This is a genomic window from Desulfovibrio piger, assembly GCF_900116045.1.
In the GTDB taxonomy this organism is placed as follows: Bacteria; Desulfobacterota; Desulfovibrionia; order Desulfovibrionales; family Desulfovibrionaceae; genus Desulfovibrio; species Desulfovibrio piger_A.
Genome location: NZ_LT630450.1, coordinates 1,417,501 through 1,472,771, shown reverse-complemented (window position 1 = coordinate 1,472,771; position 55,271 = coordinate 1,417,501). Strand labels below are relative to the sequence as shown.

Sequence of the window (55,271 nt, the reverse complement as noted above, 5' to 3'; positions counted from 1 at the left end):
GCAATGGCCTTGTTGAGGCGGTCCAGCATCTCGGTGCGGCCCTTGCGCAGGCAGAAGCCGAAGTATTCGGGATTGCTGTGCTGGTAGGCGATGCCGAACTTGCCGGCGAAGTCGGCGCGCTTGTTGGCATAGTATTTGGCCACGGGGTCGTCACAGATGACGGCGTCCACACGGCCGGCGGCCAGGTCTTCGAAGGCCAGGCCGATGTCGTCGTATTCGCGGATCTTGGCGCCCACGTTGGCTTCCTGCAGCACGAGCACGCCGGTGATGCCGATCTGGCTGCCCACGGTCAGGCCCTTGAGGCCGGCCAGGCTGTCGATCTTCTTGCCCTTGGGCATGACCACGGCCTGCACCACGCCGTAATAAGGCTCGGTGAAGTCAAAGGCTTTCTGGCGTTCGGGGGTGATGGTGGTGGAAGCGGCCAGCAGGTCATAGTTGCCCGCGGCCAGACCGGCGAAGATGCCGTCCCAGGCCACATCGCGCAGTTCCATGTCATAACCGGCACGCTTGAGCACTTCCGTGGCATAGGCGATGGAATAGCCGGTGGGCACCTTTTTATCGTTCAGGAATTCCATGGGCGGATAGGTGCAGTTGGTGGCGACCACCAGGGTCTCGGCGGCCACGGACGTGCACATCATCATGAGGGCACACAGGGTAAGCGTGAGTTTGCGGAACATAATGCTGCCTCCGGAAGGTTGATGAAGATGTTCTGGCCTGAAGCTCGCGCCCGCATGCCAAAACCGGCCAAACTGCGTTTTATTAGCCGTGCAGGCCCCTGCCGTCAATACCCGGCGGGCGCCGGGGCGGCAGTTTTTCTGCCCGCGGCGCCTTCGGGCGGGCCGCACGGGGCCGAAAACAGGGGAAGGGCCCGCAGGCCCTTCCGATAGTACGATGGGATGGCCGGAAGTCCCGGCCGGGGAGGGCGCCTAGTCGGCGGCACCCATCCACTTGATCTTCAGCTTGGCCTCAGTGCCGTCGGCCTGCATGCTGGCGATGGCCTTGTTGAGGCGTTCCAGCAGCTCGGTCTCGCCCTTGCGCAGGCAGAAGCCGTAGTATTCGGGATCCTTGTGCAGGTAGGCCACGGTGAACTTGCCGGCGAAGTCGGCGCGCTTGTTGGCGTAGTACTTGGCCACGGGGTCGTCACAGATGACGGCGTCCGTGCGGCCGGCGGCCAGGTCTTCGAAGGCCAGGCCGATGTCGTCGTATTCCTTGATCTTGGCGCCCACGTCGGCCTTGCGCAGCACGAACACGCCGGTGATGCCGATCTGGCTGCCCACGGTCAGGCCCTTGAGGCCGGCCAGGCTGTCCAGCTTCTTGCCCTTGGGCATGACCACGGCCTGCACGGCGCCGTAGTAGGGGATGGTGAAGTCGAAGGCCTGCTGGCGTTCGGGAGTGATGGTGGTGGAGGAGGCCAGGATGTCATAGTTGCCCGCGGCCAGACCGGCGAAGATGCCGTCCCAGGCCACGTCGCGGAACGTGATCTTCAGGTTCGCGCGTTTGGCGATCTCATGGATGTAGTCGATGGAATAGCCGGTGGGGACCTTCTTGTCCGTCAGGAACTCCATGGGCGGGAAGGCACAGTTGCCGGCAACCACCAGGGTCTTGGCGGCCACGGGGGTGCACATCAGGACGAGGGCACACAGGGTGAGCGTGAGTTTGCGGAACATAATGCTGCCTCCAAAAAAAGGGGAAAGGGGCTGGCCCGGGCCGGGCACCATGCCGGACCGGCCAGCATGGGGTCGTCGTGGTCGAGCGGACCCCGTACCATATCGTATCTTATGCGGGAGGGGCGGCGGCGTCAACCGCCTGGCCGGTCTTACCAGCGGTTGCCCGGGGCGGGGCCGTCATCCTCGTCGTCCTCGTCACTGGCGCCGGGGGCCATGCGCGAAAGGGTGTCGCGCAGGGGGCGGGCCTGGGGCAGGGAGGATCCGGCGGGAGCGGCCGTTTCCGCATCGTCCTCAAGGCGCTCGTCCTTGAGGGCCTGCTGGAGGAACCAGTCCTCGCGGATGCGCCAGGAGGCCGCCGCCGTGTAGGCGGGCGAGGAATAGCCCACGGAAAGGATCAGGGTGCGGCGGGCATGTTCCTGCAGACGGATGAGCAGGGGCGTGAAGTCCGCGTCGCCGGACAGGATGATGAATTCGTCGAAATGGGTGGGGTGGGAGAGGTCATCCATGCAGTCCATGACCAGATGGATGTCCGTGCTGGTCTTGCCGCGCGTGGTCAGGGGCGGACAGTCCACCACCTGGAAGGCGCTGCGGATGAAATGGTAACGGAACTCCTGATAGCGCTGGGGGTTGAGATAGCACATGCGCTTCAGGATGCGGCGGCGCACGCCGTCGCCGTAGAGGATGCGCAGGGCGTGGTTCTCGATCCAGCGCACCCAGCGGTAGGGCGCGGTGCCGAAAGCCCGGGCCGCTTCGGGGTCTGCTTCAAGAAAACGGGTGTAGATGTTGTCAAAATCCACATACAGGGCGCTGTATACTTCGTCAAAACCGGTAAAACGTGCCATAATCTCCTCAATCGCGTATGAATAAAGTTGAGTTTACTTAGCGCAGCGGGGCCCGGGTGGCAAGAGGCGGCTTGAATTCGGCCAAAGCTGCCGCTATGGTGCCACCGTTCCGCAGTATGGCGGCGTCCGGCTGACGGTGCCGGAGCGCCCCGCGTCCACGGCAGCGCGGCCCCGCCTCCTGCCGGTGGGGGACGGGCCACAGGACTGCGGGAGGAGGAAGCCTGTTATGGATCTTTGTCTGCAGGTGGCCGGGGACGGTGATGTCCGCCCCATGCTGGCCATCTATGCCCCGTATGTGCGGGACACGGCCATCACCTTCGAGTACGAGGTGCCCACGGCCGCGGAATTCGGCGCACGCCTGCATCAGGTGCTGCCGGCATATCCCTGGCTGGTGTGCCGGGCGCCGGGACAGGTGCTGGGCTATGCCTATGCCCACCGGCACATGGAGCGGGCGGCCTACGGCTGGAACGTGGAGTGTTCCGTCTATGTGCTGGGCTCCGCCCGGGGGCATGGCGTGGGGCGCGCCCTGTACGGGGCCCTGCTGGAACTGCTGCGCCTGCAGGGCGTGGTCAATGCCTATGGCTGCATCGCCGTGCCCAACGAGGCCAGCGAGGCCCTGCACAGGGCGGCGGGTTTTTCCCTGCTGGGGCGTTTCCCGGCCTCGGGCTGGAAGCAGGGCCGCTGGCACGACATCGTCTGGTATGGCCGCTGCCTGCAGGAGGCGGGTGCGGGGGAACCCGCGCCGCTGCGTCCTTTCGGCAGCCTCGGGCAGGAAGTGGTGGACGGCGTGCTGCGCCGTCACGCCCGCGGGGAGTAATCGGATGGAATGATCGCCCGGAAAGATGGGGGGCCGTCACGCCCGCGCGGCGACAGGGCAGAGGGGGCGCCCCGGCATCCGCAGGGCCCCGGGGCCGGAGGATGCCCGGCGGGAAGAGATGGACGGAGGGCAGGCTGTGCCCGGCGCGGAGTCCGACCGTGCCGGCCGGAGCGTCCCGTCCACGGCGGATGCGGCGATGTCATGCAGGAGGCCGGATGTGTTCGCGCATCCGGCCTCCTGCATGACTGTGACCGAGAGGGCGGGCCGTCGTCCCGCTGTCAGAATTCCCAGACCAGGCGGGCCTGTCCGCCGATGCTCTGCCGGACACCGGCGGAGCCTTCGAGCCCCAGATCCACATGCAGGGAGCTGTTGTGCGGGTCCCATTGCAGGCCTGCCATGAACACGGCGCTGTCGCCGCGCATGGAGACCGAGGGCGCGTCCACGCCGTGATTGCTCAGTTCCGTGCGGGCCGTGCCGTCGAACTCGTGTTCCCAGGCCACGCCCGCGTAGGGACTGAAGCCCTGGAAGACCTCGTAGCTCAGGCGGGTGCCCACGCGGAGCAGGCAGGAATCCATGGGGTCGAAGCGGAAATCCTCGCCCATGATGCTGATGTCCTGCCCGTCCTGATGGTTCCAGAAAAAGCTGGCCCGGCTGTCCAGGCGCAGGCGTTCCGTGGCCTGCCACTGGTAGCCGAGACCGGCGAACAGGCCGTAGTAGGCCGTGGAGGTATCGAAATCCGCCGTCTGCTGCAGGGCACTGGCGATGTCCTGGCTCTGCCAGTCACCGTTGATCTGCCCCAGGCGCAGGCCGGCCTGCGCGTACAGGCCGGACAAAAGACCGGACGTGAGGTCGAAGCGGGACATCACGCCGCCGCCCGCATAGCGGACGCTGCCGGTACCGCAGACATCGCCCACGGAAAAGTCATCGCGGGTGCCGATGCTGGCCTGACCGTATTCGAAGAACGCGCCCAGCAGCAGGTCCCCCGCCTCGCCCGTGAAGCTCCGGGCCAGGCCGGCGGCCAGTTCCAGGCCGGTGCCGTCCGCCCAACCATCGTTGCCGTAGCGCTCCGTGCCGCCGTGGATGGCCGCGAAGGGCATCCACGCATCCTGTCCGGCAGCTGCCTTGCGGGCCTGCTCCAGGGCCGTGCCTTCCACCAGGCGCGCCCCCCGGTCGAGGGCCGCCATCTGGGCCACCCGGTACTGGTTGAAGGCCTTTATCTGCGGGTTGGTCCGCAGGCCGGTGATGGTCAGGCCGATGGCATTGCCATCAACCTGCATGCTGCCGTCGAAGAGCAGGGCGAAGCCCTTGGGCGCATCATGGACGACGCCGCCGTCGCGCAGGGCCAAGTTGCCGGTCCCTGTGCCGCGTATCAGCGTGTACCGGTCCCCGATGCGCATGCCCTGGCCCCCCAGGGCGCCCAGGACGCGCACCGTGCCGCCCTGCAGGTGCCCGCTTCCTGTTCGTTGCCCAGCGTCAGCAGGGTGTCCCCGGAGCGCATGCCGTTGGGCAGGGCCAGGTTGAGGTACTGGAAGGCCGCCACACGCCGGAGCGTGCCCTGCCAGCCCAGCAGGTTGAGGCTGTTGCCGCTGCCGGCAGCGGGCAGGGGGGAGACCAGCTGGCCCGGGCTGTCCGTCTGGGCGCTGCCGTAGACCTGGCCATCGATCTGTCCCTGGACCAGGGTGATGGCATTATAGCGCGCGGTGCTGCCCTGTCCGGTGCTGCTGGTATAGACGAGCCCGCCAATGATGTTGCCGCTGACCCGGCCGCCGTTGACGAGGACGGCATTGAAACTGGCATCGGCGGTCCCTTTGGTCGTCGTGGCGCTGCCGCCGACGATGCTGGTGACGGAACCGCCGGAGATGCTGACCAGGTTGTAGCGGGCCGCGCCGTCGAGATAGCCTGATCCGTGCCCCCCTATCACGGTGCCGGTCGTGCCGCCGTTGATGATGACGAGGTTGCTGTCGGCCCGGGCCCTGCCGCGGCCGCTTTCGGCATTGCCGCCCACGATGTGGGAGATGTCGCCACCGCTCTGGACCACGGTATTGCTGTTGCTGCGGGCGGTCTGGTACCCGTCGGCAAAACCGCCGTAGATGTTCTTGCTGATGATGCCCTGATGGACGACCACGCTGTTGTAGGCGGCATCGGCACTGTTGCCGTACCCCAAGCCGCCGAAAGCCTGCACGGCCTGGCCGCCGTTGCTGACGACCGTGCCGTAGCGGGCCAGGGCGTTGTCGCCGTAGTTCGTGGTGCCGTAGACATTGCTGTAGGAATCACCGGCCCTGATCACGGTATGGTGGTTGCTGGCCGTTCCGTCGAGGTCGGCACCCGATGCCGGACAGGCGGGCAGCAGAAGCAGGAACACGAGACAGAGCAGGGAAAGCCGGGGGGAGAGACCCCCATCGTGGAGGGAGGGGAGCGCGGTCATGGTGCCTCCTGGAGACACAGGGATTTGGTCCCGGTACGGGTACGGGAACGGAGGCAGCATAGCACAGGAAAGGCCCTCTGCCTATGGAGCAGCGGCAGCGGGAGCGGGGCGGGGGGACGCCGGGGGGAGGCCGGGAAGGGCCGGGCATGGTGTGGCGCCATCGGATAAGGATTTTGTATATTCCATGACTGATAGAGCATGAGTGAAGAAGGGCCGTACTCTCTTAAAAAAAACTGCAGGCAGGGCCACGGACCATCCTGCGCATCCTGTGCATGGCTGCAAGAAGGAAAAATCCCGTTCCTGACGGCAGGAACAGCGGTTTTCCCTTTCCCGGCATCCCCTGCGGATGCTCCTGCATGGAGAGAGGCCCGCGGACACAAAAAAAGGCTGTCCGCAGGGACAGCCTCCGGCAGGCGGTGCGGGGCCGCTCTCAGCCGCGCCGTTTGAGGCGGTCACGGCGTTCCTGCATCAAAAAGCGGCCGGTGACGGAAGCGGGGTCGGCCACGATGGCCTCGGGCGTGCCCTGCGAGACCACGAGGCCGCCGTTCTCGCCGCCGCCGGGCCCCATGTCCAGCACATGGTCGGCGGCCAGGATCATGTCCGTGTTGTGCTCGATGACCACCACGCTGGCGCCCTTGTCCACCAGGGCGTGCAGCACCTTGATGAGCTTGCCCACCTCGTGCATGTGCAGGCCGGTGGTGGGCTCGTCCAGGATGTAGAGCGTGCCCGGCAGGGAGCGCTTGCCCAGCTCGCGCGAGATCTTGATGCGCTGGGCCTCGCCGCCGGAAAGGGTGGTGGCGGGCTGGCCCAGGCGCAGGTATTCCAGGCCCACCTCCTCCAGCACGGCCAGACGCCGTTCCAGCACGGGATAGTTCTCGAAGAAGGCGCGGGCCTGCTGCACGGGCAGGTCCAGCACTTCCGCGATGTTCAGGCCCTTGTAGCGCACGTCCAGGGTCTCGTGGTTGTAGCGGCGGCCCTTGCAGACGTCGCAGGTTACATAGACGTCGGGCAAAAAGTGCATCTCCACCCGGATCTGTCCGTCGCCGCCGCAGGCCTCGCAGCGGCCGCCGCGCACGTTGAAGCTGAAGCGCCCGGGCTTGTAGCCGCGCTTGCGGGCGTCGGGGGTCATGGCGAAGATGGTGCGGATCTCGTCGAAGACCTTGGTATAGGTGGCCGGGTTGGAGCGCGGCGTGCGGCCGATGGGCGTCTGGTCGATGGCCACGATGCGCTCGACGGGGCGGGCCCCTTCGCTGTAGCTCAGGCCGGCGATGGTGCCGGGCTGGTCCACGCGCTGGCCCAGGCCGATGGCCAGATGCTTGTACAGGGTATCCACCACCAGCGAGCTCTTGCCCGAGCCGGACACGCCCGTGACACAGGTCAGCACGCCCAGCGGGAAGCGGCAGTCGATGCCGCGCAGGTTGTTGGTGGTCACGTTGTGCAGGGTCAGCCAGCCCTGGGGCTCGCGCCGCTCGTCGGGCAGGCTGATGCTGGCATCGCCGCGCAGGTAGCGGGCCGTGAGGGTATCGGCCCGCAGCAGCTCGGGCACGCTGCCCTGGAACATGATCTCGCCGCCCTGGGCGCCGGAGCCGGGCCCCAGTTCGATGACCGTGTCGGCCGCGCAGATGGTGGCCTCGTCGTGTTCCACCACCAGCACGGTGTTGCCGCGCCGCTGCAGGGAACGCAGGGTGCCCAGCAGGCGTTCGTTGTCGCGCGGGTGCAGGCCGATGGAAGGCTCGTCCAGCACATAGGTCACGCCCACCAGACCGGAACCCAGCTGGGAGGCCAGGCGGATGCGCTGGGCCTCGCCGCCGGAAAGGGTGGCCATGGCCCGGCCCAGGGAAAGATATTCCAGCCCCACGTTGCGCATGAAGGACAGGCGGTGGGTCAGCTCCTTGAGCAGGGGCTCGGCCACCAGGGCGTGGCGGCCGTCGAAATGGCGCCCTTCCAGCCATTGCAGGGCCCGCTCCACGGAAAGGGCGCAGAACTGGGCGATGTTCAGGTCGTCCACGCGCACGGCCAGGGCCTCGGGCTTGAGGCGGGCGCCGTGGCAGTCCGGGCAGTCCGTGGACTGGCGGAAGCGGGCCAGGATCTCGCGCCAGGCCTCGCCGTACTGCATGCCCTTTTCCAGCAGCGGGATGACGCCGGGCCAGCGCTCCTCGCTGACCTTCACCTCGACGGCGCGTCCGGCAAAAAGCTCGCTCTGGTGGTCGCCCGCGGCATCCAGGGCCACGTTGCCGCCCATCCAGTTGCGGCGCAGGCCGCTGCTGTGGCTGGCAGGGCGCCCCTTTTCGTCCTCGCCGTAGAACAGGCAGGCCAGGGATTCGTCGGAAAAGTCCTCCAGCGGCGTGGAGAGCGTGAAGCCGTGGCGTTCCCCCAGGGCGCGCAGGGCGGGCTCGTAACGCTGGAAATGCCTGCTCTCGGCCCAGGGCAGCAGGGCCCCGGTATTGAGGGAAAGGCCCCGGTTGGGCGCGATGAGGCGGGGCTCGAAATAGTCCACGGTGCCCAGGCCCACGCAGCGGGGGCAGGCCCCCTGCGGGCTGTTGAAGGAAAAGAGCTGCGGGCTGGGCGCGGGCAGGGAGATGTGGCAGTGCGGGCAGACCGAGGTGGTGGAATGGATGATGTCCCGCTCCCCTTCGGGCCGGTCGGGCAGGTGGACGGCCAGGCGGCCCTCGCCGTAGCGCAGGGCCAGCTCCACGGAATCGGCCAGGCGGCCGCGGATGCCGTCCTTGTTGACCAGGCGGTCCACCACCAGGTCGATGCTGTGTTTTTTGTTCTTGTCCAGGGCGGGCACGTCATCCAGGGTGTGGAAGGTGCCGTCCACGCGCACACGGGCGAAGCCTTCGGCGCGCAGCTTCCTGAACTTGTCCTGGTGGGTGCCCTTCTGCAGTTCCACCAGCGGCGCCATGACCATGAACTTGCTGCCCTGCGGCAGGGCCATGATGTCGCTGATGATCTCGTCGGCGGAACGGGCCTCGATGGGGCGGCCGCAGGAAGGGCAGTACATGCGGCCCAGCCGGGCGAAGAAGACGCGCAGAAAGTCGTGGATCTCCGTCACCGTGCCCACGGTGGAGCGGGGGTTGCGCGAGGTGCTCTGCTGCTCCAGCGAGATGGCCGGGGAAAGGCCCTCGATCTTCTCCACGTCCGGCTTGTCCATCTGGGGCAGGAACTGCCGGGCATAGGCCGAAAGGGATTCCACATAGCGGCGCTGGCCCTCGGCATAGACGATGTCGAAGGCCAGGGTGGACTTGCCGGAACCGGATGGCCCGCAGACCACCACCAGCTCGTCGCGGGGGATGTCCAGGCTGATGCCCTTGAGGTTGTGCTGCCGGGCGTTCTCGATATGGATGCAGGGTGTGTTCATGGGCTGTTATGTAAGCGTGGCGGCGCTGTTTGGCAAGAGGGATTCCTGATAAGCGCCGGAAAAAACGGCCGGGGACGATGGACAAAGGGCAGGGAAGGCCGTATAAAATTTTTGACGAGCCGGGACAGTGTCACGGCAAGGGGGAGATATGCGTGTTTTTTTCTGTCTGCTGATGCTCATGCTGCTGGGCCCGTCCGCAGGCCTGGCGCAGGAGAGCGCGCTCACGGCCCGCGAGGCGTTCAGCGCCCTGCCCACGAGCATTTTTGAAAATACGGCCGAAGGCCTTGAGGACGAGGACAAGCAGCAGCTGCTGGAAGAAGGCCAGAGCGAGTTCTGGGAGCTGGCCGGCGAGAGCCGGGACGTGATCGTGTTCCGGGCGCTGCCCTTCCGTGACAGCGGCGTGGCCCTGCGCCTGTTCCGGGACGCTGACGACGGCTCGGCCGTGGCGGCCATCGGCACGCTGGGCACCGAGCTGTGCACGGTGGAGCTGTGGCGCGTGGACGCCTCGGGGCGCACGGTGCCCGTGGACGTGCCGCAGGAGCCGGACATCCAGGAATTCTTCGCCAAGGGCCAGCCCGTGCCCGACGATGTGAACCCCTCGGTGCTCATCTGCCTGGGCATGGGGGGCCTGCGCGCGCACCCCGTGTTCTGGAACAAGACCGGCATGCTCTACCTGCCGCTGGCCAACGAGATCGGCTACCGCTGGGACGGGCACCGCTTCCAGAAGGTGGTCAGGCCGCATGCGGAAGGCAGCGGCGGGCCTGCCGGCGGGCTGGACATCCCGTAATGGAGCAAGGGGGCACCCGGCAGGGCGCCCCTTTCTGCTATCGTGCGGGGCCCTATTTTTCCAGCCACAGGGCCAGGCGGCGTTCCAGCTCGTCGGGCTCCAGGCGGGGGCTGTCGTAAAAGCCGGCGGCCTCGCGCTGGCGGCAGGCCTCGGACAGGATGATGGCCGAGGCCACCGAGACGTTGAAACTCTGGATCATGCCGTACATGGGGATATAGAGCTCACCGTCGGCCATGCTGATGAGTTCCTCGTTGACGCCGCTGTGTTCGTTGCCCATGATGATGGCCGTGGGACGGGTGAAGTCCCAGGTGCGCAGCGGCCTGGCCGCGGGCGTGAAGGTGGTGGCCAGGATCTGCATGTTCCGGGCGCGCAGGCTGGTCTCCAGCTCCTGGCGGTCGCGGTGGCGCACGCTCTCCACCCATTTGCGGGCCGAGGCCGAGGTCTTGCGGCCCAGCACGGGGAAGGGCGTGTCGGTATAGTACAGGTGCACCTTGTCCACGCCGAAGGCGTCACAGGAACGGTAGATGGCCGAGACATTGTGCGGGTCATGGATATTGGCAAGCACAAGGGTCAGGTCGGGCTGACGGTGGGCAAGCACCGAGCCCAGACGCGCCTTGCGCCGGGGAGTGGGGTCCTTGGGCATAGCATCCTCGTTGTTGGTGGAATTCGCCGGGAATCTGGCAGAAAAACGCCGTTCCCGCAAGCCTTGGCCTTGCGGCGCGCGGCAGGGAGTCACAGCATGGAAACTGGCAGGGAAGCATCGGCCGCCATCCGCATCCGGCCGCTGGAACGGGAAGACCTCAAGTTCGTGCACGGCCTGGACAACAACGCCAACGTCATGCGCTACTGGTTCGAGGAGCCCTACGAGGCCTTCGTGGAATTGCAGGACCTGTACAACAAGCACATCCATGACCAGAGCGAGCGCCGCTTCATCGTGGACTACGAGGGCCAGAACGTGGGCCTGGTGGAGCTGGTGGAGATCGACTACATCCACCGCCGGGCCGAGTTCCAGATCATCATCGACCCGGCCTGGCAGAACCACGGCTTCGCCACGGCGGCGGCCAAGCTGGCCATGGCCTATGCCTTCGACGCGCTCAACCTCTACAAGCTCTATCTTGTGGTGGACAACGAGAACGTGCGCGCCATCCATGTCTATTCCAAGCTGGGGTTCCAGGCCGAGGGCGTGCTCATCCACGAGTTCTTTGCCAACGGTGCCTACCATGACGCCACGCGCATGTGCATCTTCCAGCACGAATACCGCAGCCTTTACGGCAGCGGCGGCGGCACGGACGCTCCCCTGCCCGGGGGCGGCCCGGATGCCGGCAAGTAGGGCAGATCTTGTGAAATGTCCCATCTTGCGCCAAGAGGTCGCATTTTCGTTGCAAAAAAGGTGGAAATGGCGTAAGATTTAGAAGTTTTCATAGTGTATCACAATGTTTTCTTTTGTGATATTTTACTGACTTGAGGAGAATCCCATGTTGAAACGCTGGTCCCTGCCTCTTGCCCTGCTGACCGTGCTGGCGCTCCCCGTGCTGGCCCTGGCCTCCGAAGGGCATCCGAGCATCCCCGGTGCGGAACTGTCCGCGGTCTGGGTCATTCCCTTTGTGTGCATGCTGCTGTCCATCGCCGTCATGCCCCTAGCTCTGCCGCATATCTGGCATCATCACTTCGGCAAGATCTCCATCTTCTGGGGGCTTGCCTTCCTGATCCCCTGTCTGGCGGTCTACGGTTTCAACGTGGCCTTCTATGAATTCCTCCATGCCATCCTGCTGGAGTACATCCCCTTCATCGTGCTGCTGTTCGCCCTGTTCACCGTGGCCGGCGGCGTGCGCCTGAAGGGCTCGCTGGTGGGCACGCCGGTGGTCAACACCGGCATCCTGGCCGTGGGCACCATCCTGGCCAGCTGGATGGGCACCACCGGCGCCGCCATGCTGCTGATCCGTCCGCTGCTGCGCGCCAACGCCCACCGCAGGTACCGTGTGCACTCCGTGGTCTTCTTCATCTTCCTGGTGGCCAACATCGGCGGCTCCCTGACCCCCCTGGGCGACCCGCCGCTGTTCCTGGGCTACCTGAAGGGCGTGAGCTTCTTCTGGACCACCACCAACCTGTTCGTGAAGACCCTCTTCATGTCCCTGGCCCTGCTGGGCATCTACTTCGTGCTGGATACCGTCCTGTTCGGCCGTGAAGGCCGTCCCCAGCCCCCGCATGATCCCGACAAGGTGGAAGAAAAGCTGGGCCTCGACGGCTCCATCAACCTGCTCTTCCTGCTGGGCATCGTGCTCTGCGTGCTGGTCTCCGGCATGATCGACCTCGGCCAGGTCATCAGCATCCACGGCGTGGGCATCGACGGCCAGAACCTGCTGCGCGACATCCTGCTGCTCTGCCTGGCCGGCCTGTCCTGGAAGTTCACCACCCGCCAGTGCCGTGAACTCAACGGCTTCTCCTGGGCCCCCATCGAAGAAGTGGCCAAGCTCTTCCTGGGCATCTTCCTGAGCATGATCCCCGCCCTGGCCATCCTGCGTGCCGGTACCGACGGCGCCCTGTCCGGCGTCATCAACATGGTCTTCCATGACGGCGAGCCCGTGAACTACATGTTCTTCTGGCTGACCGGCGCCCTGTCCAGCTTCCTGGACAACGCGCCCACCTACCTGGTGTTCTTCAACACCGCCGGCGGCGACCCCGCGCACCTGATGACCGACATGGCGTCCACCCTGGCCGCCATCTCCGCCGGTGCCGTGTTCATGGGCGCCAACAGCTACATCGGCAACGCGCCCAACTTCATGGTGCGTTCCATCGCCGAAGAACAGGGCGTGCCCATGCCCAGCTTCTTCGGTTACATGGCCTGGTCCGTGGGTATCCTGATCCCGCTGTTCCTGATCCTGACCTGGCTGTTCTTCATCTAGGCCCTGCGCCGCGTGCTTCCAGGGGCCGCCCGGTGACGGGCGGCCCCTTTTTTTATGGGCGCCGGTCCGCCGGGCGCCGCGGGCGCGAAAGATACCGCCAAAGGGCGGCCGACGGGCCCGCCGGGGACGGCCGGGGCCCCGGGGACGGCATCCTGGTCCCTGCCGCAGGCGGCAAGGCGCGCGGCGTCGTCCCGCGCCTGTCTTCCCGCTGCCCGCCGTCATTGCTTTTTGACCTGAAAAAGGTAACTATGGCCGTTCCGCAGGCGGCCCGGCAGGCTGTGTGCTGCCCCGCCGGTCCCGGCTGGAGCGGCCTGCGTCCGTATGATCTTTTCGGGAGGCAATCCATGCGAGCTCTGTTCCGTTTGACCGTTTTCCTTTGCGTGCTGGCCCTCTGCTGCCCGCTGGGAGCCACCGCTGCCGCCAGGGCCGACAAAGACAAGGTCGAGGAGGACTTTGAGGCCCTGCGCCGTTTCAGCCAGGTGCTGGATCTGGTGAACCGCTATTATGTGAAGGACGTGAACCAGGGCGAACTGCTGGACGGTGCGCTCAAGGGCATGCTGCAGGGCCTTGATCCGCACTCCACCTTCATGACGCCCGAAGAGCACAAGGAGATGCAGGAGACCACCTCCGGCGAGTTCACCGGCATCGGCATCGAGATCACGGTGGAGAACGGCCAGGTGACCGTGGTGACGCCCATCGAGGATACGCCCGCCTACCGTGCCGGGCTCCAGTCCGGGGACATCATCCTGACCATCAACGGCCAGCCCACACAGGAGCTGAGCCTGCAGGACGTGGTCTCGCGCATCCGCGGCCCCAAGGGCACGGAAGTGGAGCTGGGCATCCTGCACAGCACCTCCAAGTCGCCCAAGACCGTCCGGGTCAAGCGTGAGGCCATCCCGCTGGTCAGCGTGAAGTCCAAGCCGCTGGAAGACGGCTACTACTGGATCCGCCTCACCCGTTTTTCCGGCCGGACCGACGAGGACCTGCGCGACGCCCTCAAGAAGGCCACCCGCGAATGCGCCAAGACAGGCGGCCTCAAGGGCATCGTGCTCGACCTGCGCAACAATCCCGGCGGCCTGCTGGACCAGGCCGTGAGCGTTTCCGACATGTTCCTGAGCAAGGGCACCATCGTGTCCATCCAGGGCCGCGGCCCCGTGCCGGAGCGCATCTACGAGGCCAAGGACCAGGCCGGGGACATCGACGTGCCCGTGGTGGTGATCATCAATGCTGGTTCGGCCTCGGCCTCCGAGATCGTGGCCGGCGCCCTGCGCGACCAGAAGCGCGCCCTGATCATCGGCGAGCGTTCCTTCGGCAAGGGCTCGGTGCAGAACATCATCCCCCTGTCCGACGGTTCGGCCCTCAAGCTGACCGTGGCCCTGTACTACACGCCCAGCGGCAGCTCCATCCAGGCCGAGGGCATCGTGCCCGACCTGGAGATCCCCTTCGAGCGCCCGCATGAAGAGGACGCCGACGAGCCCCGCATCCTGCTGCGCGAACAGAACCTGAGCGGCCATCTGGAGAACGCCGATGGCGGCAAGAAGGCCGCGAGCAGCAAGAAGCGTGACGATGCCGCGGAACAGCTGGCCCGCGACAACCAGCTGCGCATGGCCCTGCAGCTGGTCAAGGGCCTGCCCCGCATCCAGGAGATCCGGCGCTAGGCCTGCGTCCGGCGCGGAGGGACCCTGTGCGCGTGCCTTTCTTTCATCCCGGCCCCCCGGACGGCGGCGATCATGCCGCCCTCCCCGGGGGGCCGTGTGCGTCGGCCCGCCTGCTGCTGGGCGGTGTCCTGTGGTTTTGCCTGTGTCTGGGCCTTTGCCTGTGGCTGGTCTCCCGGGAGGGAGGCGCCGTGCTGGTGGACGGGGACGGACAGCCCGTGCTGGCCACCGGTGACTGGCTGCGGCACCGGGACCGTCTGGACGATCTCATGCGGCAGACCCTGCCCCGGGTCATGCCCGGCTGCCGTCTGCTGACCATGCCCGGCTTCTCGGAGCAGGAGGCCCGGCATTACCGCGTGGAAGGCGACGGCGCCCCCCTGCGGCTGGCCCTGGCCCTGCAGGAGCGGCTGTGCCAGGAGGTCCTGCGTACCGGCCCTGACGGCGGGCGCCTGCTGGCCGATGACGTGCCCCTGCCCCGACTGCGCTGGACGGATGACGGTGTGCTGGAAGCCGTCGTGGATGGCCGTACCTGCCTCGTCCTGCATTTCCCCGGCTGGGAGGCCATGCTGGCCACGCTTTCCCGGCCCATGCCCGAGCCCGCCCTGGTGCTGGTGATGGACGATATGGGCCAGAAGCTGGAACCGGCGGAGCAGCTGGCCAGCCTGCCGTTCCCCGTGGCCCTGGCCCTCTGGCCCCATGCGCCCGCCCGCCGTCCTGTGCAGCAGGTGGCCCGGGACATGGGGATGGACGTCCTGCTGCACATGCCCATGGAGGCCATGCCCCGCAAGAACGGCTCCGCGCCCGATCCGGGCCCCGGAGCGCTGGAAACGGACATGGACGCCTATGCCATGGAACACGCCCTGGACAGGGCGCTGGCACAGGTGCCCACGGCCCTGGGCTTCAACAACCATATGGGGTCCGGGTTCACCGGGCGGCGCGATGCCTGCCGCGTGCTGGCCGGCCTGGCCTACGGGCGCGGGCTGTTCGTGCTGGACAGCGTCACCCGCGGCAACAGCCAGCTGGAGACCAGCATGGTCCGCCAGGGCATCGTCACGGCCAGCCGCCATGTCTTTCTGGACGATCCCCAGGGCACGGACAAGGTGCTGGCAGCGCTGGACAAGGCCGCCCGTCTGGCCCGCAGGCAGGGCATCGCCATCGCCATCGGGCACCCGCACGACTCGACCCTGCGGGCCCTGGAACGCTGGGAGAACCGCGAGGGCGTGGCCGTGGTGCCCCTGCGGCGCTATGTCTGGCACCTGGCCCAGCTGCGTGCCGGGCAGGCCGGCAGGCCGGAGTGATCTTTCCGGGAGCGTCTGGCGCGCTTCCCGGCTGACAGCCGCCTGTGGCGGTGATGGAGAACGAACATGAGCATGAGCATCGGTTGTGTGGGTTGCGGCAACATGGGCGGGGCCATCCTGGCCGGTCTTGCCGCTTCTTCCCTGGACTGCACCCTGTATGGCCATACGCGCACGGCGGCACGCATGGCGCCTCTGGAAGCGGCGGGCGTCACCCGTCTGGATTCGGCCGGCGAGCTGGCCCGCAAGGCCCGCTATGTGGTCATGGCCGTCAAACCCTACCAGATCGAGGCCCTGCTGGCCGGGATGGCGCCCGATTTCGGGCCCGACACGGTGGTCATCTCCGTGGCGGCGGGCATCAGCATCGCCCGTCTGCAGGCGGCCGTGGGCGGCCGCTGCCCCGTGGTGCGCTGCATGCCCAACACGCCCGCGCTGGTGGGCAAGGGCGTGTTCGCCCTCTGTTTCGACGACAAGGTCCCGGCGGCGGGCAAGGAGGACATCCTGCGCTTCTTCAGCCAGCTGGGTGTCTGCCTGGAGCTGCCGGAGTCCCGCTTCACGGCCTTCTCGGCCCTCATCGGCGCCGGGCCTGCCTATGTGTTCGGCATGATGCAGGGGCTGGTGCAGGCCGGCGTCACCCTGGGCCTGGGCCGCAAGGAATGCCGCGACATGGTGGCGGCCCTGTTCGAAGGTTCGGCCGTCATGGCGGCCCGCAGCGACACGCCGCTTATGGAATTGCGCGACCAGGTCTGCTCGCCCGGCGGCCTGACCATCGCCGGGGTCAATGTCCTGGACAGGGCGGGCCTTTCCGGCCTGCTGGTGGACGCGGTGCTGGCCGCCGACCAGCGCGGCAGGGAAATGGAAAAGGAATAAAGGAAGGGGAGGCGTGAGCCTCCCTTTTCCAGATGCGAAAAAACGGCAGGGTCTCGCGGGAGACCCTGCCGTTTTTTATCGTTAGCTGCGGGAAATCACTTGGTCTTGTCCAGACGGATGTCCAGGCGCTTCTTGCCCCTGGTCAGGATGTAGCGGGTCCTGGCCTTGGCGTGCAGGTCGATGACGATGCGGGTGTCGCCGCCCTTCTTGCCCAGGCGCACGTCCTTGACCATCTCGCCCTTGGGCACGCCGGGCTCGCTGAGTTTCCAGGTGCCGTGCAGGTCCACCACCACGCGGGCGGGGCTGGTCAGCTCCAGATGCTTGAAGCGGATGGGCGACGAGGCGTCCAGGCGGATGGTGGCGCCGCCGTCGCGCACGAAGACCACGAAGTTGGTGATGGTCTGCTCCCTGGGGGCGGGGGCCGCCTTGCGGGGCGCGGGCTGGGGTTTGGCGGCGGGCTTTTCCGCCTTTTTCTCCGCCGGAGCAGGAGCCGGGACAGGCCGGGCCTTTTCGTCATGGCCGGCAGCGGCGGGCGGGGCCATGCCCGGGCCTGCGGGAGCCGTGTCCCCGGCCGTCGCGGCCGCTGTTTCTTCCCCGGTATCGAAGGCGAAGCCGCGTTCCACGGCGGCGGGAGAAGGCTTGACCCCGGCGGCGGCCAGTTTTTCACCATCGGCAGGGCTGCCGGGCGTCACGGGCAGGGGGGGCTGGGCAACGGGCGGCGCGGGCGTCACGGGGGCGGAGACGCTGTTGTCGGCAGGGGCCTGGGCGTCGCCGGACTGGCCCATGCGCGTGTTGAGCAGGATGAGCAGCAGGCCAAGGATGATGACCGCGAGGACTATCCAGAGAAAGATCTTGTTCATGCCAGTAGGCTCCTGTGCCTTTGGGCCGGATGTCCGCCGGATGTTCCCGGCGGAAGATCGCGTGTTGCGGTCCATGATGCGTGTGCCCCGGCAGCGGGGAGAGCTTTGCCGGGCCGGGGCGGGTCATGGGCCCCCTGTGCAGGCACGGCTAAACTCTACATGATTTGTGCCGAATGGCAAGATTTGCCAAATCCCTTTACGCGCCGGGGGCTTTGCGCTAGCATCGGCGCATCATGCACGAAATGTCCATCGCCCAAAGCATCCTGGACATAGCTCTGGAAGAGATCGCCAGACAGGGCTGTGACCGGCTCGACCTCATCCGTGTGGAATGCGGCGCCCTGGCCGGCGTGGTGCCGGACTCGCTGCAGTTCTGCTTCGAGGCCCTGGTGCAGGGCGGCCCGCATGCGGCTGCCCGGCTCGAAGTGGTGTCCCTTCCCCTGCGGCTGCGCTGTTCCGCCTGCGGGCGGACCTTTGGCGGCGAGGGGCAGGAAGCCCTCTGGCAGCCGTGCCCGGCGTGCGGCGCCCTGACAGGTCACACGGTGGAGCAGGGCAAGGAGCTGCAGATCAGTCATCTGGAAGCCTCCGCCAGCGGGGGCCAGGATTCATAAACCGACGGCCTGCGGCCATGCCGCCGCCAGGCGGGCCCTGAGGAAAAGGGCCGGAGTCCCGGGAGGAAACGATGCAAATTCCTGTGGTGCGCAACGTTCTGGAAGCCAATGAAAAGATAGCGGCCAGCGTGCGCGAGAAACTGCGCGAGCGCAAGATCCTGGCCCTGAATCTGATCTCGTCGCCGGGCGCCGGCAAGACGACCCTGCTGGAACGCACCCTGCATGACCTGGCCGGCGAGTTCCACATGGCCGTCATCGAAGGCGACCTGCAGACCGACAACGATGCCCGCCGCGTGGCGGCCACGGGCGCCCAGGCCGTTCAGATCAACACCGACGGCGGCTGCCACCTGGACAGCAACATGATCATGACGGCCCTGGAGAGCCTGGACCTGGACGGGGTGGACATCCTGTTCATCGAGAACGTGGGCAATCTGGTCTGCCCCGTGGAATTCGACTGCGGCGAAGACGCCAAGGTGGCCCTGCTGAGCGTGACCGAAGGCGACGACAAGCCCGAAAAATACCCCCTGCTGTTCAACCTGGCCAAGGCCATGGTGCTGAACAAGGTGGACCTGCTGCCCTATGTGGACTTCGACCGCGAACGGGCGCGGGACTTTGCCACCCGCCTCAACAAGGAACTGGCCGTGTTCGAGGTCTCCTGCCGTGACGGTTCCGGCCTGGAAGGCTGGTACCAGTGGCTGCGCGACATGCGCGCCGGCAAGCTGTAAGCCCGGCCCGCATCTTCGGAATGCAGAAGCCCCCTGCGAAAGGGGGCTTTTCGTTTTTTCGGCGGGCCACAGGAAAAAGACCGTACGGGGCGTCCGCCCGGCCCGCTGCCCGTCGCGGCGGCACGATGCGGAGCGCGCGTTCCGTCCGGGCGTCCTTCCGGCCTGTCCGCCCCGGTGCGGTGGCGTAAAAAAGGCCTCCCTCCCCCTGAGGGGAGCGGAGGCCCTTCATGGCGGGATCGTCCGTATCCGCTAGAACGAGGCGCTGTACGCCGTCATGTCCACGATAAGGGTGGCGGTGGGGCGGCGCACGGTGATGGTGAAGAGCTGCACGTCCTTGCGGGGGGTGTCGCTGATGAGGTCGGGCAGCATGTCGCCGGGGGCCATCATGATGCAGGCGTCGCCGCGCGGGGCGTTCATGAGCATGCCCAGGGCCATGTGCAGGATCTCCATCTGCCGCTTCTGGTCGGCCACGGGCATCTCGGTAAAGTTCATGTCCAGGCCCGGCAGCTCGGCCTGCCAGGGACGGTAGCCCATGCCGTAAAGGCTGGCCAGCAGGGCGTCCAGGCGCTGGTCGCTGAGCTTCTGGCGCAGTTCCACATGTTCCAGCACCTCGCCGCCGGCCTTGACCGGGAACGTCTCCACATTGTCGTCGCCGGGCGTGTAGGGCGTCAGGCGGGCGGCCCAGACCATGTCGGCAAAGCCCAGGCTGGTCAGCACGGCGCCGCTGTCGTCACGCAGGGGATCCTTTTCCAGCAGGGCGCAGGCGTCCTTCATCAGCATGCCGGGCCGGAATTTGTCCAGGGCGCAGACGGGCCGGGCATCTTCCGCGGGCAGCAGGGATTTTTCCGTGCCGGTGATATGGCTGGTCTTGCCGTCGAGGCCGCGGACCAGCAGACAGGGATGATGCTCGCCGCACAGGGTCAGGCTCTGGATGCCGGCCAGGCGGACCTTGCCGAAGTCCCACAGGTACAGGCCCATGTCCATGCGCAGGTCGGCGGTGCCGCCGGGGTTGAGCAGCTGGTCCTCGCCGCCGGGCAGGAGGTCGAGACGGGCATAGTTGGCCTGGTTGCCCACGGTGAAGCGGATGCTCAGCAGCTCTTCGGCGCTTTCGTTGCGGATGGTCAGGCTTTTTTCGTCTTCCTGGGTGTCCCGGGCCGCGAAGGCCGGGGAGGACGCGATCAGGGAGGCGAGCACAAGGGTCAGCAGAACAAGAAGACGGCAGGGATGGAACATGTCGGACCTCGTCAGGTTGCAGTCCTGAAGGGCTGGGACGGCACGGCGGCCGTAGTTGGCAGGATCGGGCCGCACAGCAGCGCGCGGCATGCTGTAGGTGTAGCAAAGGCCCGCCGGGGCCGCAAGGCATTGCCGCCGGTGCGGGCAGGCAGGCGGGGAGTTTTGTGGCGGCGCGGGGCCTTTACGCTGCCCGCCCCGGCTGGTATAGGAATCAGTCGGGCGGGGCTGTCCGCCCTTTTTCCCATGCCGTTTTTCCAAGGAGCCGCCATGTCCTCGTCCCGCCGCGCGCAGGATCATCCCCAGCAGACGCCCGCCGCAGGGCTGCAACTGACCCTGCCGGTCCTGGTGACGGCCGGCGTGCTTTTTGTGGCGGCCCTCGTCCTCGCCTATCTTGGCGGGGTGATGACCGGCCGTGCCCAGTGGGCCAGCAGCCTTGAAGAGTCCCGTGCGGCCCTGGCCGCGGCCGCTGCCACGGACGGACAAAAGGATGACGCCGCAGGGGAGGGCCAGGCCGCCGATGCGGACAGTGCGGCGGAGGCCCTGGCCGAGGCCTCGGTGCTGGCGGCCTCGGAGCTGCGCTTTTCCCGGGCCCTGCGTGCCGAGCCCGGCGCGCGTCTGGAGCCTGTCTCGCCGCCGTTGCCCGCCGCCCAGGCGCCCAGACCGGCGGCCGGGGAGGCCCCGGCCTATCCGCCCATGCCCCCGGGCATGCAGCCTGCCGTGCCCGCCGGGGAAAAAGCGCCGCCGCCCACCCCCACCGACATGTATGATTTCGTCTTCCAGCTGGGGGCCTTCCGTGATGCCGGCATCGTGGACGATCTGCGCCAGCGCCTGGAAGGGCGCGGCCTGCGCACCCGCATGGAGCGCAGCGGCAAGCTTTATCTGGTCATGGTGGTCCTGCGCGGCACGGACGAGCGGGCCCGCGAGGTGGAGGCCATCGCCCAGGACATGCATCTGGGCAAGCCGCTCATGCGCAGCCGCAAGCCTGTTCCCGGCCGCCGCTAGGCCCGGCGGGGCGGGGCCGTTCCCGGGCCGCCGGGGCCCGCTTGCAATATGTGAAAAAAATCGCTATCATTGCAAAAATTGTTTGTTTGATTAAACAGTTTTATGGTCACGGTTCCATGCGCCGTGCCTCCTCTTCCCCGCCCCCGGCAGGCCCGGTGCGGCCGGGGCCGCTCCTGTCCTGTCGCGCCTGTTCCGGGCGCCTGTCCCTGGTGCCGGATGTTCCGGCCATCACCGTCCGCATGCCCGGACGGTCATCCTTATCCGGGCGTTCCGCCGCAAGGAGAGACCATGCCTGCTACCAAGAGTGACAATATGTTGAGTTCGCTGCGCCTCGGCGTCATCGAACGTCTGGCCCGTTCGTTCTGGGCCGGGACCCTGCCGGAAGACGTGGACCGCATCCCCCTGCTGATGCGCCCGCGCGGCAGCGAGATCATGAGCCGCTGCTGCATCTACAAGGACCGCGCCATCCTGCGCGAGCGCCTGCGCGCCGCCATGGGCTTCCGCCTCGAAGACGAGACGGACGACTCCATCCCGCTGCGCGCCTATGCCGAAGAGGCCCTGGAACGCACGGAACCCAACTGGCCCATCCTGACGGTCTGCGACATCGCCTGCCAGGGCTGCATGCGGGCCCGCTACTATGTGACCGATGCCTGCCAGGGCTGCGTGGCGCGTTCCTGTGTCGGCAGCTGCCGCTTCGGGGCCATCTCCTTCTCCCGCGGCCGCTCCACCATCGACCCCGACAAGTGCCGCAACTGCGGCATGTGCATGGACGCCTGCCCCTACCATGCCATCGTGCGCCTCAACGTCCCCTGCGAGACGGCCTGCCCGGTGCGCGCCATCCACAAGGGCGACAAGGGCCGTGCCGAGATCGACTTTGAAAAGTGCACCAGCTGCGGCCGCTGCATGCGTGCCTGTCCCTTCGGGGCGGTCATGGAGCGCAGCGAGGTGCTGCCCGTGCTCCGCGCCCTGGCCGGCGGCCGCCATGTGACGGCCCTCATGGCTCCGGCCATCGTGGGCCAGTTCCCCGGCGGCCCGGCCCGCATCGTCACGGCCCTGCGCGGTCTGGGCTTTTCCGATGTCATGGAAGTGGCCCTGGGCGCGGACGTGACCTCGCAGCGCGAGGCCGCGGAATTCGTGGAACGCATGGAACGCGGTGACAGCTTCATGACCACGTCCTGCTGCCCGGCCTATGTGGAAGCCGTGCGCCGCCATGCGCCCGAGCTCCTGCCCCATGTGTCGGAAACGGCCACGCCCATGCACTATACGGCGGAACTGGCCCGCGAGCGCCATCCCGGTACCGTGACGGTCTTCATCGGCCCCTGCGTGGCCAAGCGCCAGGAAGGCCTGCACGACGACATGGTGGACTATGTGCTCACCTTCGAGGAAGTGGGGGCCCTGTTCGATGCCCGCGGGATCGTGGTGGAAGAGTGCGAGGAACACGAGCTGGAGCGCCCCAGCAACGAGGCCCGCGGCTATGCCATCGCGGGCGGTGTGGCCGCCGCCGTGGAAAAGATGGTGGGCGGCCGCATGGAGGTGCGGCCCGTGTCCGTCAACGGCCTTTCTCCCCAGGGCCTCAGGAAACTGCAGTCCTTCGTCAAGGGCGGCTGCCCCGGCAACCTGGTGGAAGTCATGACCTGCGCGGGCGGCTGCGTGGGCGGCGCCGGTGTGGTGATGCCCGTCGCCAAGGGCGCCAGGGCCGTGGAGAACTTTGCCGCCAGGGGCAAGGTATAGGGGAGGGCGGCGCCCCATCGTCTGCGAGCGCCTGCTGCTGCCGTCGCTCGGGGCGCCCGTCCGGGCCTGCGGCAGACGGATGATGACGTTATGTGCCGGGAGGATGATCCATGATCGTCTTCCCGGCTTTTTTTCTGTCTCCCTTGACACGGGGAAGAGGGGAGGCTACAAAACTGGTAACACGTTTTTATAAAAAATAACACGATTGCATACGCCCCCTGTCTCCCTTTTTTTGGCAGTCGGGGAGACAGCTCAGGGGATGCCGACTTGCCACCGGTATCCCCTGAGCGCTTTCCGGGCATTGTCATCCGATGCAGGCAGGGGCCGTGTGCAGGCATATATCGCGCGGCGGGCCCGCAGGGGCGGGCCGCAAGCCGGCCAGGACCGGCGCACCGGGTGCCGGGGCCGTGCCGCCGCGTCTCATTGTCCTGGGGACACGGATACGACATGGTCAGTCAGGAAAAACGGATAGGTGTGGTGGCCCTCGCCATCCACGACAGGCAGGCCCGGGCGGCTTCCGTCAACAGCATCATCAGCCAGTACGCTGATCTGGTGGTGGGGCGCATGGGCGTGCCGTACCGTGAGCGGGGCCTGAGCATCATCGCCCTGCTGGTGGACGGCAATACGGATGCCCTCGGGGCGATGACCGGAAAACTGGGGAACATCCCCGGTGTGAAAGTACGCAGCGTCCTGCTTACTGCCGCCGGGCGAGAGCTTTCCCCCAAGGAGGATTCATGAAGCGCATCGAGATGGAGCATATCGGCTATGTGCCGCATGTGCCGCAGCCGGGGCCGCATCCCGGTACCCTGCCGTTCGTGCAGATCGATGCCGAACGTTGCGTCGGCTGTGATACCTGCCAGGAGTACTGCCCCACAGGGGCCATCTTTGGCGAGGTGGGGCGCGAGCACGCCATCCCGCATCCCGAAGCCTGCATCAACTGCGGCCAGTGCCTGACCCATTGTCCTGAGCTGGCCATCTATGAGGAACAGAGCTGGATTCCCGAGCTGGAAGCGGCGCTTGTCCGCAAGGATATCCGCTGCATCGCCATGCCCGCGCCCGCCGTGCGCTACGCCCTGGGCGACTGCTTCGGCCTGCCGGTGGGCTCGGTCAGCACGGGAAAGATGCTCTCCGCGCTCAAAGCCCTGGGCTTCGCCCATTGCTGGGACACGGAATTCGCCGCGGACGTGACCATTTGGGAAGAAGCCTCGGAATTCGTGGAACGCCTGGCCGCGCGTCGCGACCTGCCCCAGTTTACGTCCTGCTGTCCGGGCTGGCAGAAATATGCCGAGACCTTTTATCCCGACCTGCTGCCGCATTTCTCGTCCTGCAAGTCGCCCATAGGCATGAACGGTGCCCTGGCCAAGACCTACGGTGCGGAGCGCATGGGCTATGCTCCCGATACGGTCTACACCGTCTCCATCATGCCCTGTATCGCCAAGAAATACGAAGGGTTGCGGCCTGAGCTCGCGGCCAGTGGCCGGCGCGACATCGACGCCACCATCACGACCCGCGAGCTGGCCTGGCTCATCAAGAAAGCCGGTATCGACTTTGCCTCGCTGCCCGATGGCGGCCGCGACAGCCTGATGGGCGAATCGTCGGGCGGGGCCACCATCTTCGGCGTCAGCGGCGGTGTCATGGAAGCCGCCCTGCGCTACGCCTATGAAGCCATCACGGGCGGCAAGCCCCGGAGCTGGGATTTCAGGGCCGTGCGCGGACTGGACGGCCTCAAGGAAGCCACGCTGACCATCAAGGGCACGGAGCTGCGCGTAGCTGTGGTCCATGGAGCCAGACGTTTCAAAAAAGTGTGTGATGAGGTGCGTGCGGGCAGGTCGCCGTATCACTTCATCGAGTTCATGGCCTGTCCCGGAGGTTGCGTCTGCGGCGGCGGGCAGCCTGTCATGCCCACGTTGCTGGAGCAGGCCCAGCGCCGTGCCACCAGTCTGTATGCTTCGCTGCGGCAACGTCTTGACCGCGCGGAAGTTTAGGAGGATACACCATGAAGATGACGCATCTGACCCGTCGCGGTTTCTTGCGTGCGGCCTGTGCGGTCGCGGGTGGCGCCATGATCAGTCTGCGCATGGCCGGTGTGGCCGTAGCCAGGTTCCGGGACATCAGGGACTACATGCTGGACCGCATCAACGGAGTCTACGGTGCGGATGCCGCCTTTCCCGTGCGGGCCTCGCAGGATAACGCCCAGGTCAGGGAACTGTATGCCGCCTATCTGAAGCAGCCGCTGGGCCCGCTTTCCGAGAAATTGCTGCATACCCGCTGGACGGACCGGTCCGCCGGGTACCGCCGTCTGGTGGAGGCGGGAACGTTCCCCAATCCCCGTGATGTAGAGATGTTCGCCGCTTCTCCCTATCCTTACGAACAGAAATTCTAGCCATCCTGCCGTCTGCGGAAAGGGGGCCACCTGACCCTGGGACGGTTTCCGTTCCTCTCTGTCGAGCCCTGTGTCCTGTCCGAAAACGGCGCACGCCAGAGAGGTTTGCCATGTACGATCCCCATTCCCTGCATGCCGAAGAATTCATAGATCACGAAGAGGTGCAGGAGACCCTTGCCTGGGCGGCGGAACATGCCCGCGATGCCGGGCTCATCGACGGCATCCTTGCCAAAGCCGCGCTCTGCAAGGGCCTGAGCCACCGGGAAGCCTCCGTCCTGCTGGCCTGTGAGCTGCCGGACAGGGTGGAGGCCCTGTACCGGCTGGCCAACCGCATCAAGCACGAGTTCTACGGCAACCGCATCGTCATGTTCGCGCCGCTGTACCTGTCCAATTACTGCGTCAACAGCTGCGTCTACTGCCCCTACCACGCCCGCAACAAGCACATCATCCGCAAGAAGCTGACCCAGGAGGAGGTGGCCCGCGAGGTCATCGCCCTGCAGGACATGGGCCACAAGCGCCTGGCCCTGGAAGCGGGCGAGCACCCCGCCATGAACCCCATCAGCTACATCCTCGACTGCATCCGCACCATCTACGGCATCCGTCACAGGAACGGGGCCATCCGCCGCGTCAACGTGAACATCGCGGCCACCACCGTGGAGGAATACCGGATGCTCAGGGAGGCGGGCATCGGCACCTACATCCTGTTCCAGGAGACCTACCACAAGCAGAGCTACGAAAAGCTCCATCCCGCGGGCCCCAAGCATGATTACGCCTGGCATACCGAAGCCATGGACCGCGCCATGCAGGGCGGCATCGACGACGTGGGCCTGGGCGTGCTCTTCGGCCTGGAAGGCTACCGCTACGAGTTCGCGGCCCTGCTCATGCATGCCGAGCATCTGGAGGCCGTACACGGCGTGGGCCCGCACACCATCAGCGTGCCGCGCATCAAGAAGGCCGACGACATCGACCCCGACGTCTTCGACAACGGTATCGACGACGAGACCTTTGCCCGCATCTGCGCCTGCATCCGTGTGGCCGTGCCCTACACCGGCATGATCATCTCCACCCGCGAGAGCCAGGCCGTGCGCGAAAAGGTGCTGCCCCTGGGCGTCTCGCAGATCAGCGGCGCGTCCCGCACCAGCGTGGGCGGCTACTGCGAGCCCGAACCCGAGGACGAGAACTCCGCCCAGTTCGATGTCAGCGACCGCCGCACCCTGGACGAGGTGGTCCGCTGGCTCATGGATCAGGGCCACATCCCCAGCTTCTGCACGGCCTGTTACCGCGAGGGCCGCACCGGCGACCGCTTCATGAGCCTGTGCAAGAGCCGCCAGATCCTCAACTGCTGCCACCCCAATGCCCTGCTGACCCTCAAGGAATATCTGCAGGACTATGCCTCGCCCGCCACCCGGGCCGTGGGCCTGGACATGATCGCGAAGGAACTGGACAAGATCCCCAGCGACAAGGTGCGCGCCCGCACCATCCGGTGCCTGAGCGCCATCGAGGCCGGGCAGCGGGACTTCCGCTTCTAGGGCGGTATCCTTTCCGGGGCTGCTCCTGTCCGCCGGGAGCGGCCCCGGGCGTCCTCCGCGTGTTTTGGCCGCCTTTTCCGTCCATCCTTCCCGCGGGCAGGCCCTTCCTGTCCCGCCGCTCTTCCCAGGAGATCCCGTCATGCCGGAATCCGCACCGCCGTCCTCCCCCGTGACGGCCAGTCCCGAGGCCGCCCGTTCTTCAGCTGCCCCCACGTCCATCCCCGCCCTTTCCCGGGCCGAAGTGCGCGAGCTGCTTTTCGACCTGCCCTGGCCGGAATTGCGGGCCCTGGCGCACCAGTGCCGTCTGCGGCACAAGGGGCGGCATGTGCATGTGCGCGGTCTGCTGGAGTTTTCCAATGTCTGCCGCCGCAACTGCCGCTATTGCGGCCTGCGCCACGAGAACAGGCACCTGGCCCGCTACAGCCTGTCGGCGGCGGAGCTGCTGCGGGCCGCGTCGCAGGCCGTGGCCGCCGGGGTGGACACGCTGGTGCTGCAATCGGGCGAGACGGCCCGCAACCCCCTCTGGCTGGCCCAGGTGGTGCGCGGCCTCAAGGAGCGCTTCGGCCTGCCCGTGACCCTGAGCGTGGGCGAGCAGCCGCGCGAATGGTACGCCCTGTGGCGTGAGGCCGGGGCCGACCGCTTCCTGCTCAAGCACGAGACCGCCGATGCCCGTCTCTATGCCGCCCTGCATCCCGGCTATCGGCTGGCCGACCGGCTGCGGGCCCTCTCCTGGCTGGCGGAACTGGGCTATGAGGTGGGCTCCGGCTTCATGGTCGGCGTGCCCGGCCAGCGCCCCGAAAGTCTGGTGGACGACATCCTGCTGGTGCGGGACATGCGCGTGGCCATGTGCGGGGCCGGGCCCTTCGTGCCCCAGGCCGACACCCCTCTGGGGCGGCAGCCGCGCGGCTCCACGGAGCTGTGCCTGCGGGTCATGGCCGTGCTGCGTCTGGCCCTGCCTTGGGCCAACCTGCCCGCCACCACCGCGCTGGCCAGCCTGCGCCCCGAAGACGGACAGCGGCAGGGCCTTGCCGCGGGCGGCAACGTGCTCATGCCTTCCTTCACCCCGGCGGCGCGCCGGGCCGCCTACCGCATCTACGACCACAAGGCTGTGGTGGACATGGACGCCGTGCGGCGCGCCATCGCGGGCGCCGGGCTGGAGCATGCGCTGCCGGAAGCTTGGGCAGGGGAGGAAGGCAGGTTTTGACGAGGGAGGAAAGGGCGTTTTTTGTAAAAACTGCCCCTTCCTCCCCCGTACCCCCTCCAGCCCCGAAAAAACGTTGTTCTGATCGGTATGGCAGGTCCCCGTCTTCGTCTGTGAGGGCGGGGACATGGCGGGATGCCCTTGAGGATGTTTACGGGCGCGGGGAAGCCTTGCCGTTACAAAGGCTGCGATTGCTGCGAAGCCGATGTTTTCGGGGGCGCGGAGGAAGATCGGGACGAGTCCCCCGGCGTGTTCTTCATGTCGAGATGCAGTACAGGGCCTGTGTGGAACAGGGGGGACAGGGGGCTGTGACGGGACAGCCGGGGAGCGGGAAGGGACTGCCGCAAGCGGCTGCGGGATTTGCGGCGGTGCAGTGTTTTATGCTCTTTCAGGGATGACGGCATGGACAGGTGCCCGCAGCGTCCCTATATCTGGAAGGAAAGGCCGTGAGGGCGGCTGGAGGCATCGACCTCTCCTGTCGGCCTCTCGTCCGCATCAGGATTTTTTCAGCATACAAGTTACGGAGTGTCGTCCGGCATGACCGGCGGCCATCAGAAGGAGTTCGGCATGAACGAAAGTCCCAAGGCCCTGCGCCTGCACATCGGCCTGTTCGGGCGGCGCAATGCAGGCAAGTCTTCCTTGCTCAACGCGCTGGTGGGGCAGGACGTGGCCATCGTTTCCCCCACGCCGGGCAGCACGGCGGACCCGGTGGAAAAAACGCTGGAGATGGCGCCCCTGGGACCGGTGGTCTTTCTGGATACGGCCGGGCTGGACGATCTGGATGCCCCGCTGGGGGCCCGGCGGGTGGAGCGCAGCCTGCGGGCCATGCGCCGGGTGGACGTGGCCCTGCTGGTGCTGGACGGTCCCTGCTGGGAGGCTGTGGAAAACGACACCGCCGCCCGTCTGGCCGCTGCGGGCATCCCCTTTGCCGTGGTGGTCAACAGCCGCGGGGCGGCGGACGCCTGTGATGCGGCATGGCGCCCTGCGGACCTTGCCGCGATGGTCCCCGTGCTCTGGGCCTCGGCCCGGGAAGGCTGGGGACTGGAGGGCATCCGGGCCGCGCTGGCCCGTCTGGCTCCGGCCGGGACCCTGAAGCAGCCGCCGCTGGTGCATGACCTGCTGCCGGAACACGGCACGCTGCTGCTGGTGGTGCCGCTGGATTCCGGGGCGCCGCAGGGCCGTCTCATCCTGCCGCAGGTGCAGACCATCCGGGACAGCCTGGACGGCCGCTGCCTGTGCCTTGTGGTGACGGAAGAGCAGTTGCCGCAGGCCTTTGCCGCCCTGCGGGAGCCGCCTGATCTGGTGGTCTGCGATTCGCAGGTGGTGCATGTGGCCGCGCGCCTGACGCCGCCGTCCGTGCCCCTGACTACGTTCTCCATCCTCATGGCCCGCGCCAAGGGCGACCTGGTGGCCCTGGCCCGGGGGGCGGCGGCCCTGACCCGTCTGCGGCCCGGCCAGACCGTGCTGGTGCAGGAGGCCTGCTCGCACCATGCGCAAAAAGATGACATCGGCCGCGTGAAGATCCCGCGTCTGCTGGCCCGGCTGGCCGGCGGCCCCGTGGAGACCCCCATGCTGGCCGGCAAGGAATTCACCGAATATGCGGGAGACGCGGCCGCGGTGGTGCACTGCGGCGCCTGCGCCATCACGCGCGGCCAGATGCTGGCCCGGCTGGACGAAGCCCGGGCCCACGGGCTGCCCATGACCAATTACGGCATGTGCATCTCGCTGGCGCAGGGCGTGCTGGAACGCGTGCTCTCTCCCTTCCCGGAAGCGCTGGCCGCCTGGCGTGCCCAGGCGCAGCTGCCGGGATAACCCGTAACCACAGGGCATGCATCATGCCCGGGAGGTCATATGCCTGGACCGTTGTTCGCCGTCATCGGCATCATCGTCATGTTGCTCGTCATGCGCTGGGTCTTCAAGAATGGCGGTTGCGGCTGAATGCCCCGTCGTCCTGCCCCGGGTACCGGGGACAAGCGTCTGGAAGCATTTCCCGCCCGGCGCAAGGAGGAAGACCGCTGATCCCTCCGGGAAGGCCCCGCGCAGCCGCCATGCCTGCGTGAGCCCGCCCCTGTTCCCGCTGTGCTGACCTGAACGGCAGCGGTGTTCCCGTCCATGTTCCCGGCCCGTCGTGTCCTGCGACGGGCTTTTTGTTTTTGGCCGTGCCTGCGGCAGCAGGACATGCGAGGGCGGGAAAAAGAAGTTGACATCTCATTTCATTTATAAGTAGTATAAATAACTATTTCCATAACTTGGCACCATGCCCTGCGCCGGATGGCCCGCACAGGACATGCATGCCGCTTTTACGGAGGTTCGACATGAAGTTTGCCCCCCTGTTGTCCGCCCTGTGCCTGTTCAGCCTGTGTGCGGCGCCGACTGTCGCGGAGGAACAGAAACCGGCCCCCGCCCCCAATGGCCTCGAGATCCCGGAAGGTTTTGAAAACTGGGCGGTGATCTCCATTTCCCACCGTCTGGACCGGGAAAGCATGCGCGTCATCCTGGGCAATGACATCGCCGTCAAGGCGGCCCGCAGCGGCCAGACTTCGCCCTGGCCCGACGGCGCCATCATCGCCAAGGTGGCCTGGACCGAGACCAGTGAGGAAGACTGGCCCGCTGCCGTGGTGCCCGGCAAGCTCCTGAACGCCGAGTTCATGTTCAAGGACAGCAAAAAGTTCGCCGCCAACGGTACCGGCTGGGGCTGGGCCCGCTGGAAAGGGCCCGACCGCACCCCCTACGGCAAGGACGCGTCCTTTGAAAAGGAATGTATCGAATGTCATGCCGCCGTCCGTCATCGTGACTGGGCCTTCACCCAGGCCGCCACGTTCCGTTAGGCCCCTGCCGCGGGCCTGACAGCGCAGGCATCAGGACCGTCAGGCCGTGTTGCCCCGCGCTTTCCTGCGGGCCTCCTTGCGGGGCCCGCACCGTTTTTCATGTGCCAGGCAGGGGATCCCCTGTCCGCGTCCGAAGACGGGGACCCGCCATCCCCGTCCCCGCCCCGGATGGACAGGGCGGGACAATCTTCGTATGCTGCCTGCCCTGAGGGCCCTGGCGGTCGCATCCGGCCGGCATCATGCCGGATTCCCGATCCGGGGCCTGTATGGAGACATTGTCCGGGGCTGCGCGGAGCGCGGGAGGGGCTGCCCTCCTGTCCCGGGCTCCCTGCGGGAGAGACGATATGCGGCAAAAGATTCTGGCAGCGGTGCTGCTTGCGGGCGTGGTCGTGGCGCTGGGCTGGTATTTTCTGTGGGACGGGACGCAGGGGAGCCTGGTGCTGTACGGCAATGTGGAGATCCGCCAGGTGGATGTGAGCTTTCGTGTGGACGGCCGCATCGCCCGGGTGCTGGTGGACGAAGGCGACAGCGTGCGCGCCGGGCAGGAGCTGGCCTGTCTGGACGATGACCTGCTGCGCCAGCAGCGGGACCAGAGTGCGGCCCAGCTGGCCGGGCAGAAGGCCCAGCTGCTGCGCCTGGAGCGCGGCTACCGCACGGAAGAAGTGGAGCAGGCCCGTGCCGCCGTGGCCCGTGCCCGTGCCGTGGCCGACAATGCGGCCATCAATCTGAACCGCGTCAGCGCCATGCGCGCACGCAACGCCATCTCCCAGAAGGAGCTGGACAACGCCCGCAGTTCGGACAGGTCGGCCCGGGCGGAACTGCGTTCGGCGCAGGAGCAGCTGGACATGCTGCTGTCCGGCTACCGCGAGGAAGAGGTGCTGGCCCAGCGGGCGGCGGTGGATGCCGCGGCGGCCGCGCTGGAGCTGGCCGAGATCCGGCTGCGTGACGCCGTGCTGACCGCGCCGCAGGACGGCATCGTCCTGACCCGTGCCCGTGAGGCCGGGGCCATCGTGCAGGCCGGGCAGACCGTGTACACCCTGAGCCTGGTGGATCCGGTGTGGCTGCGCGTCTATGTGGACGAGCCGCAGCTGGGGCGCATCAAGCCGGGCATGGCCGTGCGGGTGCGCGTGGATGCGGTGCCGGACAAGGAATTTTCGGGCCGGGTGGGCTTCATCTCTCCGGCGGCGGAGTTCACGCCCAAGAGCGTGGAGACCATGGAAGTGCGCACCTCGCTGGTCTACCGGCTGCGGGTGCAGGTGGACGATCCCGACAACGTCATGCGGCAGGGCATGCCCGTGACCGTGACCCTGGTGGAGCCGTAATGTCCTTCTGGTCCGCCTGGTGGCGGCGCCGGGCAGCTGCGGAGCCGGATACGGCCCGTCCTGCGGGCGGTCATGCCGGTGACGGCCGCAGGGGCGGGGGAGCAGGCCGGCAGGCCGCTGCCGCCCCTGAGGCTGTGCAGGACGCCGTGGCGCCGCAGGACGGCATCGCCGTGGAACTGCGCGGCCTGGTCATGCGCTTCGGGGCCGTGGAGGCCCTGCGCGGTCTGGATGCCCGCATCCCGGCCGGGCGCATCACCGGTCTCGTGGGACCGGACGGCGCGGGCAAGACCACCCTGCTGCGCCTGCTGGCCGGGCTCATGGAACCGGCGGCGGGGCAGGCCCTGCTGTTCGGCCGTCCCGCCCGCGAGGTGGCGGCGGACGCCCCCAACAGCATCGGCTACATGCCGCAGCGTTTCGGCCTGTATGAAGACCTTTCCGTCATGGCCAACCTGCGCCTGCACGCCCGTCTGCGCGGCCTGGAGGGCGAGGCCCGCGACGCCCTGTTCGACAGGCTGCTGGCCTTTACCTCGCTGGGGCCCTTCACCCGCCGTCTGGCCGGGCGCCTTTCCGGCGGCATGAAGCAGAAGCTGGGCATCGCCTGCGCCCTTTTGGGGGCGCCGCGCGTGCTGCTGCTGGACGAGCCCGGCGTGGGCGTGGACCCCCTGTCGCGGCAGGAGCTGTGGCAGATGGTCAGCGAGCTGAGCGACGACGGCATGACCGTCATCTGGTCCACGGCCTATCTGGACGAGGCCGCGCGCTGTCCGGGCATCATCATGCTGGACGGCGGCCGCATCCTTTACGACGGCCCGCCCGAAGGGCTCACCGCCCGGGTGGAAGGGCGCGTGTTCCATGTGCCGCCGGGCAGCGAGGGCAGCAAGGCGGCCCTGGCCCGCTGGACGCGGACGCCGGGCGTGGAAGACGCCCTGATGCAGGGCAGCCGCATCCGTGTGCTGCTGGGACAGGACGCCCCGGAAAGCACACGGGCCGCCGTGCGCGAGGCCGGGGGAGAGGACGTCCCCGCCCGTCTGGAAGACGCCTACATGCACATGGTGGGCGGGCTCAATCAGGAACCGTCGCCCTACGGCAGGACAGGAGGCGACGGCGGCGGGCAGGTGGCGCGGCTGAGCGTGGAAGCGCCGGAACGCATCGTGGCGCAGGGGCTGACCAAGCGCTTCGGCACGTTCACGGCGGCGGACCACATCAGCTTCACGGTGCGCGCCGGGGAGATCTTCGGCCTGCTGGGGCCCAACGGCGCGGGCAAGTCCACCACCTTCCGCATGCTTTGCGGCCTGTCGCGGCCCACGTCGGGCCAGTGCAGCGTGGACGGCGTGGACCTGCTGCGTGCGGGCAGCGCGGCGCGTTCGCGCCTGGGCTACATGGCGCAGAAATTTTCCCTGTATCTGGACATCCCGGTGCGCGAGAACATCCTCACCTGTGCGGAGCTGTACGGACTGGCCCCGGAACGCCGCAAGGCCCTGCTGCCCGTGCTGGCGCAGGCCCTGGAGCTGACGGACTATCTGGACAGCCGCACCCTCAGCCTGCCGCTGGGGCAGAAGCAGCGCCTGGCCCTGCTGTGCGCCACCCTGCACGAGCCGCCGGTGCTCTTCCTGGACGAGCCCACATCGGGCGTGGACGTGCGCACCCGCCGGGACTTCTGGAAGCATATCACGGCCATGACCGGGGCCGGGGCCTCGGTGCTGGTGACCACGCATTTCATGGAAGAAGCCGAATACTGCGACCGCATGGCCCTCATCTACCGGGGCGCCATGATCAGCATGGGCACGCCGGATGCGCTCAAGGCCTCCTGCCGGGGCATGGCGGGCATGCCCGACGACCCCACGCTGGAAGATGCCTTCATCGCCAGCATCCGGCGTTATGATGCCGAGCATCCGCAGTAGGGGATGCCCGGCCCGGCCGCGGGGCAAGGCGCTCCCGGCCTCCGTGCGTTGATGGCCGCGGGGCGTTGCCGTCTGTCGGGCACGGTCCCGGGGCGGTCCCGGCTGTCAGGACAGGGTGCCCGGGGCGCGGTGCCGGGCCGGCGGGGCACGTGCGGGGCGGGCAAGAGGATCGGGAAATCCGGTATCCGCAACGGCGGGCCGGGAGAGGGAGGAGCCTGATGCGAGAACGTCTGTCACGCCGCCTCTGGGTGCGGCAGCTGCTGGCCCTGGTGGGCAAGGAGTTCCAGCAGATCGTGCGGGACCCTTCGTCCTATCTGGTGGCCGGCGTGCTGCCCCTGCTGTTCCTGCTGCTCTTCGGCTACGGCATCACCCTGGACGCGGGCGTGCTGCAGCTGGCCGTGTTCAACCAGAGCGGCGGCCGGCATTCGCGGGCCCTGCTGACGGACTTTGCCCATTCGCCGCACTTCGTCATCCGTTCCATCAGCCACATGCGCGAGGGAGAGCGCCTGATGCGCGAATCCTCCGTGCAGGGCATCCTGGTGCTGGGCCAGCAGTTCGACGCCCAGCTGGACCGGGGCACCACGGCGGACGTGCAGCTCATCGTGGACGGCACCGAGCCCAACGTGGCCCGCTTCATCCAGAGCTACGCGCAGGCCGTGCTGCTGCGCTGGCAGGGGGCCCGGCAGGCGGGCGGCGTGCCGCAGGCCGGCCCGGTGGGCATCGAGGAGCGCTACTGGTACAATCCCACGGCCAAGAGCGAGCGCTTTCTGGTGCCCGGGGCCATCACGGTCATCATGACGCTCATCGGCACTCTGCTGACCTCGCTGGTCTTTGCCCGCGAATGGGAGCGCGGCACCATGGAAGCCATGCTGGCCACGCCCGTGAGCCGCTGGCAGATGCTGCTCGGCAAGCTCATCCCCTATTACTGCATGGGCATGTTCAGCATGGGCCTGTGCGCGCTGGCCGCCGTGACCCTGTTCGGCGTGCCTTACCGGGGCTCGGTGGGGGCGCTGCTGTTCATCTCCTCGGTGTTCATGCTCTGCGCCCTGGGGCAGGGCCTGCTCATCTCCGTGAGCCTGCACAGCCAGCTGCAGGCCGCCGAGGCCGGGCTTTTTTCCGGCTTCTTGCCCGCCCTGCTGCTGTCGGGCTTCGTGTTCGACATCAACAGCATGCCGCCCGTCCTGCAGGCCATCACCCATCTGGTGCCGGCCCGCTATTTCAATACCTGCCTGCGGACGCTCTTCCTGACCGGGGACGTCTGGGAGCTGTTCTGGCCCTGTCTGGGGGCCATGAGCCTGCTGGCCCTGCTCATGCTGGGGCTGGTCTACAAAAAGCTGGTCAAAAGGCTGGATGTCTGATGCCGCGTGATGTCTTCCCGCTCCCTGTCCGGCGCATGCTGGCCATCGTGCGCAAGGAGCTGCTGGTCCTGTTCTGCAACCCCGTCTCCCGCATGCTGATCATCGTGCCGCCGCTCATGCAGATCGTCGTGTTCGGCTGGGCCGCCACCATGGAAGTGCGCCATGTGGACGTGGCCGTGCTCAACCATGACAACGGCCCCCTGAGCCGGGAGATCGTGCGCCGTCTGGAAGGCTCGCCCACCTTCCGGCATGTGTTCTTCCTGCGCGGGCAGCAGGAGGTGCGCCCGGCCATCGAGCAGGAAAAGGCCCTGTTCGTCATGGTCTTCGATGCGGAGTTCTCCCGCAGGGCCGCACGCGGCGAGCCCGTGACCGTGCAGCTGCTGCTGGACGGCAGACGCTCCAATGCGGCCCAGATCGCGGCCTATTATGTGCAGACCATCCTGGCCGGGGTGGCCGCGCAGACACCGCCGGGGCGGCAGGCCGCCCCGGCGGGCGGCGGCAGCCTGGACATACGGCAGCGCAGCTGGTTCAACCCCAATTTCGAGTTCCAGTGGTTCTTCCTGCCCAACCTCATCGGCATGCTGAGCTTCATGCTGGGGCTGGTGGTGACGGGCCTGTCCGTCGCCCGCGAGCGCGAGGCGGGCACCTTCGATCAGCTGCTGGTCTCGCCGGCCACGCCCACCGAGATCGCCCTTGCCAAGCTCATCCCCGGCTGCGTGGTGGGCCTGGCCCACGGCACCATCTTCTTGCTGGTCTCGGTCTTCGGTTTCGGCGTGCCCTTCACGGGCTCGGTCGTGCTGCTCTATGTGGCCGTCTTCATCTTCTCGCTGGCGGCGGGCGGCATCGGCCTGATGATCTCCTCCCTGTCCTCCACCCAGCAGCAGGCCTTTCTGGGCGCCTTCACCGTGGGCGTGCCCTGCATCCTGCTTTCCGGGGCCGTGACGCCGGTCATCAACATGCCGGTGGTCCTGCAGCACGGCAGCCAGCTCAACCCCATCCGCCATTTCACCACTCTGGTGCAGGGCGTGTTCCTGCGCGACATCACCTTCGAGGCCGCTTCCGTGAGCCTGCTCAAGATCTGCGCCATCACCGTGGTCTGCGTCTGCGTGGCGGTGTGGATGTTCCGCCGCCGCGTGTAACCTTGTGAGAGGAGAGGGCGGCAGGGAAAGTGCGTGCTGCGGTCCGTCGTGTGCTACGGGGCGGGAGCGACGCCCTTTTTCTCCGTGCGGGACATGGATGGCGGAAGTGTCCGCGTATGCGGTACCGTTACGAGTCTTCTTTGGGGGCGGGTTCCTTGGCCGCCTTCTGGACGGGGCGGCTGGCAAAGGTGCGTCCCACGATGGAGGCGATGACCACCAGCGAATAGATGTTGGCGGACAGGGACACCAGCACGGTGGCATTGCGCGCGGCCCAGGAAACGGGCGTGATGTCGCCGTAGCCGATGGTCATGAGGCTGATGTAGCTGAAGTAGAAAAGATCCTGCAGGCTCACGCCGCCGGGATCGGGGCCCCGGAAGGAACCGGGCTGGAAGCTCTCCAGCAGCAGGAAGAGGAAAAAGCCGCTGTAGCCGATGAGCAGCAGTCCGGAAAGGCCCGCGCAGAGGGTCTGCCGGGCATCCAGATGCAGGCGGTGCGTCTGGGCGCGGTAGAGCTGCATGAAGACTTCCAGCAGGATGATGAAGAAGAACAGGCCATGCAGCAGGAGCAGGCTGAGCTGGAGCGCCCGGGGCATGGAGGACAGCGCCTGGAAGGGATGCAGGGCCAGGATGCCCATAGCCGTCAGGACCGCCGCCCAGAAGCCCGGACGAAGACGGCCGTACAGATTGATCCCGGCCAGCAGCTGCAGGGGCAGGTAGCAGGCCTGGGCCGTGCCGCCGTAGATTTTTCCGGGAAAAATGATATTCAGCAGGAACATGCAGGCAAGGGAAAGCAGCAGGCCCTCGAAACGGCGAAAATGCCACCAGCGGCGTCCGTGCAGCCAAGGGAACATGGGGACCTCCCGGTCAGACAGTTGCAGCGCAGGAACAGGCGGATCGTGGCCTGCCTGAACGGCAGACAGCGGAGCGGCGGCGCGGGCCACGTCCCTGTTTTTTGCCATGCCGGGGCAGGCAGGGGCCACGTTACCGGACATCGCTCCAAAGCTGACCCTAAGGCAGAAGCGCGGGATTGCAAAGCCCGGCCGTTTGACATTTCGGAACCGCCGCTGCCTTGCTGCGGAGCATATGCGCCCGGGATGCGGCGGACGCCAGCGCCTTGCCCGCAGGATTGCCGGTGCAGGATTGGTGATGGCCGCGGCGGCGTCAGGCACGGCGCCCCGGCCTGCGATCATGATGGAGGATGACGATGGATGTGACGGCGCTGCGCAATTGCGGCCTTCTTTTTCTGGCGGGCGGGGCAGGGGCCCTGGCACGCTACGGTGTTTCGGAACTGGCCAATACGCTGGTGGGGCGGCAGTACCCGCTGGGGACCTTTGTGGTCAACGTGCTGGGCTGCTTCCTGTTCGGGCTGATCTGGGAGCTGGCTGCGGTGCGCCTGCTCATCCCGGACACGGTGCGCCTGATCATCCTGGTGGGCTTCATGGGCTCGTTCACCACCTTCTCGTCCCTGATCTTCGATTCCTTCGCCCTGGGGCAGACCCGCCTGGCCCTGCTGCTGTTCAACATCGGCGCCCAGACCATCCTGGGCTTCGCGGCCCTATTCCTGGGCATGACCGTGGGCAAGCACTGGTAGCCCGGGGCCCGGTCAGGCGGCCCGGCGGCTCTGCCTGCCATGCCAGGCCCGGCAGGAAAAAAGATCATTGGGTGCGGCGGCATCCTTCCCCGTTTGTCCGGGCCCTGTGGCGGTTTTGGGGAAAGGGGGCCCTTTTGCCGCGGGCAGGGGGACGTCCCCCTCCAAAAGCGGCACGGGCCCTGCCCCGGGGATCCCTGCCGGGGAGGCGTCGCGCCGCAGGGCGTTGCCGGTCAGAAGGCAGCGTCTCCATCCCGGCCCTGTCGAGGGGAGACACGAAAAAAGGGAGGCCTGACGGTCTCCCTTTTTTCGCGCCGGCAGCGCCTGTCTAACGGATGAAGTTGGTGGGCTGCCAGGACTCAACGGCAGGCGGCGTGATGCCCGCCTTCTTGCCCGCCTCGATGCACTGCAGCAGCCAGGCCATGTTGTCGCCCAGGGCTCGCATGATCTGCAGGCCTTCGGCATCCTGCACGGCCTCTTCCGCATTGTTGCCGTGGATGGAGTTCCAGTACTGGGACGAGACCACGGGCATGCGGGCGATGGTGAAATACTTGTTGAGGCGGTCGAAGGAGGCGCTGGCCCCGCCGCGCCGGCAGCTCACCACGGCGGCCGCGGGCTTGAAGGCATAGGACGCGGACTTCATGTAGAACATGCGGTCCAGCAGGGCGCAGAGGCTGGCATTGGGCCCGGCGTAGTAGACGGGAGAGCCCACCACCAGGCCGTCGGCTTCGCGCATGCGTTCGATGCATTCGTTGACCGGGTCGTCCTTGAAGACGCACAGGCCTGTCCGGGCGCATTTGCCGCAGGCGATACAGCCGCGGATGGCCTTGTGGCCCACATGGAGCGTGGTGGTCTCGATACCGGCCTTTTCCAGTTGTCCGGCCACAGTGGCCAGGGCCGTGGCGGTGCTGCCCTTGGGATGGGGACTGCCGTTGATGAGCAGGACCTGCATGGGGGATACCTCCTTGGTTGAAAACACCCGGTCGCCCACGCGCCGGGACCTTACAGATAAGGACTGCCCGCCGGGAGTAAAGAGGACGGGCAGGATGCGGCAAAAAAGGGAGAGGATCGGGCAGCAGGAGCCATATGCGGGCTGGTGCGGATGCTCCCCGAAGAGGCAGGGCGCGGCGGGACGGCCCCCTGTATCAGGAGACAAGGAGGGCGGCCGCATCCGGCCCGGGACGCTGGGCGTGTGCGCGACCGCCGCTTGCCGGGATCACGCACGCCGTTCCCCCGGGCTCCCCATGTGCTCTAGGCGCACGCCCCTGCTGTCTTCTTCCCCGGCAGCTCGTTGGCCAGGGTGGCGCCCAGGATGAGGACGGTGCCGCAGGCTTCGGCCGGGCCGAAGGGCTGGTGCAGGAAAAGGGTGGCCAGCAGGATGGCGGTGACGGGATCCACATAGCTGAGCACGGCCGTGGTCTGGGCCGGGAGACGGCTCACGGCCGAGAAGAACAGGATGTAGACCAGGCCGGTGTGGATGATGCCCACCACCAGCAGCAGGAAGAGCGTGGACGGCGCGGGAGCAGGGCCGTGCAGGTGGCCGCCCAGCAGCACATAGGGCAGCATGACCAGGGCGGCGGTGCAGAGCTGGCAGAAGGTGGTCTCCAGCGTATCCAGCCCGCGCAGGCGCTTGCTGAGGAGGATGAGGGCACAGTAGAGCAGGGCGGCGGCCAGCCCGAAGGCGATGCCGCGCGGGTCCTGCCGGCTGCCGGTGAACACGCCGGAGATGCACACGGCCCCCAGCACGGCCAGCAGGGTGCAGACGATCTTGCGGCGGGTCAGGTGTTCGCCGAGCACCAGGGGGGAGAGCAGGATGACGAAGACCGGTGCCATGTAATAGCAGAGCGTGGCCACGGCGATGCCGGTATGGCGGAAGGCCTCGAAGAGGAAGATCCAGTTGAAGCCCAGGGCCGCGCCGGAGAGCAGGAGGCAGAGGGCATTCTGGCGGATGGCCTGGCCGTGCAGGGGCGTTTTTTTCAGGCGCAGCGCCAGCAGCAGGAAAAGGGTGCCGATGACGGCCCGGGCGCAGGCGATGACCGCCGGGGGCAGCGGGATGTAATGGACGAAGAGGCCGATGCTGCCCACGATGAACATGGCGGCGGCCAGTTTGCTTTTTTCCATGACGTGGTTCCCTGTGGTTCGTTTTCTGTGCGGCAGGGCTTGAGAGGGGGAGGGGCGTTTTTTGGGCAAAAACTGCCCCTCCCCCTCTCAAACTCTCTCCCACCCCGAAAAAACCTTCTTCCGGTCGGGCCCGATGGTCTCCGTCGCTGTCTCATGAGCGCCGCTACAGTGGTGCCAGCTCTCCATGCGACCGCGCGACAGCAGCCACCATATGTTTTTTCCCTCGCATCACCGGGAGACCGGCACTAGAGCGCTTTCCGTCGCTTCATCCCTGTCCTGCCGGTGACCCGGATAAGGAGCGCGAGGGGAGGAGGGAGACCTTTTTTCAAAAAGGGCCCCTCCTCCCCTCGCCCCATCCAGACTTACAGACCGGCGTCGATGAGGGCCAGCAGCTCGGCGGTCTTTTCCTCCAGCAGTTCCCTGTTGGCGCGGCTTTCCACGTTGAGGCGCAGCAGGGGCTCGGTATTGGACATGCGCAGGTTGAAGCGCCAGTCGCCGAACTCCAGATTGACGCCGTCGATGGCGTCCTCATAGGTGGCGGCGGGCGCGTAGCGGTCGCGGATCGTGCGCATGAGGGCCGGGGCGTCGGCCACGCGGCGGTTGATCTCGCCGCTGCAGGGCCAGGCCTCCATGCGCTCGCGCACCAGTTCGGCCAGGGGCTTGCCGTGGCGCTGCATGGCCGCGATGACCAGCAGCCAGGGCAGCATGCCGGAATCACAGTAGGCAAAGTCGCGGAAGTAGTGGTGGGCGCTCATCTCGCCGCCGTAGACGGCATCCTCGGCGCGCATGCGTTCCTTCATGAAGGCATGGCCCGTCTTGCCCATGACGGGGACGCCGCCGCCCGCCAGGATGAGCTCGCGGGTGTTCCAGTAGACGCGGGTATCGTGGATGATTTTGGCGCCGGGGAAGCGGGGCAGCAGCTCGGAGGCCAGCAGGCCCACCAGATAGTAGCCTTCGATGAAGTGGCCTTCGTGGTCGTAGAAGAAGCAGCGGTCAAAGTCGCCGTCCCAGGCGATGCCCAGGTCGGCCTTGTGCTCGCGCACGGCCCGGGCCGTGGCGGCGCGTTTTTCGGGCAGCAGGGGGTTGGGCACCCCGTTGGGGAAGGTGCCGTCGGGCTCCATCTGGCAGAAGATGAATTCGTGCGGCAGGTGCGGGGCCAGCTCCTTGAGCAGCAGGCCGGCACAGCCGTTGCCCGCGTCGGCCACGATCCTGAGGGGCCTTTGCGCGGCGGCACCGGTGTAGTCCAGGATGCGGCGGACATACTCCTGCCGGAAGCTCACCGGCGTCACCGGGGCTTCGTCCGCGGGCAGGGACACGCCCGCCGCCAGCCGGGCCGCCACGCGCTCGCGCAGGTCGTGCAGGCCGGAATCCCCGCTCACGGGCCGGGCGCCGCGCAGCACCAGCTTGAAGCCGTTCTCGTCGGCCGGGTTGTGGCTGCCGGTGATCATGATGCCGGCGTCGAAGTCCTGCCGGGCGGCGGCATCGTAGATCTCTTCGGTGCCGCACATGCCCAGGCTGAAGACCCGGGCCCCGGCCTGGTACAGGCCAGCGGCCAGCGCGGCGTGCAGCACGGGGCCGCTCAACCGGGCATCGTGGCCGAGGACCACGCGCCGGGCGGCAAAATGTTCGGCCACGGCACGGCCCAGGGCAAAGGCCAGCTCAGGGGACAGGGGAGCGGGCACCTTGCCGCGGATGTCATAGGCCTTGAAGCAGGAAAGATCGGTCATGGGGGCTCCTTGAAGGGGCCGGTACGGCCCGTGGGCAGGGACGTTCCGGTGAGGGTGACACAAACAGGGCCGTCGTCCGGCACGGCGGGCGGCGCCCGGGGGCTGCCGCTCCGGCCGCCGGGGATGTCCTAGCCCCGGACGCACCAGGGATCGCACAGGGGACGGCAGCGGCAGAAGCGGGCGAAGGCGGCGGCGCTGATGCGCAGCGCCTCCTCCACAGGGGCTGCCCCGTCAAAACCGTAGATGACGGTCAGGCAGACGCGCGTCCGTTCGTCTACCAGAGCGCGGGTGGAATCGCTGACGGGACTGCCGAAGGGGCCCAGGGCGTCGGCCAGCAGGGGCAGGTTCTCCAGATTGAGGCCGCCCTTGCCGATACCTTCGTAGGTCTCGCCCGGCAGGCCGCGCCGGAAGGTGATGCCGCCCCGGAGGTTGGCGAGGGTGTAGCTGCCCAGGGAAAAGCCCGTCTCCAGCGAGGCGATGTTGTTGGCATCCACCACGCTGTTGATGGCGTACAGTCCCTTGCCCTGCCTGAGGCGGCGGTACAGGGCCTCGGAGGAGATGCGGTAGCGGCCGGGATCCTTGCCGCAGGCCTTGCAGCCCGCGCGCGAGGGGCCCAGATTGGGCCACCGGGACAGGGGCTCGTCTTCCATGCGGGCCACGAGGCGGGGCGCCAGCTCGTTGTCCAGGTACTCCTGACAGTCGGGGCGGCTGGGTTCGACGTCCACTTCATGGACGAGACAGCCCAGGCAGAGGCCGGGCACACGGGCGAGGATGTCGGCATCGGGACGGATGTCGGGACGGGGAAAGGAAGAAGCGCTCACGGGATGATCCTTGGCAGAGTCTGTGCGGCGTCACCGGCCGGCTCGGTGGACGCGGGAGCGCGGGGACGGGCCGGCGCGCCGGTCCCTGCGGCAGGGCAGGGACAAAAGGCAATCCTAGCACGGGGGGACAGCGGCCTCAAGCCGGAAGAGGCTGGCTGGCCGGGCAGGCCGGAACCGCGCGGCAGCAGCGGCCGGGGCCGGGAACAGGAGGACAGGGCAAGGATATTGTGGGAGCGGTACGGGGCAGGGGATCTTTCGGGCAGCCGTGGCGGCGACGGCATTCGGGGGAGCGGGCCCGGCCCTGTGCGGCGGGCACAGCGGGCGTTGGCGTCTCTCGTGCGCGTGTCTTCCCGCTTTAGGCGGGCCCGTCCTGTCCGCGGCCTCCGCATCCTGGCGGCCGGTGTGGGACGATGCGGACAAAAAAGGAGCATCCGGGGGGATGCTCCTGCTGAAGGTGACGCACGGCGCCGGAGTTGTGCGGACGGCGCTGTGCGGACATGAAGGAAAAAGAAGACGGCAGGCCTGGGCCTGCCGTCCTGGTATCAGTCTTCCACGGGGTTGACGGAATCCGCGAAGGGATGGGGACCGGAAAAGTCCACATCGGCGGGGATCTGGCACACGTGGCTGTTGAGGTGGCTGCCGTCCCAGTGGTGCAGCATGTAGCCGGGCATCTCCATGCGGAAGGTGTCGCCGCCCCCGGGGCTGAGGTCGAGGTCGATCTGCATGGAGATGGAAGGCACGGTCAGGGCCAGGCCCTTCGCCCAGGAGGTGAAGATGGGGCGGTGCATGTGGCCGCAGCACAGACGGGCCCAGGGCGCGCGGGCCAGCACGTCACGCAGCAGGTCGGCGCCCTCGAAGGGTTCGTCCATGGCTCCCATGCCCGTGATGAAGGGCGGATGGTGCATGAAGACCAGGGCCGGGCGGCTGCCGTCTTCCTGCAGGCAGGCATCCAGCCAGCGGGCCATGGCCCCGGGGCAGTGGCCGCTGTGGGAGCCGGGCTCCATGCTGTCCAGCAGGACAAGGCGCAGTTCGCCCATGTCCACGCAGTGGCAGACGCGCGGCGGCACGGGGCTCTCTTCGGGCACCCAGCCTTTGAGGATGGCGCGCATGCGGTCGCGGCGGTCATGGTTGCCGGGCACGGCGTAGATGGGCACGGGCAGGTCGCCGAGGGCCTCGCGGATCATGTGGTAGGCACGCTCGTCGCCGCTGTCGGCCAGGTCGCCGGTGATGACGATGGCGTCGGGCATGCGGGTCAGGGCACGCAGATGGGCCGCCGCCGTGCGCAGGCAGGCGGGCGTGTCCACCTTGCGGAAGGAGAGCTTGCCGTCGCCGCGCAGGTGCAGGTCCGATAGTTGCAGGATTTCCATGATGCTGTCCCGGATGCGTCTAGATATGCTCGGCGTCGTCGCCGTGCCTGCGCCGGGCGGCGATGCTCTTGCGCTGGATGGCGAAGGCCGAGAGGGCGCTGGTCACGGCCGCGAGCAGGGTGAAGAGGCAGACATACAGGGGATCGCCTTCGTTCCAGTTGATGAGGAAGGTGCACAGGCCGGGCACGATGCCCGCCACCAGGAAGCCGGGGAACTGGTAGACGATGGAGATGCCGGTGTAGCGCACGTCCGGCGGGAAGAGGTCGGAGAACAGGGCGGCTTCAGGGCCGAAGACACCGGCGTAGAACACGCTGATGGGGATGATGATGGCCAGGGCGATGAGGAAGAGGCTGCCGCCGCTGCCTTCCATGAGCCAGAACGAGGGGAAGATGGACAGGCCGCAGAGCAGGCTGGACACGCCGTAGACCATGCCGCGGCCGTAGCGGTCGGCCAGGCGGCCGGCGATGAGGATGAAGGGGCACATGAGCAGGGCCGCGATCATGACGATGGTCAGGGCCTGGGTGCGCTCGATGCTGATGTACTGCACAAGGTAGCTGATGACGAACACGGCCAGCACGTTGAAGAACACGCCGTCGATCCAGCGGGCGCCCACGCCCAGGGCGATGTTGCCGGGATGGTTGCGGCAGACCTTGACGATGGGCAGGGTCTTGTCGGCGGTCTTGCCGGAATCCTTGGCCTTCTGGAAGTCGGGGGTCTCAAGGATGTGCAGGCGGATGTACAGGGCCACGCCCACCAGCACCACGCTGATGAGGAAGGCCACGCGCCAGCCCCATTCCAGGAACTGCTGGTCGCTCAGGCTGGCGGAGAGCAGGGCCACCACGCCGGAGGACAGGCACAGGCCCGTGGCCAGGCCCATCTGGGGGATGCTGGCATAGAAGGCGCGCTGGCGCTTGCTGGCGTATTCGTAGGTCATGAGCACGGAGCCGCCCCATTCGCCGCCCAGGCCCAGGCCCTGCATGAGGCGGAAGGTCTGGAGGATGACGGGCGCGGCGATGCCGATCTGGGCATAGGTGGGCACCAGGCCGATGCCGATGGTGGCGATGCCCATGATGAGCATGGTCAGCACCAGCATGCTCTTGCGGCCGATCTTGTCACCGAAGTGGCCGAAGACGAACGCGCCGAAGGGGCGGGCCAGGTAGCCGATGGCAAAGGTGCTGTAGGCCAGCAGGGTCCCGATGAAGGGGTCGTCGGTGGGGAAGTAGAGCTTGTTGAAGACGATGCCCGCCACGACACCGTAGAGGAAGAAGTCGTACCATTCGATGGTGGCGCCCAGCAGGCTGGCCAGGGCCACGGTACGGATCTGTTTCTGGGAGGGAGGGTTCATGCCTGCTCCTGAAAATCTGGTTAATGTTTATTTAATTTTTAACCATCGGGACCGTTCTGGGCGCCCGGGAAAAAGCGCCGGGGAACAGGCTGCCATAGCAGGAAAAAGAAGACAAGAGGGGGCAAAGCCCGGACAGGCTATTTTCATGGAAATGGAACATTTTTTACATAAAAAAGCTGAGATCGGGCATTTTCGGCGGCAGTCTTGATTAATTTTTAATTAAAAATTAAATTTATCAACAACGGTTTTTATCGTGAACCATGAACAGCGGAGGTCCCCATGCAACGCAGCCAGCGCGTCACCCTGGCAGACATCGCCGCCCGCAGCGGCGTCTCCACGGCCACCGCGTCCATGATCCTTTCGGAACGGCCGGACGTCTCCTTCTCGCGCGAGACCATCCTCAGGGTGCGCGAGGCCGCCGAGGCCCTCGGCTACCGTGCCATCCGGCGGCACCGGCCCTCGCACTTCATGGCCGGGAAAAGCGTGGCCATCCTCTGCCCCAATGTGGTCAACCCCTATTACGCGACCCTGGTGCAGTCCGTGCAGGATGCCGCCGCCCGGCACGATTACGACACCATGGTCTTCCCCACCTACCGCGACGCCGCTGTGGAGGCCCGCCTGCTGCGGGCGCTGTCGGCCGCTTCCGTGGGGGGCATCGTCTTCTGCGCCATGCCGCTGTGCCCGGCCCAGGCCGAGCTGGCCAACAGGGAGACGCCCGTGGTGGTCATCGGGGACAGGGACGCCAGCCTCAACCTGGATACGGTGGAGCTCAACAACCATAATGCGGGCGTGCTGGTGGCCCGCTACCTCATCGGCCTGGGGCACCGCTCCGTGGCCTGCATCGCCACGCCCCTGAACAGGGACAATCCGGCACGGCTGCGGCGCCTGGAAGGCCTGCGCGACGTGTTCCGCGAGTCCTGCCCCGAGGGCCGCTTCCTTGTCCGCACCTGTACCATCACGCCCGAGCAGGAGCGCGGCGACCTGAACATCGAGCACCGCACGGGCTACACCCTGGCCCGGCGCTGCCTGGCCGAGCGGGACATCACGGCCTTCGTGGCCGTCAACGACATGGTGGCCTACGGCGTGCTGGACGCCATCCTGGAGAGCGGCGCCCGTGTCCCGGAGGATTACAGCCTGTGCGGCTTCGACAACATCTATCCGTCCCATTTCGCGCGGGTGGGCCTGACCACGGTGGAGCACCATATCGCCGAGAAGGGCCGCAGCGCGCTGGAGATGCTCCACAACCGCATCACCAGCGGCCCGGGGTGCAGCATCACCCGCGTGGAGGTGATGCCGGAGCTGGTCGTGCGCGGCAGCACCGGCCCCGCGCCCGTGCAGCGGCAGGCGGGCGGGCCGCTGGGCAGCCCGCAGGCCGGGGACGAAGGCCGGTAAAAAAAATTTGACGCACCATCTTGCCAGCCGGAACGCCGGCGGCTATGCTGCCTTTTGTCTTTCGGGACAGAAATTCGCCTTATGAAGGATACGCCATGAAAAAGATCGCAACGCTCCTCCTGGCCGCCGGCCTGCTGTTTTCCGCCGCGGGCATGGCCCAGGCCATCGACTTCAAGATCCGCGGCCAGTGGATCATGGCCTTTGACTACGGCGAGCATGGCGCCTTCACCGGCGGCAACGGCATGACCGGCTACAAGAAGGGCAACGAGGACAACTTCGAGGCCCGCCAGCGCCTGCGTCTGCAACTGGACGCCGTGGCCTCGGAAAGCCTTGCCGGTTCCATCATCTTTGAAATGGGCGACCAGATCTGGGGCCAGAGCGCCACCGGCGGTGCCCTGGGCGCCGACGGCACGGTGGTGGAAGTCAAGAACGCCTGGCTGGACTGGATGGTGCCGGATACCGACATCAAGGTGCGCATGGGCCTGCAGGGCATCGCACTGCCCAGCATGACCACCGGCAGCCAGGTGTGGTGTGATGACGCCGCCGGCATCACGGCCAGCTGGCAGATCAACGAGAACGTGGCCCTCACCGGTCTGTGGGCGCGTCTGTACAATGACAATTTCCAGGGCTACGGCGACGACGGTCGCCGCAGGAACTACATGGACAACGTGGACGTGGCGGCCCTGCTGCTGCCCCTGACCTTCGACGGTTTCCGCCTGACGCCCTGGGCCATGTATGCAGGCATCGGTCCCAACAGCCTCAACGGCGACCGCGTCAGCGACTGGCGGAGCATCGGCGTTTCCGGCGGCCAGTACCGGGCGGGCATGCTGCCTGCCGGTGGCGCGGCCCACAACAGCCGCATGGACCTGTACGGCAACGCCTTCTGGGCGGGCCTTACCGGCGAGCTGACCCTGCTGGACCCCTGGCGCATCGCCTGGGACCTGAACTACGGTTCCGTGAGCTATGACGACGGTTCCGCCAACCGCGCCGGCTGGCTGGCCTCGCTGCTGGTGGAATACGACCTGGGCTGGACCAAGCCCGGCCTTTACGGCTGGTACACCTCCGGCGATGACGACGACCGCGGCAACGGCTCCGAGCGCATGCCCTATATCAGCGTGGCCAACAACCATAACGCCTGGTCGCACTATGCCTTCAACGGCAACGAGTATATCTCCCGTGAAGGCGTGGTGGGCAACAGCATGGCGGGCACCTGGGGCGTGGGCCTGCAGCTGCGTGACGTCAACGTCATCGAAGACCTGTACCAGACCTTCCGCGTCAACCTCATCGGCGGCACCAACGACCCCGGCATGGCCAGGTGGCTTTCCTCGCAGGGGCTGGCGGCCAATTCCGGCGCCCTGTCCGGGGCGGTGGGCATGGACGGTCTGTACCTGACCCGTCAGGATTATGCCCTGGAATGGGGCCTGACCAGCACCACGAAGGTGACCGAGAACTTCACCGTGGCCCTGGATGTGGCCTATGTGGCCCTGTGGCTGGATCATGACAGCAGCGTGTGGGGCAACAGCCGCATGAACGGCCGCAACGACGAAGTGCGCGACGCCTGGAACTTCAGCCTTTCCTACATGTACAGTTTCTAGCAGGCTGCCCTGACGGTACGGCAAAGCAAAACGCAAAAGCGGCGGACGGGAAAACTCCTGTCCGCCGCTTTGTTTTTTGACCTATCGAAACCTCTGCCGGGGGACCGGCAGGCAGGGGCAAGCCCGTGTGGAGGGATGGCCGCCATCCTCCAGAATGAAACGCGTTGGGGGAGGGATGGGGGCGAGGGGGAAGGGGACCCCTTTGCGCGTCAGCCAAGGGGGGCCCCTTCCCCCTCATGATCTGTCCGTCACAGCTTCCGGTACGGGGCCTGGCCGGTCTCGTAATAATTGTCGCCGGTGCTGTCGATGACCACGATGGCCGGGAAGTCTTCCACTTCCAGCGCGGCCACGGCCTCGGGGCCCAGGTCGGGGTAGGCCAGCACCGTATATTTCTTGATGCGCTGCGAGATGAGCGCCCCGGCCCCGCCCACGGCCGCCAGATAGGGCACACCGTGCCGCTTCATGGCTTCCACCACGTCGGGCTTGCGGTAGCCCTTGCCGATCATGCCGCGCAGGCCTTGCGCCAGCAGGGTGGGCGTATAGGCGTCCATGCGTCCGGCGGTGGTGGGCCCGGCCGCGCCGATGGCCCGGCCCGGTCTGGCCGGGCTGGGGCCCACATAATAGATGACCGCCCCGTCCAGATCCACGGGCAGTTCCTCGCCCCGGGCCAGGGCCTCCACCAGGCGCTTGTGGGCGGCATCGCGGGCGGCGATGATGGTGCCCGTGATGAGCACCCGGTCACCGGCACGCAGGGAACGGGCCGTGGCTTCGTCGAAGGGCGCGCGGATACGTTTCACATCGGACATGGCGGCCTCCTACAGGCGCACTTCGGCGTGGCGCGCCGCATGGCAGTTGATGTTGACCGCCACCGGCAGGGAGGCGATATGGGTGGGGGCCCATTCCACATGCACCTTGAGGGCCGTGGTCTCGCCGCCCAGGCCCTGGGGGCCGATGCCCGTGCGGTTGATGAGCTCCAGCAGCTCGTCCTCGAAGGCGGCGTAGCGGGGGTCGGGGTTGCGGCTCTCCAGGTCGCGGGCCGCGGCGCGCTTGGCGCACAGGGCGGCCACTTCCATGGTGCCGCCCAGGCCCACGCCCACCACCAGGGGCGGACAGGAGTTGGGCCCGGCCGCCAGCACGGCGTCCAGCACCACCTTGCGCACGCCTTCGATGCCGTCGGCGGGCACCAGCATCCTGACCACGCTCTTGTTCTCGGAACCGGCTCCCTTGGGGGCCAGACGCAGGGTCAGGCCGTCGCCGGGCACGATGCGGGTGTGGATGACGGCCGGGGTGTTGTCACCGGTGTTCCTGCGCTCGAACAGGGGCTCGGCCACACAGGATTTGCGCAGATAGCCGTCCACATAGCCGCGGCGCACGCCTTCGTGGATGGCGGCCTCAAAATCGCCGCCCGTGATGTGCACCTCCTGCCCCACCTCGGCAAAGACCACGGCCAGGCCGGTGTCCTGGCAGATGGGGATGTCGTCCCGCGCGGCGATGTCCGCGTTCTCCAGCAGCTGTTCCAGGATATTGCGCCCCACGGGCGAAGGCTCTTGGTCCAGCCGCTGCCGGAACGCGTCCCGGACATCGGCGGGCAGATGACAGCAGGCCTGCACGGCCAGCTTTGCCACGGCGGCACTGATGGTCGCGGCGTCGATCTCTCGCATGGTGTGCCTCGTCAGAATGGAATTTGCCTGACCGGCCGTCCGCAGGGGCAGGCCTTGTCAGGAGATGAGCTGGGTCCCGGGCGCTCCCGTCTGCACGGGAGGGCCTCGCTTCCGGGACCGTGAGATGGCGTTCCCATCCGGGGATGGGCGGTCACGTCCCTTGCGGCAAAAAAACGGACCGGCACAGGGCGTACCGGTCCGTCGAGACATGCCGGGAAAGGGAAGGGGGCCGGAGCCCTTCCCCCTTCAGGGCAGAGGGGTCCACGCGCCGTGCCCGTCCGCCGCAGGCGGCCCGGCCTCACCGGCAGGGCGGAGCCCCTTCCCCCGCGGACGTTTTCCCTACCTGTCGGCGGGCACGAAGGCGCCGCTGTGCACCAGATCGGCCACCTGGGCCACGTCCTTGTCGCCGCGGCCAGACAGGTTCACCAGGATGATGGCGTCCTTGTCCATGGTGGGGGCCAGCTTCATGGCATAGGCCAGCGCATGGGAGGATTCCAGCGCGGGCAGGATGCCTTCGTTGCGCGACAGGGCATAGAAGGCCTGCAGGGCCTCCTCATCGGTGATGCTCACATATTCGGCACGTCCGGCGTCCTTGAGTTCGGCCAGTTCGGGGCCCACGGAAGGATAGTCCAGGCCGGCGGAGATGGAATAGACCTCACCGGCCTCGCCCTTGTCGTTCTTGATCATGTAGGAATGGAAACCGTGCAGCACGCCGGGCTCGCCGTAGCAGAGCGAGGCCGCATGCTGGCCATACCCGCTGCCGCGGCCGCCGGGCTCCACGCCGATGAGGCGCACGCCCTCGTCATGCACGAAGCCGGAGAACAGGCCCACGGCATTGGAGCCGCCGCCCACGCAGGCCATGGCCACGTCGGGCAGGCGCCCGGCGAATTCCAGCATCTGGGCGCGGGCCTCGCTGCCGATGACGGACTGGAAGTGGCGCACCATGAGCGGATAGGGGTGCGGGCCCACGGCGGAACCCAGCACATAGAAGGTCTCGGGCTCGTTGACCCACATCTCCAGGGCCTCGTCCACAGCCTCCTTGAGGGTGCGCTGGCCGCTCATGGCCGTGTGCACGCGGGCGCCCAGCATCTCCATGCGGGTCACATTGAGGTGCTGGCGGATGACGTCCACCTCGCCCATGCAGATGACGCACTCCAGGCCCATGAGGGCGGCACTGGCCGCGGTGCCCACGCCGTGCTGGCCCGCGCCGGTCTCGGCGATGACGCGGGTCTTGCCCATGCGCTTGGCCAGCAGGCACTGGCCGAGGGTGTTGTTGACCTTGTGGGCGCCCAGATGGTTGAGGTCTTCACGCTTCAGCCAGATCTGCGCGCCGCCCAGCTTCCCGCTGAGGTTGCGGCAGTGGAAGACAGGGCTGGGACGACCGGCAAAGTGCAGCAGCAGGCGCTGCATCTCCTGCGTGAATGCGGGGTCGGCCAGGGCTTCCCTGAAGGCCTGGTCCAGTTCGTCCAGGCGGGCCTTGATGGCATCGGGCACATACTGGCCGCCGTACGCACCGAAGAAGCCCCTGCTGTCAGGCTGGCAGAAGGCTTTGATATCCTTGCTCATGGTCGCTCCTTTACGCACGCTGCAGCGTGCGGATGGTTCAGTATCGGAAGGTTCCCACATTATGCCGTCCGCCGGCAGGCGTCAAGGAAGCCCGGTCCCGGCCTGTCCGGTACGGTGCGGGCCTTTGTCCGGGCTTGCCGGCGGTGACGCGCATGGCGTGCCGGGGCAGGAGCGCTTGAGGCCCGGGCCGTTTTCATGTAGGTTCAGCCTTCCACGTCACAGGAGGCACGCATGCTGGATGAAAAATATACCGGGAACGGCAAAGTGGTGCTGCTGGCCGGGGGCGGCAAGATCTACACGGACATCGCGGCGCGTTTCGTGCGCAGTGAACGCAGCCTGGAAGAGATAGCGGCCTCGCCCTATTCCCGGCAGATCGTGCGCAACATCCTGGAAAGCGGGCATCGCGCCGCCCTGGAATTCGACTTTTTCCTCTTTGGGGTGGAGGGCTATTCCCGCGTGACGGAGACACAGCTGGTGCGCAAGCGCCTGGCCTCCTACCTCATCAAGTCGGGGCGCGCGGAACTGGGCGGCAAGCGGCGTTTTTCCGTGGTCTATCCTGCCAGCGTGCGCGATTTCGGCGCCGAGGTGACCCTGCCTGACGGGCACAGGGCCCGCCTGTCCGGCCGCGATCTGGCCGACCTGACCCGCCAGTGGTACGACGCCGGGCTGGAAGCCGGACTGCCGGAAGAGGACCTGCGCTACCTCAAGCCCCAGGCCACGGAATTCAAGGCCATCATCGGCATGAACGCCCATGCCCTGCTGGACTGGTTCTCCATCCGCTGCTGCCGCAACGCCCAGCACGAGATCCGCCATCTGGCCTGGCAGATGCTTTCCCTGTGCCGCAAGGCCGCGCCGGACCTGTTCCAGGGCGCGGGGCCCAGCTGCGTGCATCTGGGCTATTGCCCGGAAAACCGCCTGCAGAACCCCAAGTGCCGCGGCCGTATCCTGACCCAGGAAGAAGCCCTGGCCATCCTGCGTGAACATAGGGGCGCCCAGGTGGCCCGCGCCGAAGATTTCGACGCGGAATAGCCGGGCGCAGCGACGCCGCATGCAAAAAAAGGCCGCCCTCCTCCGGGAGTGGCGGCCTTCACGTTTCCGCTACGGAAGCGGATCCTGGCGTTTGGCGGCGATGCCGCATCCCTTGCAGCAGGCCTGCTGTTTGCCGTCCCCGCAGCCGCAGGAACACTGTCCTTTGCGGGCGGAGATGAAAAGCTTCCTGGCCATGAAGATCACGGCCACAGCCACTATGACGATAACGGCGATGCTTTGGCCATCCATGCTGTTGTCCTCGCGTTCCGGTCGATTTTTTTCAAGTATGGCCTAAATGAAAATGAAAATCAACTTTAATTTATGCGGGCCCGTAAAAAAGGGCGGGACAGCCCCGCCCGCTGTGACGGATGGCCGGAGCAGGTCATTTCTGCATTTTTTTCTGGCAGTCGGCGCAAAGACCGGAAAGGATGTGCACGTGCCGCAGCAGCAGGAAGCCGTGCTTCCTGGTCAGTTCCTGCTGCAGCTTCTCGATGCGGGGATCATAGATCTCGACGATCTTGCCGCAGGACTGGCAGACGATATGGTCATGGTGGCTGTCGGGAGCGGCCACCTCGTAGCGGGTGATGCCGTCACTGAAGTGGATCTCCGTCGCCATGCCGGCATCACACAGGAGCTTGAGTGTCCGGTAGACGGTGGTCTGGCCGATGCGCGGGTCCAGCTTCTGGACATGCTGGTAGAACTCCTCCAGCGAGTGGTGGCCGGGGAGTTCAAAAAAGACATCGGCGATGATCCGCCGCTGGGCCGTGGTGTTCAGGCCTTTGCGGCTCATGAATTCAAGGAATGCCAGTAATTCTGATCGGTCTTTGTTTTCTTCTTTCATAATGAGCCTTCCCCCGGGATTGTCATAGCATGGCAGACATGGCCTGCCAAGTCTGAAAGCTTGCCCCGCCTCCATGGCAGGGGGGGGCCGTGCCGCCAGGGCGGGCCCCGGGCCCGGCAGGGCGCACGACAGGGATTTGAAAACGTATCCTTTTGTATTTTTTTAGTAAAAATCACGACGGCATTCCATCCCTTGACAGTTTGCACAACTGTGATACTTGGCCCCTATACTTTCAGAAGGGGGCCGCTCCCATGCCCATTTCGCAAAAATCCCTGCACGTCATGCTGCACCTTTTCCTGGTGTATATCTCGTGGGGATCCACCTATATCGGTTACAAATTCAGCCTCGGGGTGGCAGGCCCCTTCATGGTGGGCGGCAGCCGCATGGTGCTGGGCGGCATCCTGCTGGCCCTGGTGCTGATGCTGTCGGGCCGCTGGCGGCGGCCGGCGAAAAAAGACTGGATACACGCTGCCTGGATGGGGGTATTCATGGTCCTCATGGCCAGCGGCTTCCTGGCCAAGGGGCAGGAAAGCGTGGCCTCCTCAACGGCGGCGGTCATCACCGGCTCTACGCCCATCACCATGCTGGTGGCCGGCTGGCTGTTCGCCCATGAGCCCCGCCCGAGCCCCATGCAGTGGACAGGCCTGTGCACCGGGACCTGTGGCCTCATCCTGCTTGCCTGCAGCCAGCAGAACGTGGGCGGCGTGCAGCAAAGCAGCATCAGCGGCATGATCTGGGTCTTCACGGCCACCCTCGGCTGGGTGGCAGGCACGCTCCTGACGCGGCGTTTTCCCTTCAGGACCCGTCTTTCCAGCCTCCAGTCCTGTGCCTTGCTCCTTTTCGTGGGCGGACTGGAATGCCTTGTGGTGGCTTTCCTGGACGGGGAGCAGCACGCGATGCACTATGAGAACATCCGCTGGCCCGTCATCGTGGCCTTTGCCTGGATGTGTACCGGCGGCTCGGTCATCGCCTATGCCTGCTACTTCTGGCTGCTGGAGCACGTCCCCATCGCCACGGCCGTTTCCTACGAATATGTGGTGCCTGTGATCGGCATCTTCCTGGGCTGGCTGCTGGGCGGCGAGATGCTGACCTGGAGGATGCTCCTGGCCTGCAGCATGACGGTGGGCTCGGTCTTCTTCATCATGTGGCACCGCGAAAGGCATTGACCCCTGCGGGACGGCCCCGCCCCCTTCCCGGGAAGGACGTTCCCCGGCCCCGCCGGGACAACAGTCTGTAAAATGGGCGGAATTGTCACTCGCGCGGCATATTTCATAAAAAATGGCATGAGATGCTTTACATTTTTTGCGGGTCTTCCTATGCTGAAAAACAGCTGGTTGAAAAACAAAGCAACCCACATGCAAGCGACTTTTTGACGGCCCGGCAACAGCGCTCCGTTCTTTTGCGGAAAAAAGCTTGACGGTGTGGTCGAAAAGGCGCATAAAGCCGTTCGCGCCAACGAACTGGCCATGTCCGCAAGGGCGACGGGGAAGGAGATTTTCCCGGATGGCAAAAAAGTTCTTGACGCGGGTTTGAAAATGAGACATACGTCTCCTTCGCGCCAACGAGTTGCCCCGGCGGGGCCGCAAAAAAACTTTCGCGAAATGAAAAAACTTGTTGACAGCGAAAACGAAGCGGCGTAAACAACTGCTTCGCGCCGAGTGATTCGGCGTGGTTCATTGACAAGTGAATAGCGAACGGGAAGGAACTTTGAGATTCTGATTTCCGTCCAACGGAGATCTTTGCTACAGATTTGAACTGGAGAGTTTGATTCTGGCTCAGA

50 protein-coding genes and 1 rRNA gene (2 of these 51 only partly in view) are annotated in these 55,271 nt (G+C 66.8%); 31 read left to right on the top strand and 20 right to left on the bottom strand.

Annotated elements, in window-relative coordinates:
- The 3 genes from DESPIGER_RS06830 to DESPIGER_RS06820 form a co-directional block, all read right to left on the bottom strand.
- Positions 1-677, bottom strand: the 5' portion of a protein-coding gene (locus tag DESPIGER_RS06830; protein ID WP_072334751.1) for a basic amino acid ABC transporter substrate-binding protein. 64 nt of this gene lie to the left of the window's left edge; the window shows 677 of its 741 coding nt (coding positions 1-677); its start codon is at positions 675-677; the stop codon falls past the left edge of the window.
- A 249-nt stretch (positions 678-926) separates the two neighbouring features.
- Positions 927-1,667, bottom strand: coding sequence for a basic amino acid ABC transporter substrate-binding protein (locus DESPIGER_RS06825; RefSeq protein WP_072334748.1), 741 nt, complete (start codon positions 1,665-1,667; stop codon positions 927-929).
- A gap of 149 nt (positions 1,668-1,816) precedes the next feature.
- Entirely contained in the window at positions 1,817-2,509 is a 693-nt protein-coding gene (locus tag DESPIGER_RS06820) for an NYN domain-containing protein (RefSeq protein ID WP_072334745.1), read from the bottom strand.
- Positions 2,510-2,735: 226 nt separating this feature from the next.
- Here DESPIGER_RS06820 and DESPIGER_RS06815 point away from each other — a divergent pair, with 226 nt between their 5' ends.
- Complete coding sequence (locus DESPIGER_RS06815) at positions 2,736-3,326, top strand: GNAT family N-acetyltransferase (RefSeq protein WP_072334742.1); 591 nt, start codon at positions 2,736-2,738, stop codon at positions 3,324-3,326.
- Positions 3,327-3,604: 278 nt separating this feature from the next.
- Here the strand turns inward: DESPIGER_RS06815 and DESPIGER_RS06810 are convergent, their stop codons facing one another.
- From DESPIGER_RS06810 to uvrA, 3 genes are all read right to left on the bottom strand, one after another.
- Positions 3,605-4,723 (bottom strand): autotransporter outer membrane beta-barrel domain-containing protein, encoded by a 1,119-nt coding sequence (locus tag DESPIGER_RS06810; RefSeq protein WP_156831646.1) that lies wholly within the window; start codon positions 4,721-4,723, stop codon positions 3,605-3,607.
- Entirely contained in the window at positions 4,696-5,751 is a 1,056-nt protein-coding gene (locus DESPIGER_RS06805; protein WP_072334736.1) for a hypothetical protein, read from the bottom strand. Before DESPIGER_RS06805 ends, DESPIGER_RS06810 begins: the two co-directional genes overlap by 28 nt.
- A 430-nt stretch (positions 5,752-6,181) precedes the next feature.
- Complete coding sequence (uvrA, locus tag DESPIGER_RS06800; protein WP_072334733.1) at positions 6,182-9,112, bottom strand: excinuclease ABC subunit UvrA; 2,931 nt, start codon at positions 9,110-9,112, stop codon at positions 6,182-6,184.
- Positions 9,113-9,260: 148 nt separating this feature from the next.
- On the opposite strand from uvrA, the gene DESPIGER_RS06795 reads away from it, so the two are divergent.
- Positions 9,261-9,899, top strand: coding sequence for a hypothetical protein (locus DESPIGER_RS06795; protein WP_072334730.1), 639 nt, complete (start codon positions 9,261-9,263; stop codon positions 9,897-9,899).
- A 52-nt stretch (positions 9,900-9,951) separates the two neighbouring features.
- On the opposite strand, the gene DESPIGER_RS06790 is transcribed toward DESPIGER_RS06795, so the two are convergent.
- Complete coding sequence (locus tag DESPIGER_RS06790) at positions 9,952-10,542, bottom strand: TrmH family RNA methyltransferase (protein WP_072334727.1); 591 nt, start codon at positions 10,540-10,542, stop codon at positions 9,952-9,954.
- A 96-nt stretch (positions 10,543-10,638) separates the two neighbouring features.
- Between DESPIGER_RS06790 and speG the strand changes: the two genes are divergently transcribed.
- The 5 genes from speG (at position 10,639) to proC (ending at position 16,622) form a co-directional block, all read left to right on the top strand.
- Positions 10,639-11,229, top strand: coding sequence for a spermidine N1-acetyltransferase (gene speG / locus DESPIGER_RS06785; protein WP_072334724.1), 591 nt, complete (start codon positions 10,639-10,641; stop codon positions 11,227-11,229).
- A gap of 145 nt (positions 11,230-11,374) precedes the next feature.
- A complete protein-coding gene (locus tag DESPIGER_RS06780) occupies positions 11,375-12,802 on the top strand; it encodes a sodium:proton antiporter (protein ID WP_072334721.1) in 1,428 nt (475 codons plus the stop codon).
- Between the two features lie 344 nt (positions 12,803-13,146).
- Positions 13,147-14,460 (top strand): S41 family peptidase, encoded by a 1,314-nt coding sequence (locus tag DESPIGER_RS06775; protein WP_072337611.1) that lies wholly within the window; start codon positions 13,147-13,149, stop codon positions 14,458-14,460.
- Between the two features lie 26 nt (positions 14,461-14,486).
- Entirely contained in the window at positions 14,487-15,755 is a 1,269-nt protein-coding gene (locus DESPIGER_RS06770; RefSeq protein ID WP_231927540.1) for a divergent polysaccharide deacetylase family protein, read from the top strand.
- A gap of 66 nt (positions 15,756-15,821) precedes the next feature.
- Positions 15,822-16,622, top strand: coding sequence for a pyrroline-5-carboxylate reductase (gene proC / locus DESPIGER_RS06765; protein ID WP_072334718.1), 801 nt, complete (start codon positions 15,822-15,824; stop codon positions 16,620-16,622).
- Positions 16,623-16,717: 95 nt separating this feature from the next.
- Here proC and DESPIGER_RS06760 read toward each other — a convergent pair whose 3' ends face one another.
- Positions 16,718-17,482, bottom strand: coding sequence for an AMIN domain-containing protein (locus tag DESPIGER_RS06760; RefSeq protein ID WP_072334716.1), 765 nt, complete (start codon positions 17,480-17,482; stop codon positions 16,718-16,720).
- A gap of 233 nt (positions 17,483-17,715) precedes the next feature.
- Here DESPIGER_RS06760 and DESPIGER_RS06755 point away from each other — a divergent pair, with 233 nt between their 5' ends.
- On the top strand, positions 17,716-18,090 hold the full coding sequence (locus DESPIGER_RS06755; protein ID WP_072334713.1) for a hydrogenase maturation nickel metallochaperone HypA: 375 nt from the start codon (positions 17,716-17,718) through the stop codon (positions 18,088-18,090).
- A 71-nt stretch (positions 18,091-18,161) separates the two neighbouring features.
- Positions 18,162-18,815 (top strand): hydrogenase nickel incorporation protein HypB, encoded by a 654-nt coding sequence (hypB, locus tag DESPIGER_RS06750; protein WP_072334710.1) that lies wholly within the window; start codon positions 18,162-18,164, stop codon positions 18,813-18,815.
- 249 nt (positions 18,816-19,064) lie between these two features.
- On the opposite strand, the gene DESPIGER_RS06745 is transcribed toward hypB, so the two are convergent.
- A complete protein-coding gene (locus tag DESPIGER_RS06745) occupies positions 19,065-20,048 on the bottom strand; it encodes a hypothetical protein (protein ID WP_072334708.1) in 984 nt (327 codons plus the stop codon).
- 267 nt (positions 20,049-20,315) lie between these two features.
- On the opposite strand from DESPIGER_RS06745, the gene DESPIGER_RS06740 reads away from it, so the two are divergent.
- The 13 genes from DESPIGER_RS06740 (at position 20,316) to DESPIGER_RS06680 (ending at position 36,439) form a co-directional block, all read left to right on the top strand.
- Complete coding sequence (locus DESPIGER_RS06740; protein ID WP_072334705.1) at positions 20,316-21,050, top strand: SPOR domain-containing protein; 735 nt, start codon at positions 20,316-20,318, stop codon at positions 21,048-21,050.
- Between the two features lie 288 nt (positions 21,051-21,338).
- Positions 21,339-22,781: a monomeric [FeFe] hydrogenase gene (locus DESPIGER_RS06735; RefSeq protein ID WP_072334703.1), complete on the top strand. Its 1,443-nt coding sequence runs from the start codon at positions 21,339-21,341 to the stop codon at positions 22,779-22,781.
- Positions 22,782-23,228: 447 nt separating this feature from the next.
- Positions 23,229-23,519, top strand: coding sequence for a TM1266 family iron-only hydrogenase system putative regulator (locus tag DESPIGER_RS06730; protein WP_072334700.1), 291 nt, complete (start codon positions 23,229-23,231; stop codon positions 23,517-23,519).
- Positions 23,516-24,766, top strand: a complete 1,251-nt coding sequence (locus DESPIGER_RS06725; protein ID WP_072334697.1) for a [FeFe] hydrogenase, group A — start codon at positions 23,516-23,518, stop codon at positions 24,764-24,766. Before DESPIGER_RS06730 ends, DESPIGER_RS06725 begins: the two co-directional genes overlap by 4 nt.
- Positions 24,767-24,777: 11 nt before the next feature.
- A complete protein-coding gene (locus DESPIGER_RS06720) occupies positions 24,778-25,164 on the top strand; it encodes an iron hydrogenase small subunit (protein ID WP_072334694.1) in 387 nt (128 codons plus the stop codon).
- Positions 25,165-25,274: 110 nt separating this feature from the next.
- Complete coding sequence (gene hydG, locus DESPIGER_RS06715; protein ID WP_072334691.1) at positions 25,275-26,693, top strand: [FeFe] hydrogenase H-cluster radical SAM maturase HydG; 1,419 nt, start codon at positions 25,275-25,277, stop codon at positions 26,691-26,693.
- 139 nt (positions 26,694-26,832) lie between these two features.
- Positions 26,833-27,897 carry a [FeFe] hydrogenase H-cluster radical SAM maturase HydE gene (gene hydE, locus DESPIGER_RS06710; protein ID WP_156831645.1) on the top strand — a complete coding sequence of 355 codons (1,065 nt, stop codon included), beginning with the start codon at positions 26,833-26,835 and terminating at the stop codon, positions 27,895-27,897.
- A gap of 564 nt (positions 27,898-28,461) precedes the next feature.
- On the top strand, positions 28,462-29,706 hold the full coding sequence (gene hydF, locus DESPIGER_RS06705) for a [FeFe] hydrogenase H-cluster maturation GTPase HydF (protein WP_072337605.1): 1,245 nt from the start codon (positions 28,462-28,464) through the stop codon (positions 29,704-29,706).
- 503 nt (positions 29,707-30,209) lie between these two features.
- On the top strand, positions 30,210-30,722 hold the full coding sequence (locus tag DESPIGER_RS06700; protein WP_083575325.1) for a cytochrome P460 family protein: 513 nt from the start codon (positions 30,210-30,212) through the stop codon (positions 30,720-30,722).
- Positions 30,723-31,066: 344 nt separating this feature from the next.
- A complete protein-coding gene (locus DESPIGER_RS06695) occupies positions 31,067-32,044 on the top strand; it encodes an efflux RND transporter periplasmic adaptor subunit (RefSeq protein ID WP_072334688.1) in 978 nt (325 codons plus the stop codon).
- A complete protein-coding gene (locus tag DESPIGER_RS06690) occupies positions 32,044-33,942 on the top strand; it encodes an ATP-binding cassette domain-containing protein (RefSeq protein WP_197678000.1) in 1,899 nt (632 codons plus the stop codon). Before DESPIGER_RS06695 ends, DESPIGER_RS06690 begins: the two co-directional genes overlap by 1 nt.
- A gap of 218 nt (positions 33,943-34,160) precedes the next feature.
- On the top strand, positions 34,161-35,300 hold the full coding sequence (locus DESPIGER_RS06685) for an ABC transporter permease (RefSeq protein WP_072334685.1): 1,140 nt from the start codon (positions 34,161-34,163) through the stop codon (positions 35,298-35,300).
- Positions 35,300-36,439 (top strand): ABC transporter permease, encoded by a 1,140-nt coding sequence (locus tag DESPIGER_RS06680; protein ID WP_072334682.1) that lies wholly within the window; start codon positions 35,300-35,302, stop codon positions 36,437-36,439. Before DESPIGER_RS06685 ends, DESPIGER_RS06680 begins: the two co-directional genes overlap by 1 nt.
- Positions 36,440-36,566: 127 nt before the next feature.
- On the opposite strand, the gene DESPIGER_RS06675 is transcribed toward DESPIGER_RS06680, so the two are convergent.
- Positions 36,567-37,289, bottom strand: coding sequence for a potassium channel family protein (locus tag DESPIGER_RS06675; RefSeq protein ID WP_072334679.1), 723 nt, complete (start codon positions 37,287-37,289; stop codon positions 36,567-36,569).
- 347 nt (positions 37,290-37,636) lie between these two features.
- On the opposite strand from DESPIGER_RS06675, the gene DESPIGER_RS06670 reads away from it, so the two are divergent.
- A complete protein-coding gene (locus DESPIGER_RS06670) occupies positions 37,637-38,029 on the top strand; it encodes a fluoride efflux transporter FluC (RefSeq protein ID WP_083575324.1) in 393 nt (130 codons plus the stop codon).
- A gap of 325 nt (positions 38,030-38,354) precedes the next feature.
- Here DESPIGER_RS06670 and DESPIGER_RS06665 read toward each other — a convergent pair whose 3' ends face one another.
- From DESPIGER_RS06665 to DESPIGER_RS06640, 6 genes are all read right to left on the bottom strand, one after another.
- Positions 38,355-38,978: a flavodoxin family protein gene (locus DESPIGER_RS06665; RefSeq protein WP_072334672.1), complete on the bottom strand. Its 624-nt coding sequence runs from the start codon at positions 38,976-38,978 to the stop codon at positions 38,355-38,357.
- Positions 38,979-39,277: 299 nt separating this feature from the next.
- A complete protein-coding gene (locus DESPIGER_RS06660) occupies positions 39,278-40,147 on the bottom strand; it encodes a DMT family transporter (protein WP_072334669.1) in 870 nt (289 codons plus the stop codon).
- Positions 40,148-40,509: 362 nt separating this feature from the next.
- Positions 40,510-41,874, bottom strand: coding sequence for a phosphomannomutase (locus tag DESPIGER_RS06655; RefSeq protein ID WP_072334666.1), 1,365 nt, complete (start codon positions 41,872-41,874; stop codon positions 40,510-40,512).
- 128 nt (positions 41,875-42,002) lie between these two features.
- Entirely contained in the window at positions 42,003-42,695 is a 693-nt protein-coding gene (locus DESPIGER_RS06650) for a B3/4 domain-containing protein (protein ID WP_231927539.1), read from the bottom strand.
- 542 nt (positions 42,696-43,237) lie between these two features.
- Positions 43,238-44,062 carry a phosphodiesterase gene (locus DESPIGER_RS06645; protein ID WP_072334662.1) on the bottom strand — a complete coding sequence of 275 codons (825 nt, stop codon included), beginning with the start codon at positions 44,060-44,062 and terminating at the stop codon, positions 43,238-43,240.
- Between the two features lie 19 nt (positions 44,063-44,081).
- A complete protein-coding gene (locus DESPIGER_RS06640; protein ID WP_072334659.1) occupies positions 44,082-45,407 on the bottom strand; it encodes an MFS transporter in 1,326 nt (441 codons plus the stop codon).
- Between DESPIGER_RS06640 and DESPIGER_RS12900 the strand changes: the two genes are divergently transcribed.
- The 3 genes from DESPIGER_RS12900 (at position 45,406) to DESPIGER_RS06630 (ending at position 48,394) form a co-directional block, all read left to right on the top strand.
- A complete protein-coding gene (locus DESPIGER_RS12900; protein WP_156831644.1) occupies positions 45,406-45,615 on the top strand; it encodes a hypothetical protein in 210 nt (69 codons plus the stop codon). The two genes, DESPIGER_RS06640 and DESPIGER_RS12900, sit on opposite strands and share 2 nt — an antisense overlap.
- Positions 45,616-45,686: 71 nt before the next feature.
- Entirely contained in the window at positions 45,687-46,799 is a 1,113-nt protein-coding gene (locus DESPIGER_RS06635) for a LacI family DNA-binding transcriptional regulator (RefSeq protein ID WP_072334656.1), read from the top strand.
- 95 nt (positions 46,800-46,894) lie between these two features.
- Entirely contained in the window at positions 46,895-48,394 is a 1,500-nt protein-coding gene (locus DESPIGER_RS06630; RefSeq protein ID WP_072334653.1) for an outer membrane homotrimeric porin, read from the top strand.
- 248 nt (positions 48,395-48,642) lie between these two features.
- On the opposite strand, the gene DESPIGER_RS06625 is transcribed toward DESPIGER_RS06630, so the two are convergent.
- The 3 genes from DESPIGER_RS06625 to trpB form a co-directional block, all read right to left on the bottom strand.
- Positions 48,643-49,200 (bottom strand): Fe-S-containing hydro-lyase, encoded by a 558-nt coding sequence (locus tag DESPIGER_RS06625; RefSeq protein WP_072334650.1) that lies wholly within the window; start codon positions 49,198-49,200, stop codon positions 48,643-48,645.
- Positions 49,201-49,209: 9 nt separating this feature from the next.
- Positions 49,210-50,055, bottom strand: a complete 846-nt coding sequence (locus DESPIGER_RS06620; RefSeq protein WP_072334646.1) for a fumarate hydratase — start codon at positions 50,053-50,055, stop codon at positions 49,210-49,212.
- Positions 50,056-50,394: 339 nt separating this feature from the next.
- Positions 50,395-51,621: a tryptophan synthase subunit beta gene (gene trpB / locus DESPIGER_RS06615; protein ID WP_072334643.1), complete on the bottom strand. Its 1,227-nt coding sequence runs from the start codon at positions 51,619-51,621 to the stop codon at positions 50,395-50,397.
- Between the two features lie 231 nt (positions 51,622-51,852).
- Here trpB and thyX point away from each other — a divergent pair, with 231 nt between their 5' ends.
- Complete coding sequence (gene thyX, locus DESPIGER_RS06610) at positions 51,853-52,650, top strand: FAD-dependent thymidylate synthase (protein WP_072334640.1); 798 nt, start codon at positions 51,853-51,855, stop codon at positions 52,648-52,650.
- Positions 52,651-52,698: 48 nt separating this feature from the next.
- On the top strand, positions 52,699-52,968 hold the full coding sequence (locus DESPIGER_RS13295) for a hypothetical protein (RefSeq protein ID WP_231927538.1): 270 nt from the start codon (positions 52,699-52,701) through the stop codon (positions 52,966-52,968).
- Between the two features lie 64 nt (positions 52,969-53,032).
- On the opposite strand, the gene DESPIGER_RS06600 is transcribed toward DESPIGER_RS13295, so the two are convergent.
- Complete coding sequence (locus DESPIGER_RS06600) at positions 53,033-53,440, bottom strand: Fur family transcriptional regulator (protein WP_231927537.1); 408 nt, start codon at positions 53,438-53,440, stop codon at positions 53,033-53,035.
- 302 nt (positions 53,441-53,742) lie between these two features.
- On the opposite strand from DESPIGER_RS06600, the gene DESPIGER_RS06595 reads away from it, so the two are divergent.
- From DESPIGER_RS06595 to DESPIGER_RS06590, 3 genes are all read left to right on the top strand, one after another.
- Positions 53,743-54,657 (top strand): DMT family transporter, encoded by a 915-nt coding sequence (locus DESPIGER_RS06595; RefSeq protein WP_072334632.1) that lies wholly within the window; start codon positions 53,743-53,745, stop codon positions 54,655-54,657.
- A 255-nt stretch (positions 54,658-54,912) separates the two neighbouring features.
- On the top strand, positions 54,913-55,131 hold the full coding sequence (locus tag DESPIGER_RS12895) for a hypothetical protein (RefSeq protein ID WP_156831643.1): 219 nt from the start codon (positions 54,913-54,915) through the stop codon (positions 55,129-55,131).
- A gap of 112 nt (positions 55,132-55,243) precedes the next feature.
- Positions 55,244-55,271: ribosomal RNA gene (locus tag DESPIGER_RS06590) — 16S ribosomal RNA — on the top strand; it runs 1,522 nt beyond the window's last position.

What these genes read in the sequence shown, in the direction of transcription:
- DESPIGER_RS06690 (WP_197678000.1), top strand. Translation starts at nt 32,044, where the DNA reads ATGTCCTTCTGGTCCGCCTGGTGGCGGCGCCGGGCAGCTGCGGAGCCG.
- DESPIGER_RS06695 (WP_072334688.1), top strand. Translation starts at nt 31,067, where the DNA reads ATGCGGCAAAAGATTCTGGCAGCGGTGCTGCTTGCGGGCGTGGTCGTG.
- DESPIGER_RS06685 (WP_072334685.1), top strand. Translation starts at nt 34,161, where the DNA reads ATGCGAGAACGTCTGTCACGCCGCCTCTGGGTGCGGCAGCTGCTGGCC.
- DESPIGER_RS06665 (WP_072334672.1), bottom strand. Translation starts at nt 38,978, where the DNA reads ATGCAGGTCCTGCTCATCAACGGCAGTCCCCATCCCAAGGGCAGCACC.
- DESPIGER_RS06760 (WP_072334716.1), bottom strand. Translation starts at nt 17,482, where the DNA reads ATGAACAAGATCTTTCTCTGGATAGTCCTCGCGGTCATCATCCTTGGC.
- DESPIGER_RS06700 (WP_083575325.1), top strand. Translation starts at nt 30,210, where the DNA reads ATGAAGTTTGCCCCCCTGTTGTCCGCCCTGTGCCTGTTCAGCCTGTGT.
- DESPIGER_RS06680 (WP_072334682.1), top strand. Translation starts at nt 35,300, where the DNA reads ATGCCGCGTGATGTCTTCCCGCTCCCTGTCCGGCGCATGCTGGCCATC.
- DESPIGER_RS06790 (WP_072334727.1), bottom strand. Translation starts at nt 10,542, where the DNA reads ATGCCCAAGGACCCCACTCCCCGGCGCAAGGCGCGTCTGGGCTCGGTG.
- DESPIGER_RS06795 (WP_072334730.1), top strand. Translation starts at nt 9,261, where the DNA reads ATGCGTGTTTTTTTCTGTCTGCTGATGCTCATGCTGCTGGGCCCGTCC.
- DESPIGER_RS06655 (WP_072334666.1), bottom strand. Translation starts at nt 41,874, where the DNA reads ATGACCGATCTTTCCTGCTTCAAGGCCTATGACATCCGCGGCAAGGTG.
- DESPIGER_RS06775 (WP_072337611.1), top strand. Translation starts at nt 13,147, where the DNA reads ATGCGAGCTCTGTTCCGTTTGACCGTTTTCCTTTGCGTGCTGGCCCTC.
- DESPIGER_RS06820 (WP_072334745.1), bottom strand. Translation starts at nt 2,509, where the DNA reads ATGGCACGTTTTACCGGTTTTGACGAAGTATACAGCGCCCTGTATGTG.
- DESPIGER_RS06725 (WP_072334697.1), top strand. Translation starts at nt 23,516, where the DNA reads ATGAAGCGCATCGAGATGGAGCATATCGGCTATGTGCCGCATGTGCCG.
- DESPIGER_RS06755 (WP_072334713.1), top strand. Translation starts at nt 17,716, where the DNA reads ATGCACGAAATGTCCATCGCCCAAAGCATCCTGGACATAGCTCTGGAA.
- DESPIGER_RS06620 (WP_072334646.1), bottom strand. Translation starts at nt 50,055, where the DNA reads ATGCGAGAGATCGACGCCGCGACCATCAGTGCCGCCGTGGCAAAGCTG.
- DESPIGER_RS06660 (WP_072334669.1), bottom strand. Translation starts at nt 40,147, where the DNA reads ATGGAAAAAAGCAAACTGGCCGCCGCCATGTTCATCGTGGGCAGCATC.
- DESPIGER_RS06720 (WP_072334694.1), top strand. Translation starts at nt 24,778, where the DNA reads ATGAAGATGACGCATCTGACCCGTCGCGGTTTCTTGCGTGCGGCCTGT.
- DESPIGER_RS06635 (WP_072334656.1), top strand. Translation starts at nt 45,687, where the DNA reads ATGCAACGCAGCCAGCGCGTCACCCTGGCAGACATCGCCGCCCGCAGC.
- DESPIGER_RS06740 (WP_072334705.1), top strand. Translation starts at nt 20,316, where the DNA reads ATGTCCTCGTCCCGCCGCGCGCAGGATCATCCCCAGCAGACGCCCGCC.
- DESPIGER_RS06805 (WP_072334736.1), bottom strand. Translation starts at nt 5,751, where the DNA reads ATGACCGCGCTCCCCTCCCTCCACGATGGGGGTCTCTCCCCCCGGCTT.
- DESPIGER_RS06735 (WP_072334703.1), top strand. Translation starts at nt 21,339, where the DNA reads ATGCCTGCTACCAAGAGTGACAATATGTTGAGTTCGCTGCGCCTCGGC.
- hydE (WP_156831645.1), top strand. Translation starts at nt 26,833, where the DNA reads ATGCCGGAATCCGCACCGCCGTCCTCCCCCGTGACGGCCAGTCCCGAG.
- DESPIGER_RS06815 (WP_072334742.1), top strand. Translation starts at nt 2,736, where the DNA reads ATGGATCTTTGTCTGCAGGTGGCCGGGGACGGTGATGTCCGCCCCATG.
- DESPIGER_RS06745 (WP_072334708.1), bottom strand. Translation starts at nt 20,048, where the DNA reads ATGTTCCATCCCTGCCGTCTTCTTGTTCTGCTGACCCTTGTGCTCGCC.
- speG (WP_072334724.1), top strand. Translation starts at nt 10,639, where the DNA reads ATGGAAACTGGCAGGGAAGCATCGGCCGCCATCCGCATCCGGCCGCTG.
- proC (WP_072334718.1), top strand. Translation starts at nt 15,822, where the DNA reads ATGAGCATGAGCATCGGTTGTGTGGGTTGCGGCAACATGGGCGGGGCC.
- DESPIGER_RS06780 (WP_072334721.1), top strand. Translation starts at nt 11,375, where the DNA reads ATGTTGAAACGCTGGTCCCTGCCTCTTGCCCTGCTGACCGTGCTGGCG.
- thyX (WP_072334640.1), top strand. Translation starts at nt 51,853, where the DNA reads ATGCTGGATGAAAAATATACCGGGAACGGCAAAGTGGTGCTGCTGGCC.
- hydF (WP_072337605.1), top strand. Translation starts at nt 28,462, where the DNA reads ATGAACGAAAGTCCCAAGGCCCTGCGCCTGCACATCGGCCTGTTCGGG.
- uvrA (WP_072334733.1), bottom strand. Translation starts at nt 9,112, where the DNA reads ATGAACACACCCTGCATCCATATCGAGAACGCCCGGCAGCACAACCTC.
- DESPIGER_RS06595 (WP_072334632.1), top strand. Translation starts at nt 53,743, where the DNA reads ATGCCCATTTCGCAAAAATCCCTGCACGTCATGCTGCACCTTTTCCTG.
- hypB (WP_072334710.1), top strand. Translation starts at nt 18,162, where the DNA reads ATGCAAATTCCTGTGGTGCGCAACGTTCTGGAAGCCAATGAAAAGATA.
- DESPIGER_RS06640 (WP_072334659.1), bottom strand. Translation starts at nt 45,407, where the DNA reads ATGAACCCTCCCTCCCAGAAACAGATCCGTACCGTGGCCCTGGCCAGC.
- DESPIGER_RS06730 (WP_072334700.1), top strand. Translation starts at nt 23,229, where the DNA reads ATGGTCAGTCAGGAAAAACGGATAGGTGTGGTGGCCCTCGCCATCCAC.
- trpB (WP_072334643.1), bottom strand. Translation starts at nt 51,621, where the DNA reads ATGAGCAAGGATATCAAAGCCTTCTGCCAGCCTGACAGCAGGGGCTTC.
- DESPIGER_RS06630 (WP_072334653.1), top strand. Translation starts at nt 46,895, where the DNA reads ATGAAAAAGATCGCAACGCTCCTCCTGGCCGCCGGCCTGCTGTTTTCC.
- DESPIGER_RS06825 (WP_072334748.1), bottom strand. Translation starts at nt 1,667, where the DNA reads ATGTTCCGCAAACTCACGCTCACCCTGTGTGCCCTCGTCCTGATGTGC.
- hydG (WP_072334691.1), top strand. Translation starts at nt 25,275, where the DNA reads ATGTACGATCCCCATTCCCTGCATGCCGAAGAATTCATAGATCACGAA.
- DESPIGER_RS06675 (WP_072334679.1), bottom strand. Translation starts at nt 37,289, where the DNA reads ATGTTCCCTTGGCTGCACGGACGCCGCTGGTGGCATTTTCGCCGTTTC.
- DESPIGER_RS06600 (WP_231927537.1), bottom strand. Translation starts at nt 53,440, where the DNA reads ATGAGCCGCAAAGGCCTGAACACCACGGCCCAGCGGCGGATCATCGCC.
- DESPIGER_RS06810 (WP_156831646.1), bottom strand. Translation starts at nt 4,723, where the DNA reads ATGCGCATCGGGGACCGGTACACGCTGATACGCGGCACAGGGACCGGC.
- DESPIGER_RS06645 (WP_072334662.1), bottom strand. Translation starts at nt 44,062, where the DNA reads ATGGAAATCCTGCAACTATCGGACCTGCACCTGCGCGGCGACGGCAAG.
- DESPIGER_RS12900 (WP_156831644.1), top strand. Translation starts at nt 45,406, where the DNA reads ATGCCTGCTCCTGAAAATCTGGTTAATGTTTATTTAATTTTTAACCAT.
- DESPIGER_RS06670 (WP_083575324.1), top strand. Translation starts at nt 37,637, where the DNA reads ATGACGATGGATGTGACGGCGCTGCGCAATTGCGGCCTTCTTTTTCTG.
- DESPIGER_RS06625 (WP_072334650.1), bottom strand. Translation starts at nt 49,200, where the DNA reads ATGTCCGATGTGAAACGTATCCGCGCGCCCTTCGACGAAGCCACGGCC.